Consider the following 56,594-nt stretch of genomic DNA (forward strand, 5'->3'; position numbering starts at 1 on the left):
CCCCTTACGACATCGGAATGCGCTGACTAGATATTACTCAACAGTATTTCCAATGCCTTAATTTCATCTTCATTGGCTTCTAGCAATGGTTTTCTTGGTGAGCCGGCATCAATTCCGTTTAGGGCTAACCCGGCTTTAACCATTTTAGGAAGGCCGCCAGAAACAATAAATCTCAACAGGGGTAGTTGCCGATAGAAAAGATTTCTGGCAACTGACAGCTCTTTGTTGATGACGCTCTCATACAGTTGTTTGGGGAGTGCGCCAATAAGATTGGGAGCCGCCGTGCACCAGCCGCTGGCACCTGCGCACAAAGCCTCTAGAGCTAGTGGGTTGCAGCCATTAAAGAATGGTAGCTGGCCACTGGTTAGTTCGAAGATCTTATGCATGCGTTGGATATCACCGGAGCTTTCCTTAACCATGGTCACATTAGGAATTTCCTTAAACATCGTGACTATAAGTTCTGGCGCCATATCGACACCGCTGGTCGCAGGATTGTTGTAGATCATGATGGGTAATGTTGTGCTCTCCGCGATGGTTCGATAGTAAGATTGGATTTCTTGATCGCTGAGCTTCCAGTAGGAGACGGGTATAACCATTATTACATCAGCGTCAATGCTCTCAGCGAACATAGCTTTTTCAGTCGCGAGTTGAGTTGTTAATTCAGAAATACCGACAACGACAGGGACTCGTTTGGCCACTTTTTCTACCGAAAATTTAGCAACTTGCCGCCATTCGTCTTGGCTGAGATAAGCACTTTCGCCTGTGCTGCCGAGTGGCGCGATGGCATCGCTGCCATTATCGATCAATAATTCTATCGTTTTACCGAGGGTATGAAAGTCTATGTCTCTGCCATCGTTGGTGAAGGGAGTAATTGGGTAGGCGATTATGCCGGATAGGGTCATGACGTGCTCCTTAAATACAGTCGGGGTGGGTTTTCAGTGATTTTCTGGCGTAGTAAGAAAAATTTACTTTGTTGCGCTTTTCTGTTGAGACCCAGTCGTGAGCCTCTTTTGCAAGATGTTCTGGCAGTGGCTGAATTTGTCCGGCCGACATCGCCAACAACTGCAGGCGCGCCGCTCGCTCTATTAAAATGGCTAGATTGCATGCCTCTTCGATGCTCTTACCTGCTACCAGTTGTCCATGATGCGCAAGTAGTACGGCCCGCTTTGACCCGAGTGCTTCAGAAATAATGACGCCTTCCTCATTACCTACGGGAACGCCCGGCCATTCAGCGAGAAACGCGCAGTCTTGATAAAGGCTGCAGGTATCCATTTGTGCAACTGTTAGTGGCACTCCTAACATCGCTAGAGCGGCAACATGGGTAGGGTGGGTGTGAATAATGCAATTCACTTGAGGGTGCTTTTTGTAAATCCATGTATGAAATCGGTTGGCCGGATTTGCCATGCCAGCTGCATCAATGGGCTTAAGATCTTCATTGACTTCGATCAGGTTGTCGGCGCTGATTTCATCGAAACCCAAGCCGAAACGTTGGGTAAGGAAAGTATTACGTTTTTCTGTTCTACAGGTGATCTGTCCGGCGAGACCAGCATCGTGTCCATGGTCGAATAATATTCGGCATGTCAGCGCGACCTTTTGTTTGTCATCGAGTGACAAGTCCGGAATAAACCGTTCCATATTCACTTCAGCATCTTGCATCAGCTGGTCTTTTTTGTGTGAGGCTGTCTTCATTGAGCGTTCTCCTTTTACAGTTGCCTTTACAAAACGTTGGCTGCAGAATACCGCCAGTCTGGACCCTAAGTAATGTCCAGATTTTATAATTATGATGGTCCAGTTGGTTGGGTGGGGAAAATGCTTAGGCCTTGGCAAACGCGATTGTGGTTGGAAGATGGTGTCGGTACGTCTCTGCACGACAAGCTCATCAATAAATTCACAGACGACATACAAAATGGCCGGCTGCAACCGGGTATGCTGATGCCCGGTTCGCGTACGCTTGCCTCGGACCTTGGTATAAACAGAAAAACTGTACAGCTCGTTTATGAGGAGCTGGAGGCGCAGGGTTGGTTGGTGTCAGTGCAGAGGCGTGGAACCTTTGTTGCCGACGTGCTCCCTGAGCAGAAAATATCTGCCAAGAATCTTCAGCTTTTGGACTTTGCGAAGAAAACGCGTGCGCCCGGTCGATTGATTTCCAGTCTGTATAAAGATGCCTTATTCGAGGGTAATGAGGTTGCCACTGTTAATGATGGAATACCCGATGTCCGGCTCATTCCGTATGAGCTATTAGGTAGGGCTTATCGTCGAGCGTTGATTAGTTCCATTCGACAACAGAGTTTGGGTTACGGTGATCCTAGGGGAACTCCCGAACTTCGTGCTGCGGTTCGCGAGATGCTGAGAATCGAACGTTTTATGGCTGTCCCGGAAGCGCAAATTTGTACGGTGCGCGGCAGTCAAATGGGGATATTTCTGGCGGCGCGTGTCCTAAACCCTAAGCAAGGAGTGGTTGTGCTGGAGGAACTGAGTTACCCACCAGCACAGGCAGCGTTTGAATCCTGTGGCTTTCAAGTTGTGCGCTGCAAACTTGACCATCAAGGATTGGATACGAAGGACTTAAAGCGTATTCTTAAACGCCATAGCGCGTCAGCGCTTTATACGACCCCCCATCACCAGTACCCAACAACGGTATGCATGTCTATGGAACGCAGGCTCGCGCTTCTGGAGTTATCTGCTGAACATCAATTTGCTGTCATTGAGGATGATTACGATCATGAATTTCATTATGAAAGCAGACCGATTCCGCCATTGGCTAGCTTGCCGAATTCGGGCAATGTTATCCACATAGGTTCTCTGTCCAAAGTTTTCGCACCAGGGCTGAGACTTGGTTATATGGTTGCAGACAACTATTTTATTGATCGCGCTGCGCAGGAAATTCTCTTGATTGACCGCCAGGGCAATTCAGTCACGGAAATTGCCCTGGCGGAGTTGATGCAGTCAGGAGGGGTTAAGAAACATATCCGAAAAACCCGCCAGTTATATCGAGCCCGAAGGGACTTTTCCGTGCAAGAGTTTCGACGCGTATTTGGTGACCAGGTTGAATTTGAGATACCTGCCGGAGGCTTGGCTTTATGGATTGGCTTGGCTAAGGGTTTGTATGAGCGAAGTATTCAGGGGCTGAATAAAAAAGATTTTTACACGGATACTCACTTTGGAAGTCATTCTGGGAAAACCTCTTACATTCGCTTTGGTTTTGGTGCGTTGACAGAAGCTGAGATTACGGCTGCAATCAACCAATTCGCATCGCTGTTGGGTGTTAGAAAATAAAGGAGGCGAGTATTTGGTCGCTTACTACGAAGCGTAGATTATTGTGGGCGAACAGAACTGTATTGCCGTTGTGATAATTTCCTTTGATTTTTGGAGTGATCGGCGTTTGGAATTTAATCGAGTAAATATGCCAGTGTGTTAATGGCTGGCTCAAGTGCTGACTCCCACGGCAAAGCACAGTTTATTCGGAAATGGTGTTTGAATCGTTGATCGCTGGAAAATAAATAACCAGGGGCGATGCTGATCCTGTGTTCCAGTGCTTTTTGATAAAGCTCGGTGGTATCGAATACCTCGGGCAACTGCACCCACAAGACAAAGCCGCCTCGGGGTCGGGAGGTGCGGGTGCCGGGTGGAAACGTCGTTTGAATCAGGTCAATGCATTGCCCTATATTCGCGGCATAGCGGCGGCGTATTTTCCGGACATGCTTGTCCATGCCGCCATTGCGCAGGTATTCATCCAGTACCCGTTGGTTCAATGTGGCGCTGGCAATATTCTGGGTGAATTTCAGGTAGGCGGCTTTCTCTGTATAGCGACCGGGTGATAGCCACCCTACCCGCAGGCCGGGGGAAACCGATTTGGAGAAAGAGCTGCAATAGAGTACTTCCCCGGTCGTGTCGAAGTGTTTGTAAGGGGTCGGGCGATGACCGTCGAAGGCAAGGTCACCGTAGATATCGTCTTCCACCAACGGTACATCGAAGCTATTGAGCAGCGACAGCAGCGCCTGCTTTTGGTTGTTGTCTGGGCAGCTCCCCAGCGGATTGCTGAAGTTGCTGACAACGATACAGGCCTTGACGTCCCACTGCTGGCAGGCGTCCTCGACCTTGTCCAGGTCCATGCCAGACTCAGGGTGGCAGGGGATTTCTACCGCGCGTAGTCCCAGGGTATCGATCACCTGCAGCAAACCATAGTAGGTGGGGGATTCCAGCAATACCACATCACCGGGTTCGGCCACGCACTTGAGGGCAATAATCAGTGCTTCGTGGCAGCCGTTGGTGACGAGGATATCCGCGGCACTCATCTCACAGCCGTAGCTCAGCATCCGCAGCGCCAGGGATTCGCAGAGTGATGGCAATCCGGGCGGGACTTCGTAGCGCATAAAGCCGGCATCGCCAGCTCGGCTGACCCGGGTGGCGATTTGTTGCAGCTCCTGTCCGGGGAAGTAGCTCTCGTGGGGTAGGGCCGCCCCCAGTTGCACCATGGTCTTGCTGCCAGTGGCCTGGATCAGATCCAGCGCCAGTCGCTGGCGCTTCATCAGTATCGGCTTCAACGTGGCCTTGGCCGGGCTTTTTACCAGTTGTGCGGCGTCTTCGCCGCGCCATTTGACGAAGAATCCCGAGCGCGGAACCGCTTCGATCATACCCTGGTTTTCCAATAGCTTCTGCGCCTGGAGGACAGTATTGATGCTGACACCATAGGTTTCCGCCAGAACACGCGTCCCGGGAATTTTTTCTCCTGGACTGTAGCGTCCTGCCTGGATCTCCCTGGTCAGCTGTTCGGCAAGCTGCTCGTAGCGATGGAGTTGAAAGCGTGGTGCATCCAAAATCTGTACCCGTTCAAATTGATATAAACTGTATCTGTACCCTTTTTTTGGAAAGATTACACTGTCTGCATTGCTCCCTCAATAGCCTGGCTCCGATGAGCCCATCAATGGCATCGTCATCTTTCAGACGGTACGGGGGCGTCAACTCTGTGAGGTGATATCGGATGCAGGCCCAACCCATGTGCCATACAAAAACGAAGTACTCTTGCTGGAAGAACGGTGAGCTGGTGAGCGCTGACCAGGCGGTCGTGTCGATCTATGACCACGGTTTGCTATACGGTGACGGCTGCTTCGAAGGACTGAGATTTTATCACCGGCATCCTTTCCGGTTGGATAGTCACCTGGCGCGGCTGCGCCGCTCCCTCAGTGCACTGGCGATCACTGTTCCCTATACCGATGATACCCTCGCACAAGCAGTCATGGCCTGTATCGGTAGCTCAGGCATGGGCGATGGGTACCTGCGGATTCTGGTGACCCGGGGTGAGGGGGATATGGGGCTGAACCCCCGCAATTGCACCGCGCCCAATGTCTTTATCATTCCGGCATCACTGTCGTTGGTCAGTGATGAAACCCGGCGCCAGGGGGTTAGCCTGATCACCAGCAGTATCAAGCGGGCAGTCGGTACGGGGCTGGATGCAAGGGTCAAATCCCTGAATTACCTACATTCGGTTCTGGCCAGGGCGGAAGCGAATGCCGCCGGCGTTGATGAAGCCATTTTGCTCAACCAGTTTGGTCAGGTGGCGGAATGCAGCGCCGAGAATATTTTTGTCGTCAAAGCGGGATCGCTGCTAACGCCGCCCGTTCAGGACGGTGCCTTGGAAGGAATTACCCGAGAAACCCTGTTGGAGCTGGCGCCTCAACAAGGATTAGAGGCTCGCGAGCAGTCCCTCACCAGCTACGATCTTTACACTGCCGAGGAGTGTTTTATCTGCGGCAGCGGTGCGCGGTTGATTCCAGTTAAAACAATCGATGGCCGGCAGATCGCCCAGTGTCCAGGGCCTGCATATCAGCGGCTGTCACTGGCCTACCAGGCATTGATTGATGACGAATGTGGGGAGAAAAGACAATGACCTTCGATTTAGCAAGCTACGCCAACACCATGGCTCGCTACAACCAGTGGATAAATGGCGGTCTGTATTCAGCTGCGGAGACCTTGACCCATGAGCAGCGCCGGTCGGAGTGCGGCCTGTTCTTCGGCTCCATCTACAACACCCTTAATCACTTGCTGGTCTGCGACCTGATGTGGCTGGCCCGATTCAAAAACGAACCCGTCACAGTGAAAAGCCTGACCCAGGAGCTGTTCAGTGATTATGCCGAGCTGAAACAAGCTCGTGAACAAACTGACAAGGACATTATTGCCTGGGCACAAAGCCTGACGTTATCCCCGCCGCCCGAACGGTTGAACTATGTCAGTTTATCGAGCGCTACCGAGCGGAATGTGGACTTCGCTCAGGCTATTGTGCATTTCTTCAATCACCAAACCCACCATCGTGGACAGGTGACAGCGGCGCTGTCCCAGCAAGGCGTAGAGTTCGGGGTGACAGACTTGATCTTTATGCCGGAGGAGAATTGACGATATTGATCACTTTCTCTTTTTTTTCATCATTTTCGAGAGACAGGCATTGAGCCAAACGCAGTAAATTTTCAATTAAAAAATTAGGTCGGGAGGTAAAAGTTGGAAGCGCAAGATACAGGCTATGAATCCAAGACACTGGAGAGTTTTGGCCGCCAGGCGGTGATGCAAACCCTGGACGCGGAGCTGAGTATACAGGGGCCAGGAATCGTCTCCATCCGCTTTCCCTTCCAATCCCGGTTTACTCAACAGAACGGCTACATCCATGCGGGCATTGTCGCCACTATCCTGGACAGCGCCTGTGGCTATGCCGCATTTACACTGATGCCACAGGGGGCGGATGTGCTCACCGTGGAATTCAAGGTGAACCTGTTGCGCCCAGCCAAGGGGGATCACTTTGCCGCGAAGGCAACGGTGGTCAAGCCAGGCAAAACAATTTCTGTCGTGGAAGCTACATTGTACAGCTCGGAATATGGCGAAGAAAAACCGGTAGCGACCATGACGGCAACTATCATGACAATGTTGCAATCATAAAAATTGAGGAGTAGGCAGGAAAGGATAATGAATGGCTACACAGCCCCCGACCTAAACCACAGTGCGTTGATCAGCATCGACGTACAAAACGACTTTGTGCTTGATGATGCGCCCGCCCGCATTCCAGGCACGCTGGAAGCGGTTCCGGCAATGAGAAAGATGATTCAGTCATTCCGAGACAGCGACTTACCGGTTATCCATGTTATCCGCTTGTACCTGCCGGATGGCTCTAATGTGGACTTATGCCGCCGTGCGGCCGTTGAGCGAGGAGCCCGTATCGCGATACCGGAAAGTGACGGTGCTGAGCTTGTTGCATCATTGAAGCCCAATAGTGATACCCGCTTGAATGCCCAATTATTGTTGTCGGGTTGTGTCCAGGAAATTGGTCGCAATGAGTTTGTTTTTTTCAAGCCCCGGTGGGGCGCCTTTTACCAGACAGGACTGGAAAATTTCCTGCGAGGGCGAGGCATCAATACCTTGGTGTTTCTGGGTTGTAACTATCCCAATTGTCCCCGCACCAGTATCTACGAGGCCAGTGAGCGGGATTTCAGGATCATACTGGTCACGGATGCGATTTCTCAGCTCTATCCCAAGGGAGAAGAAGAGATGAAAAATATTGGCGTGACACTTTGCTCCTCTGAAGGTCTGGATCAGTTGGTACGAGGATCCATTTGTAAAGAATGATTTGGAGGAGTCGGCGTGATTGGGCACTGTCGATGTACGAATATAAAAGTGGAGTGGCAGTTTGATCGTGCCAGCGAAGTTCATCCCGTCATTTGTGATTGCGAATACTGCACAGCCCACAATGCTCAATATGTATTCCAATCTGACTCTACCGTGGAAATACACATAAGGGATTTTTCATTCTATCGCCAAATCCAGCAGGGAACGAAGACCGCCGATTTTCATGAATGTCGAAAATGCGGAATATTGGTTTGTGTGACCGTTGAATCAGGTGGAAAAATCTATGGGGCGATTAACCGTGACTGTTTTCCTGAGAGGCTGGTTTTCGCCACGCCATTAAGGGTTGATCATGATGGTGCTCCCATACAAGACCGAATAAAGAAATGGGAACAGAATTGGTGTTCTTCGGTAACTATTAATACAGGATAGATCGCAGAGCATTGAGATAAATGAATCGATGATGAGCGCAGTGTTGTGTGGGAAAAATATACATCAATGAGTCAATCATCTAGTCAAAGGAGTTTTTAATGAAGTGCTACGCCATTGGTGAGATTAATTTCTCTAATCATCATTGGGTAAATGATTATCTTAAGAATGTGACGCCATTGGTGGAGAAGCTGGGGGGTATATATTTGGCAAGAACTTCATCAGTGGAGTTGTTGGAAGGTGAAGGGGGGTCTCCCCAAACGGTCGTTCTTATTCAATTTCCTTCAAAAGAAGTGGCGATGAAGTTTTACCATAGTGATGAATATGAATCTTATAAAAAAGCCTGGAAAGACGGCTCGCATGGGAGGTTTATCCTAGTGGACGGGCATGATGTTGCTTTGGACCAAATATAGTTAAAACGCATCAAGAGTCACATTAAGAGGGTTTTTCTATTACCCGCGGTATCGGACGATGAAAAGACTATATCCAATGGTTTTCTGTTAAAGGTTCAGTTCAACTTTTTTCAGAACAGGGGCAGGTAAATATTCATTCTGGCTCAAAGTAGCAGAATCTATCAATAAACTCTGTGATTGGAGGATGCTGATTTATTTCGTGTGTTAGTTAGCTCGCGAACTGTAGAGAAAAAATCAAGGGTGTGTTGGGTATACACTTCTTTTTGGGCTTATTGGTGGCAGGGAGAGTGTGCCTGGTTTTGAAGCATAAAGTGATAAAAAGATTGGTTATAAGTTGGAATAAATTGCATGGAGCTACGTCACTTACGCTGCTTCCTCGCTGTCGCTGAAGAATTGCATTTCGCCCGTGCGGCAGAACGCCTGCACATCGAACAGTCACCCCTGTCTCGGGCGATAAAGGAGCTGGAGGAAGATCTGGGAGTCCGCCTGTTCAATCGGACGACGCGCAGTACGAGGTTAACCCGCGCCGGGCAGCTTTTCCTGGACCATGTGCCACGTATCTTTACCGCCCTGGATCAGGCGCGGGGCAGTGTGCAAGCTGCCGCGGCAGGCTTTCATGACCAATTGCGCCTGGCGCTATCCGACGGCATCACGCCTCCGCGTCTCACGGCGCTATTGGCCCAGTGTCGCGAGGAGGAGCCGCAAGTCGATATCCGTCTGTTCGAAGTGCCGTTGGGGCAACAGCTCAGGGGTCTGCATGACGACTTATATGATGTGGGCTTCGCTCAGTCCGCCGAGGTGGGGGATGGTATTGTGGCCGAGCCGGCCTGGAGTGACCCTCTTGTCGTGGCGGTGCCGGCCAGGCACCCGCTGTTGGCCTACCAGCGCATTCCGCTGGACGAGGTGCTGCGTCATCCGCTGGTCGCCTGCGACCCCCTGTCATGCGAAGGCCACTGCCATCAGATTCGTCGTATCCTGCGCAGCGCGGACCGGGAGCCTTTGGTAGTGGAGCAGGTTTCTTCCCACGACTTGATGCTGACGCTGGTGGCGGCAGGTTACGCGCTGGCACTGGTGGGCGCTTCTCACTTGGCCGCGTCTCGTCGAGAGGAGGTGGTGGCCCGGCCTCTGGCGGGACGATCACCGGTGTTGACAACCTGGTTGCTGCGCCGGGATGCCGAGCCATCCGAAACCCTTCGAAGATTTATCGGGCGCGTCACACCGATGAGCGGCGATCCCCCGCACGAGGGAGACTCATTTACATCCGATACCAAGGGAGAAAATTGATCATGAAGTGTTTAAGCCTGCTGCTGGCTGTCGTGTTGTTGAGTGCCTGCGGTGAGAAACCCGCATCGACTGAAAAGCCATCCGCTGAAACTCCGCTCACCGATACCGTGGAATCGCTGTTGGCCAATCCCGAGCGGCGCAAGGAGCTGCGGGAGCAGTGTCGGCTCAATCGTGCGGAGTTGGGTGACAAACTGTGCAACATAGTAGCCGAGGCCACCAACAAGGCGTTCCTTGGTGATGGCGAAGTACCGTATACACCGCCGAAGGAAAAGCCAGCGTTTTAATGCCGACTGGCTGAAAAGTTTCGCTGGATAACCCGCTTTGCTGGAATACGCTGTTATTTGCGGTGTTTTTACAGTGTTCCCCCTACCTGGCAATCTTGCATTTCCCTTCAGCATTGTGCCGATAACAGTCTTTGACCGGCACTGATCCAGCACCGAATCTGACACCTGTTCGCACGCTCATGTGCGTGCTAAATCAGGACAGACTCGGAGGTGGATATGCGGGCGACAGGCGTACTCTACGGTCAGGTGCTGACGGTGTTCGGCATCGTCATCGCTGGGGTGTGGGGCGCCACCCAGTGGGTGGCCTACGCGCTGGGCTACCAGTCTCGTTTGGGTGCCCCCTGGTTCGAACTACTCGATAAACCGGTTTACCACCCATGGCGCTTGTTTGACTGGTGGTTCTTCTTCGATGCCTATGCGCCCGGCGTGTTTGTTACCGGCGGTGCCATCGCCGGGGCCAGTGGCCTGGTGGCGGTGGTGGTCGCCATCGGTATGTCGATCTGGCGGTCGCGGCAATCGCGGCTGGTGACCACCTACGGCTCGGCGCGTTGGGCGGAACCTGCGGAAATCCACCGTGCCGGGCTGATCGGTGATGCCGGTGTTTTTCTTGGCCAGCACGACGATAAATACCTGCGCCACGAAGGCCCAGAACATGTATTGACCTTCGCACCGACCCGCTCGGGCAAGGGCGTGGGTCTCGTGGTGCCAACCCTCTTGTCCTGGCCCGCCTCGGCGGTGATCCACGACATCAAGGGCGAGAACTGGCAACTGACTGCTGGTTGGCGGGCACGGTTTTCCCACTGCCTGCTGTTCAATCCCACTGATGCCAAGTCGGCGGCCTACAACCCCTTGCTGGAAGTGCGGCGCGGTGCCCATGAAGTCCGCGATGTGCAGAATATTGCCGATATCCTTGTGGACCCTGAAGGCGCGCTGGAGCGCCGCAACCACTGGGAGAAAACTTCTCATGCCTTGCTGGTTGGCGCCATCCTACATGTGCTTTACGCGGGTGAAGATAAATCCCTGCGTGGTGTCGCCAACTTCCTCTCCGATCCGGCCTGTCCCTTCGAGGTGACACTGCATCGAATGATGACCACCAAGCATTTGGATGACGGGCCACATCCGGTAGTGGCCTCGGCGGCAAGGGAAGTGCTGAACAAGTCGGACAACGAGCGCTCCGGTGTGCTGTCCACCGCCATGAGTTTCCTGGGGCTGTACCGTGATCCCACGGTGGCCGCCGTGACCTCCCGCTGCGACTGGCGCATTGCCGATTTGATCGCCGCCGAGCATCCGGTGTCCCTGTACCTGGTGGTGCCGCCCTCGGACATCAACCGTACCAAACCGCTGATTCGCCTGCTCCTCAACCAGATCGGGCGACGGCTGACCGAATCATTGGACGGCAGTGACGGCATCGAGCGTCGGCACAAGCTGTTGCTGATGCTGGACGAGTTTCCCGCACTGGGCCGGCTGGACTTTTTCGAGTCGGCACTCGCCTTTATGGCGGGCTACGGCATTCGCAGTTTCCTGATCGCCCAGAGCCTCAACCAGATCGACAAGGCCTACGGCGTCAACCACGCCATTCTCGACAACTGCCATGTACGGGTGACCTTCGCCACCAACGACGAGCGCACCGCCAAGCGGATTTCCGACACCCTGGGTACGGCTACCGAACTGCGGGCACAGCGCAACTACGCCGGTCACCGGTTGGCGCCGTGGCTGGGGCATTTGATGGTCTCGCGCCAAGAGACGGCGCGGCCCCTGTTGACGCCGGGGGAGGTGATGCAACTGCCGCCGGACGAAGCAGTGGTGATGGTCTCCGGGCAACCACCGATCAAGGCAAAGAAGCTGCGCTATTACCTTGATGGGAATTTTACCCGTCGGGTGCTGCCGCCTCCTGTTCTGGATGAAGGGCGTTATATCGACGTGCCCGAGGTTCGCCCCAATGACTGGAGCGAACTGGCAGTGCCGACAGTGCCGGCTGCGGCTTCCAGCGCGGTTGATAACGCTGGAGGGAGTGATGATGGCGGTCCGCGCCGACAACCGGAACTCTCGGAGGCTGTGACTTGGGAACCGGAAACCAAACCACCCACCAATGATCTGGCCTTATTGGATGATGAGGACGGCATCACACCCTTGCCCTCGAAGTTCGACCCGCGCCTGCAACGTTTGGCACGGCAGGCCGCCCTCGATCCCGATGATGGAATTGCCCTATGAGCCGACTGCATTCCCGCCACCGACTGAATTTGTTTATCGAGCGCGACCATGCCAAACGCCTGGAGGAGTTGTCCGCGAAGAAAGGTGTGTCCAAGTCCTCCATTGTTGCGGCGGCATTGGCGTCCTGGCTCTCGCCCGATGCCGCCGATAAGCGCGAAGCGGCCATGGCAAAACGGCTGGATCACCTGTCCCGCCAGTTCGAGAAGTTGGAACGGGACCAGAACATCCTGATCGAGACGGTGGCGCTGTATGTGCGTTACTACCTGACGGTGAGCACGCCGCTGCCGGAGTCACATCAGGAGGCGGCCAGGTCCCAGGGCAGGGCGCGCTTCGAGCAGTTCGTTGAGCAGTTGGGCCGACACATCTTACGTGGCCGCAGTTTGGTGCGGGAGGTTTATGAAGAATTGGAACCTGATACGCGGCGGCTGGATGAGATTGCCGCTCAGGTTGAGGCCCAGGAGCGCGAGCAGCAACAACAGCACGATGGGGAGGGCGAATCATGAACGCGGCTCACCCATCGTCATCCTCGACACAATCACTTGACCGGCGCATCCGCATGCTGCGCACCGCCATGGGGCCGTTGATCGCCGCCGCACTGGCGGACGCGGATGTGGTGGAGGTGATGCTCAACCCAGATGGCAGTTTGTGGGTGGATCGTCTGTCCACGGGGCGAGCGCCAACCGGTGAAACGCTGTCCGCCGCCGATGGCGAACGCATCATTCGCCTGGTGGCGGCTCACGTGGGTGTGGAAGTCCATCGCGGTCGGCCACTGCTGAGTGCCGAGCTGCCGGAAACCGGCGAGCGTTTCGAGGGTGTCCTGCCTCCTGCTTCACCGGCCCCGGCCTTTGCCCTGCGCAAGCGCGCGGTAGGAGTAATTCCGCTGGAAGACTATGTGCGCGATGGCGTGCTAGCTGAGGGTCAAGCGGATTTTCTGCGCTCCGCGGTGCGCGAGCGACAGAACATCCTGGTGGCCGGCGGCACCAGTACCGGCAAGACGACGCTTGCCAATGCACTACTGGCGGAGATTGCGGCTACCAATGACCGGGTGCTGGTATTGGAAGATACGGTTGAACTCCAGTGTGTAGCAAAAGACCACGTACCGCTCCGCACCCGCTCCGGCGTGGTGTCCATGACCGAGCTTGTGCGGGCCACCATGCGCCTGCGCCCGGACCGGGTGGTGGTTGGTGAGGTGCGCGGCGGCGAGGCGCTGGATCTGGTCAAGGTCTGGGGCACAGGCCATCCCGGCGGCATCGCCACCGTGCATGCCGGTTCCGCTCAGGGTGCACTGCTTCGCCTTGAGCAACTGATCCTGGAAGTCGCCATCACGCCGCCGCGTGCGCTGATTGCCGAGGCGGTGAACGTGGTGGTGTTTATCGCGGGGCGCGGTCGTGCCCGCAAGGTGCGCACTATGGTCCGGGTCACCGGTTTCGACAGCAACGGCTATCACCTCGACGAATGCCTGTCGTCGTCGCTTTCATCCTCAATCGCCTCATCCTCAACTACAACTGGAGAACCATCATGACCGCTGCCCACCCAATGCGGATTTCTGTAAATCCGGTTTTACGCTCCGGCTTGAACACCCTGATATTTGCCGCGTTGTTGCTGTGCCTGGCGACAACGGCACAGGCCGCGGGTTCCAGCATGCCCTGGGAGGGGCCGCTGCAATCCATTCTCGATTCTATCCAGGGGCCGGTGGCCCGGATTGTGGCGGTGATCGCCATTATCGCCACCGGGTTGGCACTGGCCTTTGGTGATACTTCCGGCGGTTTTCGGCGGCTGGTGCAGATCGTGTTTGGTCTGTCCATCGCCTTTGCTGCCTCCTCGTTCTTCCTGTCCTTCTTCAGCTTCTCCGGCGGGGCGGTGGTGGCATGAACGGAGTGTCCGCATTCATTGACGGTTTCGAGGTGCCGCTGCACCGGGCACTGACCGAGCAGATTCTGCTGGGCGGGGCACCGCGCACCGTGGCCATCGCCAACGGCACCCTGGCAGCCGCGGTGGGTCTGGGGCTGCAACTGTGGTTGCCCGGCCTAGTGCTGTGGCTGCTGGGGCATTCACTGGCGGTATGGGGTGCGCAGGCCGACCCGCAGTTCATGGCGGTGTTCCTGCGGCATTTTAAGCACAAAGCCCTGCTGGATGTGTGAGGGCAGCCATGTTGAACCTGACCGAATACCGCAAGCGTCCTGCCCTGTTGGCTGATTGGTTGCCCTGGGCAGGGCTGGTCGCTACAGGAGTGGTACTCAACAAGGATGGATCGTTCCAGCGCACGGCGCGCTTTCGGGGGCCGGATCTGGACAGTGCCACCCAAGGTGAACTAATCGCCACATCGGCGCGGCTCAATAACGCGCTGCGGCGCCTGGGATCGGGGTGGGCGCTGTTCGTGGAAGCCGAACGACTCCAGGCAGCAGGCTATCCGCAGTCGGAGTTTCCCGAGCCGCTTTCCTGGCTGATGGATGAGGAAAGGCGAGCGGCCTTCGAGGAAGACCACAGCCACTTCGAAAGCGCCTACCACCTGACGCTGGTATACCTGCCGCCGGAAGAGTCGCTCGCCCGGGCGACCAGCCTCGTCTACGAAAACACGTCTCGCCAGGTGGCGAACTGGCGTGAGCGACTGGACGCCTTTACGGCGGAGACGGACCGCGTGTTCGATCTGCTTGATGGCGTGATGCCGGAACTGGCCTGGCTGGATGACAGCGAGACGCTGACCTATTTGCACGGCACTGTTTCCACTCGCCGTCATCCAGTGGCGGTACCGGAGACACCGTTCCATCTTGACGCTTTGCTGGCCGACAGCCCGTTGACCGGTGGCCTGGCGCCGATGCTGGGCGAGGTGCACCTGCGCGTAGCCACGGTGCGGGGTTTCCCCACATCGACCTGGCCGGGGATTCTGGATGACCTGAACCGGCTGGGTTTTGGCTATCGCTGGAGTACGCGTTTTCTGTGCTTGGACAAGGCGGAAGCGGAACGGGAGCTGGGGCGATTGCGCCGGCAGTGGTTTGCCAAGCGCAAGAATGTGGCGGCGCTATTGAGGGAGATCCTGTTCCAGCAGGAAAGCCCGCTGGTGGATGCCGATGCCTCTAATAAGGCGGGGGATGCGGACGCCGCCCTGCAGGAACTCGGCAGTGACCAGGTGGCCTTCGGCTATGTCACGGCCACCGTGACGGTGCTAGATACTGATTCCGCCATCGCCGATGAAAAACTGCGCCAGGTGGAGCGGGTCATCCAGGGGCGGGGTTTTGTCACCATCCCCGAGACAATCAATGCCGTGGAGGCTTGGCTGTCCTCGATCCCGGGCAATGCCTACGCCAATGTGCGCCAGCCCATTGTCTCTACGCTAAACCTGGCGCACCTGCTGCCGGTGTCGGCGGTCTGGTCGGGGCCGATGAAGAATGTTCATCTGGACGCCCCGCCGTTGATCGTCACGCGCACCGATGGAGCCACGCCGTTCCGGCTCGTCACCCATATTGGTGATGTCGGTCATACCCTGGTGGTGGGGCCTACCGGCATGGGCAAATCGGTGCTGTTGGCCACACTGGCCTTGCAGTTTCGTCGCTATCCGGGGTCGCGGATTTTCGCTTTCGACATGGGGCGCTCTCTGCGCGCGACGATTCTGGGCCTTGGTGGCGAGCACTATGACCTGGGTGCAGAAGGTGAGATAGCGTTCCAACCCCTTGCCGGGATCGGCCGGGAGGATCGACGCGCCTGGGCGGCGGAATGGCTGGAAGGGCGGATACGACAGGAGGGAGTTTCCCTTGGCCCCGATGAAAAAGCGGCGATCTGGTCGGCGCTGGAAAGCCTGGCCGGTGCGCCGGTGGAGCAGCGCACCCTGACGGGATTTTCCGTCCTGCTGCAGGACAATGCACTGCGCCAGGCGCTGGCCCCGTACCTGCTGGGTGGTACCCACGGCAAGCTGCTGGACGCCGAGCATGACCGCCTGGGTACAGCCGATGTGCAGTGCTTTGAGATGGAGGAATTGATGGCCAGCCGCGCTGCCGTGCTGGCCGTATTGGGCGTGTTGTTCGCACGCCTCGATGAGCGTTTCGACGGGGCTCCGACGCTTCTGATATTGGATGAGGCCTGGCTATACCTCGACGATCCGGTGTTCGCGGAGCGCATCCGCCAGTGGCTGAAGACCCTGCGCAAGAAGAACGTCAGCGTGATTTTCGCCACCCAGTCGCTGGCGGATATCCAGGGTTCCAGCATCGCGCCTGCTATCGTCGAGAGCTGCGCGAGCCGCATTTTCCTGCCCAACCCCCAGGCCACCGAGCCACAGATTCGCTCCATCTACGAAGGCTTCGGGCTCAATGCCCAGCAGATCAAGATTGTCGCCACCGCCGAGCCCAAGCGCGATTACTACTACCAGTCACGACTTGGCAATCGCCTGTTCGACTTGGATCTGGGGCCGGTGGCGCTCGCCTTTGCCGGCGCCTCGACGCCTGAGGATCAGCGTGAGATGGATGTGCTGCTGGCCTCGATGCCGGTATCTGATTTTGCCGCCGCCTGGCTGCGCCATCGCGGTCTCGATTGGGCGGCGCAATTGCTTGATCAACACTCACTCGCAGGAACATCTCTGGATGAACTTCCCAGGAGGAAAAGCCATGAACCGTAAACGCCCGTTGGTATCCCGCTTTCGCGTGGTGGCGCTGGTCAGCGCCATTGCCTTTACCGTCGTCCAGCCCGCCCATGCCCTGTTTGGTGTAGGCGATATTGTGCTCGATCCCTCGAATCTGGCGCAAAACATACTGACCGCCGCCCGCACCCTGGAGCAGATCAACAACCAGGTACAGCAGCTGCAGAACGAGGCGAACATGCTGATCAACCAGGCTCGGAATCTAGAGCGGCTTGATTTCAATTCAGTGAATCGACTGCGCTCTGCACTGGCGACCACCGGGCGCCTGATTGCCGAGGCCCAGGGCTTGCCCTATGAGGTAAACCGCATTGACCAGGAATTTGCCAGGCTCTACCCGCAGGAATACGCGGCTACCGTAAGCGGTGACCGCATGGCGCAGGATGCCCGCGAGCGTTGGGCGCACACCCTCAATGGCCTGCACACGGCGATGCGTATGCAGGGGCAGGTCTCCCAGAACCTGTCTACAGACGAGGGCGTGTTGACGGATCTGGTGAATCATAGTCAATCAGCTAACGGTGCCCTGCAGGCGATGCAGGCCACCAACCAACTCCTCGCGTTACAGGCCAAGCAGTCCATCCAGTCCCAGCAATTGCGGCTGACGCAGGATCGCGCCGCGTCCCTGGAGTTGGCCCGGCAGGCTGCCGCCACAGAGCGTGGCCGGGAAGTGACCCGTCGATTTCTGGGGGAGGGCACGGCCTACACACCGCAGCCGGTTTCCTTCTACGGGTATTGAGGCAGTGTGATGACTTTGATACCTGTTCCGATGGAGGCGCGTGGCCATGGATGATGTCGCGGTAATCGACCGCTTCCTCAACGTCTTCTCCACCTACATCGATTCGGGTTTCGGGTTGCTGGGTGGAGAAGTGGCGTTTCTGACAGCCACCCTGGTGGTGATCGACATGACCATCGCGGGACTTTTCTGGGCGCTGAGCCATGCTACCGGGCAAGCCGATGACGTGCTGGTTCGCCTGATTCGCAAGGTGCTCTACGTGGGAGCCTTCGCCTACATCATAGGCAACTTCAATACGCTGGCGGGTATCGTGTTCCGCTCCTTCGCCGGGTTGGGGTTGATGGCGTCGGGTACTGGGATGACGGCTGCGGAATTCCTGCAACCGGGCCGCCTGGCCAAGGTGGGCGTGGATGCCGGCGCGCCAATCCTAGAGCAGATCAGCGAGATGTCCGGCTTCCCGGAGGTATTCGTCAATATCACGCCCATCGTGGTGCTGTTCCTGGCCTGGCTGGTAGTGATCCTGACTTTCTTCGTGTTGGCGATCCAGCTCTTCATCACCCTGATTGAGTTCAAGCTGACCACCCTGGCCGGGTTTGTGTTGGTGCCGTTCGCATTGTGGAACAAGACTGCCTTTCTCGCTGAAAAAGTCCTGGGCAACGTGGTGTCCTCCGGCGTCAAGGTACTGGTGCTGGCGGTGATCATTGGTATCGGCACCGGACTCTTTGCCGAATTCCAGGTTGCCCCCGCCGAACCCTCTGTGGATTTTGCACTGGTAATCATGCTCGCTTCCCTGGCGCTGTTGGCCTTGGGAATCTTCGGGCCGGGCATTGCCACTGGCTTGGTTTCCGGCTCACCACAACTGGGCGCCGGAGCGATGGCAGGCGCCACCCTCGGCGCGGCCGGGACCGCCGTGGCTCTGGGTGCTGCTGCCACTGGAGTGGGTGGCGCCGTGGTGGCCGGAGCGCGAATGGCGCCCGGTGCCGTTCGGATGGCGACAGGTGGTGCCAGCTCGATGAAGGCTACGGCCAGCGGGGCGAGTTCGGTCATGGATTCAGCTGCCGCAAACACGAAGCACGCAACAGCGTCGGGCGGACAACCGGCCTGGGCCAGGCAGTTGCAACGTCGCCAGCAGCTTTCCGATACCGCGACGACCGTTGCCCACACCCTGCGCGGTGGGGATGGTGGCGGTTCTGGATCAGGCCCCAGCCTGAACGACCCGGATTCCTAAGGAGAATTTTTCATGCGATTCAAGCGACCTCACGCGCGTTATGCCGAATCCCCGCAACCGGTCACACCCTATCAGGCGGCTGCCCAGGCCTGGGATGAGCGCATAGGGTCGGCCCGGGTGCAGGCGAAGAACTGGCGGCTGATGGCCTTTGGCTGCCTGACCTTGGCCCTGCTGATGACCGGCGGGCTGGTGTGGCGTTCGGCACAGTCCATCGTCACGCCCTATGTGGTGGAGGTGGATACGGGCGGACAGGTGCGGGCCGTGGGGGAGGCCATAACGCCGTACCGGCCCAACGATGCGCAGACCACCCATCATTTGGCCCGGTTTATCACCCTGGTGCGCTCGCTCTCCATTGATCCGGTGGTGGTGCGCCAGAACTGGCTGGACGCCTACAACTACACCACCGACCGCGGGGCTGCGGTGCTCAACGATTACGCCCGCACCAACGATCCTTTTGCCCGCATCGGCCAGGAATCGGTGACGGTGCAAATCAACAGCGTGGTGCGGGCCAGCGACAGCTCTTACCAGGTGCGCTGGAGCGAGCACCGGTTTGTGAACGGCGCGGCGGCCGGTATCGAGCGCTGGACGGCAGTGGTGTCCGTCGTGCTGCAAACCCCGCGTACCGAACAGCGGCTACGCCGCAATCCATTGGGCATCTACGTCAATGGCCTGTCGTGGAGTCGGGAGCTGGAGGCCACTGAAGGAGAGATGCCATGAGCAAACAATTGGATAGATGCGCCGGGGGCCTGGTACTGGCGGTGGCGATTGTGCTGGCCGGCTGCGCCACGCCGCAAAAACCGCCACAAATTACCCTGGACGAGCCGGTCGCGGCAACCCTGTTGCCGGAGCCCGACAGACCAATAGAAGTGGTGGAAGTGCCAAAACCCCTGCCGTTGCCGGGGCAACTGATGTCCTTGCCTGTGGAAGCGGAGGGTACCGAGGAAGTCGAGCTTGCAGATCCGCAGACAGAGGTAGACCAGGCTACCGAGGAGGCGCGGGTGCCACCGATGCGGGAAGGCTATGTCAATGCCGTCCAGGTCTGGCCCTTTGCCGAGGGTGCGCTGTATCAGGTCTATGCCAGTCCCGAGCGAGTGACCGTCATTGCCCTGCAGCCCGGGGAGGAACTGGTAACGGTCGCCGCCGGGGATACAGTGCGCTGGATCGTGGGGGATACGTCCAGTGGCACCGGAGTCGAGCAGCGAGTCAATGTGTTGGTCAAACCCATCCGCGTGGATATCCGGACCAACCTGGTGATCACCACCAATCGCCGTACCTATCTGATGGAGTTGATTTCCACCGAGAAGACCTGGATGGCCTCTGTCTCTTGGAACTATCCGAGGGATCGCATGCTGGCCTTGCAGCGTCGCTCGCAGGCGGCCGAGGTCGCCACGCCGATTGACCGGGATTTGTCCTTGGAAAGCTTGCGATTCCGTTATGCCCTGAGTGGGGATCAGCCGTCATGGCGGCCACTGAGGGCCTTCGACGATGGCGGGAAGGTCTATATCCAGTTCCCGGCCGGGATCGCCCAGGGTGAACTGCCGCCGCTGTTCGTGATCGGCCCGCAGGGCGATGGGCAGTTGGTGAACTACCGCTTCCGCTCGCCGTACTACATCGTGGATCGACTCTTCGGTGCTGCCGAACTGCGTCTGGGTGGTGAGGAAGGCGAGGTGGTACGCATTGAGCGAACCGATGGGGTACGGAGGGAGTGAGTATGGACGACGACAATACCCCGGATCAGTCACAGTCAGAACCATCGCCGAAGTTGGCACCGGAACAGGTGGCCCTGCGTGCCCAGCCGCGACCGGTCACGCGGCTGAACCGGCGGATGCTGGCTGTGCTCGCCGGTGGCATGGCCACCGCCGTGTTAGGGGCGATGTTCTGGTCCTTGCGAGCACCCGAGCGGGATGACCTGAATGGCGCGGACGAATTGTACAACGTCGAGCGCGTCGCCCATTCCGAAGGTCTGGCCCGTTTGCCAACGGACTATTCGCAACTGCCGCCTGAAGTGCCTCGCCTGGGTAAGCCGTTGCCGGGGGACCTGGGTGAGCCAATTCTGAAGGCGGAGCGGCAGACAATGGGCTATCGGGACATCGGCCAGGACACGGTCGAAGCCGACCGACTGGCACGACTCAAGGAAGCGGAAGAGGCTGCGGCCTCTGCCGTGTTCTTCGGGTCGATTCGACCACGGTCTTCTACCGTAGCTTCTGTTGCAGGTGGAGGAGAGGGGTTGCCGATAAATCAGAGCCTGGGCGCCCTCGATTCCCTGGCGATGCTGCAGGGCTCTCCTTCCGGAGAGATCGACCCCATTACCCTGCAGAACCGTCAGGAACAGAAGGAGGAGTTTCTCAAGAAACCCGCTTTTACAGAAACCCGTAATTCCGGGGATCTGCAAACGCCGGTATCACCCTATCAAATAATGGCCGGGACGGTGATTGCCGGCGCTCTGGTGACCGGCATCAACTCCGACCTGCCGGGCGATGTGATCGCCACCGTTACGGAGCCGGTCTATGACACCGCCACCGGCCGTCATGTGCTGATTCCCCAGGGCTCGCGCATCCTGGGCCGCTACAACAGCCAGGTGAGCTACGGGCAGACCCGCGTGCAGGTGGTCTGGCACCGGGTGATCCTGCCCGACACTTCTTCCTTTCAACTCGACAACCTCGCCGGCACCGACCCGGCCGGTTATGCAGGGTTGGAAGATGGCGTCGATTGGCACTGGGATCGCCTGTTCGCAGGTGCCGCCTTGACCACGTTGTTGGGTGTAGGCGCGGAGTTGGCAGCACCCGAGAACCGCCAGGATGGCGACCGCGTCATCATCGCCGGGCGGGACAGCGCGCAGGACAGCATCAATCAGGTTGGCCAGGAGGTGACCCGCCGCAATCTAAATATCCAGCCCACCCTGACCAGCCGGCCCGGTCTGCCGGTGCGCCTTATCGTGAATCGCGACCTGGTGTTGCGGCCATACCAACCACTGATCTAACAACGGGGGATTATGCCATGACCACCAACAAACTGCGGCTGGGGCCGCTACCCAAGACAGAAACTATCAAACTGTCCTTTGCCTGCCCTGTATCCCTGAAGGAGGACTTGGAGCGTTATGCCGAGCTGCACGCTCAGACCTATGGCGAGCCAGTAGATGCGGTGACGTTGATCCCGCATATGCTGGAGGCGTTTATGGCAAGGGATCGGGGATTTAACAAGGCGCCCCAGCCTGAAAGGTAACAATATTTTTGAATAACATTTAGAATGAGTGGTGCTGTCTAGGATTAACCATGTTGTCTAGAGTAAACACAGTAGCCAAGGTAAGGCGGCAATAATAAACACCACTGACATTGGCTTAGATTACAATGTGGCAGCAAATTTGGGGACTAATAAGGAGACGTCTTTGCGTATCAACCACGCTATCCTGATTCGTGCGCTTCCAGCAGATCGCTTGGAGGACTTCGTCAATGATTGGCTGGCCCATCGTTGCAAAGACTACCATAGCCATGAACTTTGGCGCGGCACAGGTGACATGGGGCGTGATGTCACGGGTTATGTAACAGATAAACGCATGGAAGGTCCGTGGGACAACTTTCAGTGTAAGCAGCTCAGCAAGTCACTATCCGAAAGCTCGGCTTTCGTTGAACTTGGAAAGATATTTATGCACTCGGCGGCTGGCGAGTACTCGTTGCCGCGCTCTTTCATCTTTGTCGCACCGCGTGGTGTTGCTAGGGCTGTGCAGCAGTTTATTGCTCATCCTGAGCGCTTTAAGAAAGCCTTTCTCGAACGTTGGGATACTGATATTTCTGGAAAGCTTGTCGAAAAGCAGGTTGTTCAGCTCAGCCCTGAGATCGAGGCCAAGATTAGAGCATTTGATTTCACCCAGATCCATTGGCTCGACGCGGCGCGGCTTGTCGAAGATCCTGCCTGCAAGCCTGCTTTGGTTAAGTGGTTTGACGAAGACCCTGGTCCTTCGCCACGAGGTACTGTCCCCGAAGAGATAGATGCCAGCGAATCTTCGTATATCGGCCAACTCCTCAAACTATACGAAGAAAAAGGTCCAGGGACTTTCCCAGATGCAACAGCAGCCCTGGCAAGCGCAGAGTTCAACACGCATCTTCGCGATCAACGTACTCGTTTCTTCGATTCGGTGGCATTTGACCGATTTTATCGAGATTCTACCCCCGAGGATTTCTTGCCCAATTTTAAGGATGAAATCTATCACGGTGTGGTCGAGGTCCATAGTGGTGACTATGAAAATGGGCTGGCGAAGCTGCGTCAAGTGATGCAGCAAGCAGCTATCCTGCAACCATCCGGTGTACTGGGAAAGCACGCAGGTCCTCAGGTCAAACAAGGGACTTGCCACCAGTTCGCAAATGACGGTCGTTTGCCGTGGCATTGTTAGAGGACAGAATATTGGACAAACATCCGTTCAATAGCACCCTTGAAACCGGTATTCGGGCCTTGGTAGTGCTTGAGGCTTTTTACCCGCGTCATTGCGATTTAATGGAAATGACGTGGTTTGATCATCTGATCGTACATACAGGCGATATTGATGGGCAGGATGTACCGGAAAGTCTCCATCCCGATCTTCCCAATCGTACTGGCGAACTCCTGGTTCGGCGCCAGTTGGTAGAAAGAAGCTTGCGTATGATGCAGCAAATGCACCTTGTTGAAGTGTTTGAGACGGAGGGAGGAATAGAATTTTGCGCCGGCGAGGAGGCTCCAAGTTACGTGGGGCTTCTGCAGACGCCTTATTCTCTTGCGCTCAAGGACCGAGCTAGATGGATGGCGGATCGCTTTACTCAACAGGCGAGCGTTGAAATTCGGCAACTCATTGAAGGCCGGATTGGACGCTGGACTACGGAATTCACGACCGATGACACATCTTCGGGGCGATCACTATGAATGGTATCCGGCTGCGTCATCTTGTCTTCACTGGGCCCGGCATTGAGCCTGCCGAACTTTGGTTTGATGAAGGGCTCACTATTATATTTGGTGCCTCGAATACTGGTAAATCCTTCGCTTCGAAGACCATTCTTTTCATGCTCGGTGTTTCCAAGAGCCTACCCGAAATTGAAGAAATTAGTGCTTATGAATCGGTTTGGTTAGGCCTGACACTACCTGATAATCGTGATGTTACGCTTTGCCGTGCCACACAGGGCGGCCACTTCACGCTCTATGAGGGACTGCACAAGAGGGCCGGTGTCACAGATGGTTTAGTGTTGCGCCAGAAACACGATTCCAAGCGCACTGATACCGTTTCGCACTTATTACTCAACGCGATGGGGATCGCGGGGAAGGCGGTCGTTCGAGACGGTAACTGTAAGAAAGATACGCTATCCATTTACTTATTATCGCCCTACGTTGTAGTGTCTGAGCAGGATATTATTGCCGAGAAGAGTCCTGTCTTTACCTCGGGGGCGCCTTCTCAGCGCACCTTCGAGCAGAACCTGTTCAAGTTTGTGCTTACCGGGGTTGACGACGCCGCTGCCGTGACAGTTACTAAACCCTCAGATCGCAAAGTGGCCAAAGCTGCGAAGATTGAACTAGTGGATGAGCTGATTGCTCAGATCGATGCGGAGCTCGGTGAGAACCCGCCAGATGAAAAGGAAACCGAAGAGCAGCTTGGGCTACTGGAGCAAAGCGCAAGTGACCTTCCCTCTCGATTAAAGGAATCCCAAGCAAAACTTGACGCCCTTTCAGGTGAAAGACGAAGAACCATAGAGCACCGTCGTGAGTTATTAGAAAGGGCGAGAGAGCTTGATTTAACGATTGAACGTTTCTCCAAATTACAGGCTGTCTACAGCTCTGACCTTCAGCGCTTGCAGTCAATTGAGGAGGGAGGATTCGTGCTCGTGGCGATGACCGACATGGATTGTCCAGTCTGTGGTGCTCCGTCTGATGCCCAAAAACATAATCATGCTGCGGAAGAAATTGCGATGGCGCATAAAGCTGCTGCCGCTGAGGCCCGCAAAATCGAGCGTGAACAACGTGAACTGACCCAAACTATAGCTTCTCTTGAGGCTGAAGCTGTAGGGCTGCACCGGACCGTTGATTTAGAGAAAAATGAGATTGATAGACTTGATGGCGAGATTGAGAAGGCGCGCCCATATGAAACTTCGTTGCGAGAAAGTTACGAAGTATATGTGTTGAAGCGATCAGAGATACTACATGTTCTCGACCTTTATAAACGCCGTTCCAATCTATCGACCCGGAGAGCTGGAATTGACTCCGAACCAATCCGACGCAGTAAAGGCGATGCACCATCAGTAGGCCCAGATTCGACTACATTGTTCCGCTTTGGGGAGACAGTGAAGTCCGTACTAACTGAATGGCGCTTTCCCGATGCAGACAAGGTGCAGTTTGACACGGAAGCTATGGATATTACTGTTGCCGGAAAACTCCGTGCCGCCAATGGCAAAGGTGTCAGAGCAATTCTTCATGCTGCTTTTAATGTAGCCATTGTTGTTTTCTGTATTGAAAACGATCTTCCATACCCTGGTTTCCTCGTTCTTGACACTCCGTTGCTCACTTATCGCGAGCCGATGACATCGCGCTATGGTGAGTTGTCGGATGATGAAAAGGTTCTCAAGAAGACAGGTCTTGCTGAAAATTTCTATAAACACATCGCTAGCCTGAAGGACAAGGTGCAGTTCATCGTGATCGAAAACTCTGATCCGCCGACTGCTATCCGAGATATCGCCCGTATTGAGACCTTCAGTGGCCTGGAAGGGAATGGCCGATTTGGTTTGTTGGCGACACGCACCTAATGGGGCTGCAACTGGAAATGGGCCATAAAGTTTTGGAAGGCATCAGACTCTCGTGTGTGATTATCGGGATGTGATGCGGGCATGTGCGTTAGTAGCCTGATGTGTGTGGAAGGAAAGGGGCAATAATGATGAAAGCGCGAGGTTACATGGAGATAATCACACGAAAATGAAAAAAATTAAGGGGAACGCATGCTGAATCGAGGGTCGGAGTGGCGAAGGTGGGAGCCTCATATCCATGCGCCCGGCACCGTCATGAACAACCAGTTCAGCGGACCAAATACTTGGGACGACTACCTAACAGCACTTGAGCGGGCGACCCCGGTCATTGAGGCGATCGCAGTCACCGACTATTACATAACCGATACCTATCAGAAAATCTTGGAATACCGAGATGCAGGTAGGCTTCCTAATGCTACGCTTATTTTTCCCAATGTGGAGTTGAGGCTCGATGTTGCGACTGCGAAGGGAGGCTTCGTCAATCTACACCTTTTTGTGAGCCCCGAAGATCCGCAGCACATTGATGAGCTGCAACGGATACTGTCACGCTTGCAGTTTAATGTGATGCAGGATCGATTTGATTGTACGCGCGCCGATCTGATCAGGCTAGGCAAGAAGGCTGCCCCGAATATCACTGACGATGGGGCTGCACTTGCCTATGGTGCAGGCCAGTTCAAAGTTAACTTCCAGCAGCTGCGTGAAGTGTATGCGGAAAGTAGTTGGGCGAAAAGGAACATATTGATTGGTGTGGCAGGTGGGGCGAGCGATGGAACATCGGGCGTCCGAGAGGCGGCCGACCAGACTATCCGACGCGAGATTGAAGGGTTTGCCCATGTGATATTTGCTAGCAGCGAAGCGCAGCGAGAATTTTGGCTAGGCCGCAAGCCTTCAATGTCTGCCGAGGAAGTTCGCAAAATCTATGGCGGCCTCAAACCATGCCTTCATGGAAGCGATGCCCATAACCTTGAGAGTGTTGCCTCTCCGTTTGGAGATCGCTTCTCCTGGATCAAGGGCGGGCTCGAATTCGACTCGTTGCGCCAAGCATGCATTGATCCTGCCGACCGAGCGCATGTCGGGAGTGAACCTCCAGCGTCCGCAACACCCTCTCAGGTAATTTCTGGGATCGAAGTTCTCGATGCACCATGGCTGAAGACGTCGGTTATACCGCTCAATCCAGGGCTGGTCGCTATTATCGGAGCTCGTGGATCCGGCAAGACCGCACTGGCTGACATGATCGCGGCTGGTTGCGACTCGATCCCGGACGAGACTTGGGGCGCAGACGAGTGGGCAAACCCATCCTTTCTCGTTCGGGCCCGCCCAATTGTTGGAGATGCAAAGGTTAAGGTGAAGTGGGCGGCTGGAGATCCTGAGATACGTGCGCTTGATGGTTCGGACGCCAATGGACCGTTCAGCTATGAACGGGTGCGGTATTTGTCTCAGCAGTTTGTCGAAGAACTATGCTCCTCAAACGGGCTAACAGACGGGTTGCTTCGGGAAATTGAGCGTGTGATTTTCGAGGCGCATCCCGAGGATAGCAGGGACGGCGCGTTGAATTTTACCGAGTTGTTGGAACAGCGTGCATCACGGCATCGCCTCGCTCTCGCCAGGGAGGCTGAAGCGGTCGCCCAGATCTCTGATCGCATAAGTACAGAGCTGGAGAAGGAAAAACTCGTCGCCAGCTACGAAGCAGAGGTGGCGAAGAAAAAGAAGCTGGTCGACGCCTATACGGCCGATCGCGCCAAGCTGGTATCGAAAGGCGGTGAAAAGAGAGCTCAGAGACATACGGAGTTGGCTGAGGCTGCCAACAAAGTTCGAGCAAAACTTCGTCAGTTTACGGGGCAGCGACAGACGTTTCTTGCCATACAAGATGAAGTGAAAGATATGCGCCGCAATCAGGCCCCCGAAGCGCTTCGGCAAGCTCAGGCGCGCCATGAACACAGCGGAATGTCAGCGGATCAATGGGCGGCGTTTCTTATCGACTATACGGGACCGGTCGATAACGACCTCTCAGACTATGTGAAATGGGTCGATGGTGAGATCACCAAAATCAAGGGAACCGCACCGCCACTAGGGGACCCGAACACGGCCTATGTCCCCGAGGATACTGATCTAAGCTCACTCACACAGGCGGTGCTGGAAGCAGAGATGTCGCGGCTGGAGAAGTTGGTCAATGCCGACAAGGATGCACAGCGCCGCTACGCCGCGCTCTCCAAAAACATTGCGGCCGAGACCACGGCGCTACAAACGTTAACTGAAAAGTTGGAGGACGCCAAAGGAGCCAAGGATCGTGCTCTTCAACTGCAGGCAGATCGTGAGGCAGCGTATGGCAGAGCTTTCGATGCACTCGTCGCTGAGCAATCGGTTCTGGAGGGGCTTTATGAGCCGTTGATGGCACAGCTTGCCGCATCTTCGGGAACATTGAAGAAGCTCTCGTTCTCCGTCGCGCGGATTGCAGACGTGGAGCAATGGGCAGAGGCGGCCGAGGAAGGTCTTATCGATTTGAGAAAGGCCGGCGCCTTCCGTGGGAAAGGGACGCTTCAGCAAAAAGCTGATGAGGTGCTGAAAACTGCTTGGGAAACCGGGGATTCTGGCGACGTGATAGCAGCGATGGCAGAGTTTCGACGGCTCTATCAGAATGATTTGCTGGATCATTCCCCCGTAGCGAGGGCGGATCAGGCGGAGTTCCGCATATGGTCGAAACGCTTCGCTCAGTGGTTGTTTAGCACGGACCATATCGAGATCCGGTATGGTATCGACTATGATGGTGTCGATATCCGAAAGCTATCCCCTGGCACACGCGGAATAATCCTCCTGCTTCTTTACCTAGGTTTGGACGACAAAGATGACCGACCGCTTCTCATTGACCAGCCAGAAGAGAACTTGGACCCGAAATCGGTCTTTGATGAATTGGTTGGGCTATTTATTGAAGCCAAATCACACCGACAGGTGATCATGGTCACTCACAACGCGAATCTCGTTATCAATACCGACGCCGACCAAATCATTATCGCAGAGGCAGGTCCACAACCCCATGGGGCGCTGCCTCCCATCACCTACTTGTCAGGTGGCCTTGAGAACGCCGAAATCAGGAAAGAGGTATGCGAAATCTTGGAGGGTGGTGAGGAGGCGTTCCAAGAGCGTGCGAGGCGGCTGCGTGTGAGGTTGGATAGGTGAGCAATTTTCTCTAGATGATCATGGCTCTGGAGTCGTTTGCTCGTAGTCCATGTGAACCCGTCGCAGCAAAAGATTTGTGTCGCAATGACTCCCAATCTACACAGCTGTATGGGTCTAAAACGGTCAAATACAGACCTAGGTTCTCACCCGTTTAGGCTATATAGTTAATCTAGCTCATCTTGATAGATTGAATCTACACTGGCTTTTTTTAACGACGTTAATTGTCTGACATGTAGCAGCGGACGAAACAATTTGATTCGTCTAGATTTAGTTTGTAGTGCCATCATTCCCAGTTCTGTTACCATATTGTATGGTTGATGATGATGTAATACACATTGCCGCCGGAAAAACCGCTGCATCACCCGCGGAAACAAAGAGTCCGTGATTCTGACGGTAAATGCGACGGTAAAAGCCATAATCAGCTTTTTGTAAATCTTTTACCTTCAATGGGTTATAGCCCTCGTTGATGATTGAGTGGGAATGATTGCACCAGTGTTACTGACGAATACGAAAAAGTCCGGTCATTGACCGGGCTTTTTCGTAGGGCCTGCTATTATTAGAGCAATTATCCGTTTGGGCTAAGGTCATGAAATTTAGACTAATTTCTCTCTGTCTTACTTTCTTCTCTGTCAGTGTTATTGCAGCAGAGTTGGCACCGGCACCGAATTACGGCGCGGTGAAATTGCGTACTACGATCTGGCCTCCATACCAAATGATGCTTCAGGGCGAGCTGTCGGGTGAATCAACCGAGACTTTACGCTGTATCTTCCGTGATATTAACGAATCCTTTTCCGTTCAGGTTATGCCCTGGCAGCGAGCGATTCAGGATATGAAGCACTCTGTCGCGGACGGTATTTTCACTAGCGGGCCTTCGCCAGAGCTTGATGCAGTGGCGACAATGTCTGCGCCTTTTGCACTGGAGAAGTGGTATTGGTATCACGCCAGTGGCCTTGATTTCAGTGATGTGAAAACACTGCGAATTGGTGCGGTCAGATCAAGCAATCAGGCGACCTGGTTGGATTCAGAGGGGATTCCTGTCACAGAGCTGGTCAATGAAGGGATGCAGTTAGTACGTCTTGTTCAAGCCGGGCGGATAGATACCTTTATTGCGGACTCGCGCTATTTTGAAGAGTTAGTATCAGAGGCTTCTGACTTTAACAGTTATCTGGATAGAACCTTTGTCCGATACATGCCTTTGGGGGTGTACTTTGCGGATCAGTTCCTCGAACAGCATCCCGAGTTTATCGGACGGTTTAATCAGCAGATATCTGATTGCGCTGGTGAGACCGTCGCGCTGAATGATTTTGAGAGGGAAAACCTCCTTTCCGTTGTAGCGAAAAGAATCAGGGCCATCATCGATGATGATAGGCTTCTTGCAGCTTTAGATATCTCTAATCAGATGCAAAGGACACTGGCTCCTGATGTTATTGATGCGCTTGATGTGCAATGGCGGCACGAGGTTTCTGCAACAGAACAGCCATTGATCAGTGAAATCATCAGTAGACCAGCGTCAGCTTATCTGAGGTCGGTGAAAGAGCTCAGTAATGGGTTAATTACCGAAGCCATTCTAGTGGGAAGTGCAGGTCTTAATGCCGCTCAGAGTGATATAACCACCGATTACTATCAAGCCGATGAGGCTGCATGGAAAGCGTTAATCAGCAACCCGTCCTCCGAATATCATATTGATGGTATCCGCTATGATGAGTCATCGCGCAAGTTTCAGGTAAAGGTGAGCTGGACAATTGAAGACAGCCGGGGAGTGAGAAAGGGTATCTTGATCCTAGGGATTGATGTGGAAGAAGCGCTTCGGAATGGCCAGTGACAGAACAGACAATCCTCCCGTAAATGCCCCTTTGAAAGCCGCTGAATGCGGCTTTTGTCGTTTATACGTAAATGTCAGCATGTTACTTCTTGTTACATCTTGTGAATCAGACAGTTGTTCATTAATATCGCCATATGACACTAATTGGCCAACTCGTGGCCCTTTCGGAGTGTTTTTGTGGCTCTTATGCCGGATATACCTCTTAAGGCCTATTGCTGGCGGGTATCACAGCCGATAGAATCCCGCAAAACCATCTGAATGGATTGTGAGCCAGTTCTCATTCTGACGAACTGGTTCGGTATGGAGCGATCGTATGAAACTTTCTAAGGGCCTGGCTCTCGTAGCCTCATGGGCAGCTATATCTGTATCCAGCACCACTCTCGCAGCTCCAGGAGGTGTGACTGATCCTGGTTTTTGGATTAAAGCGGATGATGCTGGAAGTAATTTCTCAGAGAACTGGGACGACCACTCACCCAATAATAATGCGATCGGTGTGGTTGCTCCTTCTTCCAACCCCTGGAGGCTTTCTGCAGCTGATGCTTCCCATAACTTTCATGAATATACGACGGGCTATTCGAGTAACCGTTTTTTTTATGAAAACGATTCTTTTCTCAGCAGATTCAGCCAAAGGTTAGACACAGAGCTTACTGCCGTTGCTGTTACCCGTATGACGTCTTATTCGGAAAGCGACGCTCGTATTATTGGTATTGATAACGAAGCGAGCGGCACGGCCTATGCCGCAGAGCCGTCTCTTAGTATTGCAGGATCAACCGCAAACAGTTTGGGCGTAACAGGCACGGCTGAGTTTTACAAATATTATAACTTCCCCTCTGAAACCCGGAACTCTACTGCAGTCGTACCGCTCGCGCAGATGGCTATTACACATTTCAGAGTGGGCGGTTCAAACCTTGATCAGTTAAATGTGGGTGTTAACGGCAACGAAACTTTCTATACTCTGAATGATAGTTTGTCGACCTATGCAAACAATATTTTTATCGGCTATGGGCGATGGGGGCAGAATGCTTCCGGCACAAGTGGGGTGGGCCGCTCCGGAGCATTCCCTGGCGATATTAACGAAGTCATTCTGTTTCCCAAGAATTTGTCGACCAATGAACTCCGTCGTGTCAACACCTATCTGGCCGTCAAGTATGGCGTTACTATTCCCGGAAATTATTTATCTGCCTCTGGTACTACGATCTGGAATTCGGGTTTAGCTAGTTCACACGGGAATAACATTTTTGGGCTGGGGCGTCAGGACGAGAGCGGGCTCCATCAGCGGATTGCCCGATCAACTTCCAGCCCACTTTTGACCATAGCGTTACAGAATGATTTCACTAGCGCTAACAAATCGTCCTCTAGATCGGTCGACGTTGCCGCAACCGGACAATACCTGCTGCTGGGTGACAATAACGAAAGCTACGCCCTTCAATATTCGGGTATTACCGCTCCCTATTCCGCCAAGCTTGGGCGTCAATGGTTTGTTCAGAAAACAGGATTCAGCCAGACCATTTCAATGAAGTTTTCTGTCCCCTCGGGCTTGCCTAGCAGTGCCAAACTCTATCTCATTCGGAAAAATGGGAGTTCCGACCTAAGTTCTGGGACGACTGAGGTAGGTGAAATTGACAGGTCAACAGGAACCATAACAGGCGTAACACTGAATTCAGGTGACTATTTTACCGTCGCTGTGACCATCGACTCTGATAATGATGGAGTTCTTGATCCATACGACGCATTTCCGAATGATCCGAATGAGTCAGTTGATACCGATGGTGATGGCATAGGCAACAACGCCGATACTGACGATGATAATGATGGTGTTTCAGACCTCGAGGATGCGTTCCCTCTTGATCCAAATGAAACAGTCGATACCGACGGTGATGGCGTAGGTAATAACGCAGACACCGACGATGATAACGATGGTTTGAGTGATGAAAATGAGGGCCTGTTGGGTACTGACCCTCTTGATGCCGATTCTGATAACGATGGGATCAACGATCTGACCGAAGTGGGCAGTGTCGCGTCACCAACCGACATCGATAATGACGGGATTATTGATGCGCTTGAATCTAATACGACTGATTCAGACAGTGACGGTGTGATGGATCATCAGGATGCGGCGAACAATGATCCTGGCAATGACTCTGATAACGATGGTGTCAGCAATATTCAGGAAACTCAGCTGGGTACCGACCCTCTTGATCCTAACAGCACGCCAACAGATACCGACGGCGATGGGATCGCAGATGCTTTCGATACCGACGATGATAACGACGGTGTATCCGATACTGACGAAGCGACCAACGGCACGGATCCGCTGAATGCTGATACCGACGGCGACGGTAAAAACGACGGCGCTGAAGGCACCACGGATACTGACGGTGATGGTGTCATCGATGCGCTCGAATCTGCCAATAATGACACGGATAATGACGGTGTATCTGATGAGCTGGATGCGGCGAATAATGATCCGACCAATGACTCTGATAACGATGGAATCAACAACGAGACCGAAGTTGCGGCGGGTACCGATCCGCTCGATCCGAACAGTGTAGGAACGGATACAGACGGTGATGGTACGCCAGATAACATCGATACCGACGACGATAACGACGGTGTACCGGATGCTGACGAAGCGACCAACGGCACGGATCCGCTGAATGCTGATACCGACGGCGACGGCAAAGGTGATGCTGCGGAAGGCACTACCGATACCGATGGTGACGGTATCATTGATGCGCTCGAATCTGCCAATAACGATGCGGATAACGACGGTGTATCTGATGAGTTGGATGCGGCGAATAATGATCCGACTAACGATTCAGACAACGACGGCATCAACAACGAGACCGAAGTTGCAGCCGGGACTGATCCGCTTGATCCAAACGATGCGGGTACCGACACCGACGGTGACGGTACGCCAGATAACATCGATACCGATGATGACAACGACGGTGTGAATGATACCGACGAATCAGCGCTGGGAACTGATCCTCTGAACGCTGACACCGATGGCGATGGCAAAGGTGATCAGGCTGAAATTGGCAATATTTACAGCGCTACCGACACCGATGGTGACGGCATTATCGATGCTCTGGAGTCTTCCATCGAAGATGCGGATAACGATGGTGTGTCTGACGAGCTCGATGCGGCTAATAATGATCCGACTAACGACTCCGACAACGACGGCATCAACAACGAGACTGAAGTTGCGGCAGGCACCGATCCTCTGAATCCGAACGACGCGGGTACCGATACCGACGGTGATGGCACGCCAGATAACATCGATACCGACGATGATAACGACGGTGTATCGGATGCGGATGAAACGACGAACGGTACAGATCCGCTGAGTGCTGATACCGACGGCGACGGCAAAAACGACGGCGCTGAGGGTACAGCCGATACCGACGGTGATGGCATCATCGATGCGCTTGAATCAGCGAACAACGATGCGGACAACGACGGTGTATCTGATGAGTTGGATGCGGCGAATAATGATCCGACTAATGACTCGGATAACGACGGCATCAATAACGAGACTGAAGTTGCAGCGGGCACCGATCCTCTGAATCCGAACGATGCCGGTACGGATACCGACGGTGACGGCACACCAGACAACATCGATACCGACGATGATAACGATGGTGTATCGGATGCAGACGAAGCGACGAACGGCACTGATCCGCTGAATACTGATACCGACGGCGACGGTAAAAACGACGGCGTTGAAGGCACTACCGATACTGACGGTGACGGCATTATCGATGCTCTGGAGTCTTCCATCGAAGATGCGGATAACGATGGTGTGTCTGACGAGTTGGATGCGGCGAATAATGATCCGACCAACGATTCAGACAACGACGGTGTCAACAACGAAACCGAAGTTGCAGCCGGAACAGACCCGCTTGATCCGAACGATGCCGGTACGGATACCGACGGTGATGGCACCCCAGATAACATCGATAACGACGATGATAACGACGGTGTATCCGATACTGACGAAGCGACCAACGGCACGGATCCGCTGAATGCTGATACCGACGGTGACGGTAAAAACGACGGCGCTGAAGGCACCACGGATACCGATGGCGACGGCATCATTGATGCGCTGGAATCTGCTAGTAACGATGCGGATAACGACGGTGTGTCAGACGAACAGGATGCGGCGAATAACGATCCGACCAACGACTCTGACAACGACGGTATTAATAACGAGACTGAAGTTGCAGCTGGGACTGATCCGCTTGATCCGAACGATGCGGGTACTGACACCGACGGTGACGGCACGCCAGACAACATCGATACCGACGATGATAACGACGGTGTATCCGATGCAGACGAAGCGACCAACGGCACAGATCCGCTGAATGCTGATACCGACGGCGACGGTAAAAACGACGGCGTTGAAGGCACTACCGATACTGACGGTGACGGCATCATCGATGCGCTCGAATCAGCGAACAACGATGCAGATAACGACGGTGTATCTGACGAGTTGGATGCGGCGAATAATGATCCGACCAACGATTCAGACAACGACGGTGTCAACAACGAAACCGAAGTTGCAGCCGGAACAGACCCGCTTGATCCGAACGATGCGGGTACCGACACCGACGGTGATGGCACCCCAGATAACATCGATAACGACGATGATAACGACGGTGTATCCGATACTGACGAAGCGACCAATGGCACGGATCCGCTGAATGCTGATACCGACGGCGACGGTAAAAACGACGGCGCTGAAGGCACCACGGATACTGACGGTGATGGCATCATTGATGCGCTCGAATCTGCCAATAACGATGCGGATAACGACGGTGTATCTGATGAGCTGGATGCGGCGAATAATGATCCGACCAACGACTCTGACAACGACGGTATTAATAACGAGACTGAAGTCGCAGCCGGGACTGATCCGCTTGATCCAAACGATGCGGGTACCGACACCGACGGTGACGGCACGCCAGACAACATCGATACCGACGACGATAACGACGGTGTATCGGATGCGGATGAAGCGACCAACGGTACTGATCCATTAAATGGTGATACCGATGGCGACGGTAAAGGTGATGCTGCTGAAGGCACCACAGATACCGACGGTGACGGCATCATTGATGCGCTGGAATCTGCTAATAACGACGCAGATAACGACGGTGTTTCTGATGAGCAGGATGCGGCGAATAACGATCCGACCAATGATTCGGATAACGACGGCATCAATAACGAAACCGAAGTTGCGGCAGGCACTGATCCGCTTGATCCTAACGATGCGGGTACCGACACCGATGGTGATGGAACGCCGAACAGTCTGGACCAGGACGATGATAATGACGGTGTGAATGATACCGACGAATCAGCGCTGGGAACTGATCCTCTGGACGCAGACACCGATGGTGACGGCAAAGGTGACCAGGCTGAAATTGGCAATATTTACAGCGCTACCGACACTGATGGTGACGGCATTATCGATGCACTGGAATCATCTATTGAAGATGCAGATAACGATGGTGTGTCTGACGAGCTGGATGCGGCGAATAACGACCCGACGAACGACTCCGACAACGACGGCATCAACAATGAGACCGAAGTTGCGGCGGGTACCGATCCTCTGAATCCTAATGATGCAGGTACGGATACCGACGGTGACGGCACGCCAGACAACATCGATACCGACGATGATAACGACGGTGTATCGGATGCGGATGAAGCGACGAACGGTACTGATCCATTGAATGGTGACACCGATGGCGACGGCAAAAACGACGGCGCTGAGGGTACAGCCGATACCGACGGTGATGGCATCATCGATGCGCTGGAATCAGCAAACAACGATGCGGATAACGACGGCGTATCGGATGAGCTGGACGACGCGAATAATGATCCGACTAATGACTCGGATAACGACGGTATCAACAACGAGACTGAAGTTGCGGCGGGTACTGATCCTCTGAATCCGAATGATGCAGGTACTGACACCGATGGTGACGGCACGCCAGACAACATCGATACCGACGATGATAACGACGGTGTATCGGATGCGGATGAAGCGACGAACGGTACTGATCCATTGAATGGTGACACCGATGGCGACGGCAAAAACGACGGCGCTGAAGGTACTACGGATACTGACGGTGACGGCATCATTGATGCTCTCGAATCTGCTAACAACGACGCGGATAACGACGGCGTGTCGGATGAACTGGATGCGGCGAATAATGATCCGACCAATGACTCGGATAACGACGGTATCAATAATGAGACTGAAGTTGCGGCGGGTACGGATCCTCTGAATCCGAACGATGCAGGTACTGACACCGACGGTGACGGCACACCGGACAACATCGATACCGACGATGATAACGACGGTGTATCCGATGCAGACGAAGCGACCAACGGCACAGATCCGCTGAATGCTGATTCAGACGGTGACGGCAAAGGCGATGCTGCGGAAGGTATTACCGACACTGACGGTGACGGCATCATTGATGCGCTCGAGTCTGCGAACAACGACGCGGATAACGACGGCGTATCGGATGAACTGGATGCGGCGAATAATGATCCGACCAATGACTCGGATAACGACGGCATCAACAACGAGACCGAAGTTGCAGCAGGCACTGATCCGCTCGATCCGAACAGCGTTGGAACGGATACCGACGGTGACGGTACGCCAGACAACATTGATACCGACGATGACAACGACGGTGTATCGGATGCGGATGAAGCGACCAACGGTACTGATCCATTGAATGGTGATACCGATGGCGACGGCAAGGGTGATGCTGCTGAAGGCACTACCGATACTGACGGTGATGGCATCATTGATGCGCTCGAATCTGCCAATAACGATGCAGACAACGACGGTGTATCTGATGAGCTGGATGCGGCGAATAACGATCCGACCAACGACTCAGACAACGACGGTATTAATAACGAGACCGAAGTTGCAGCCGGAACAGATCCGCTTGATCCGAACGATGTTGGAAATGACAACGACGGAGATGGGGTGCCTGACAACATCGACAACGACGATGACAACGACGGCGTGAACGATGATGAAGATGCTTTCCCGAACGATCCGAATGAAGATACGGATACGGATGGCGACGACATAGGTAATAACGCCGACACCGACGACGATAACGATGGTTACAGCGACCAGGATGAAATCGATAGCGGTAGTGACCCTCTGGATGAGAACGATACTCCAGCGGATAACGACGGCGACGGTATCTCTGATGTTAACGACGACGACGATGATAACGACGGTGTCAACGACGAAGACGATGCCTTCCCTAACGATCCGAATGAAGATACGGATACCGACGGTGATGGCATAGGTAACAACGCTGATACTGATGATGATGGTGATGGTTACTCTGACGACGATGAGACTCAGAATGGTACTGATCCACTGGATCCGAACGATGTCCCTGCGGACAACGACGGTGATGGCATCTCTGATGTTAACGATGACGACGATGATAACGACGGCATTTCTGACGAAGATGAAGAGAACCTCGGTACCGATCCGAAGAACCCTGATTCAGATGGTGATGGCGTTGATGATGGCACTGAAATTGGTGATACCAATAATCCTTCTGACGAAGATGGTGACGGTACTCCGGATGCTCTTGATAGCACCAATGACAGTGACAGCGATGGTCTTTCAAACTATCTCGAAACACTGATTGGTTCAGATCCTGAATCTCGTGACAGTGATGGCGACAGCTATCGCGATCATGAAGAGATTGCTGTTGTTCTGACTGGCGAGGATGTTGATGAAGACGGTATTGATGATGCGCTGGATGCAAGCGTCATCGGAGCACCCGACAAAAATGGTGACGGTGTAGCTGACTTCGCAATTGTTGATGTGGATGGTGATGGCATACCTAACCTGCTCGATACCGACAGCGACAATGATGGTATTGATGACATCAATGAAACGCTGGCCGACGCGGATGGTGATGGTATTCCTGATCTGGTAGACCCTGTGACTGCTGTGGGTGGTGGTGATAGTGACGGTGACTTCATTCCGGATGCGATCGAGTGCTGCTACGACACAGATCGTGATGGTCAGCCTGACTACATGCAGACAGACACCGACAGCGACTTTATTGATGACGTAATTGAAGCGGGCATCAGTGGTAATGACACTGACCTGGATGGCTACGATGACACCTATGACGCCGACATAGACGGTGACGGTAATGTCGATAATGGTCCTGACGGCAACCTGGACGGCATCAATGACTTCTGGCAGCCGATTGACTCGGATGGCGATGGCCTGGCGGATTATCGCGATACGGATAGCGACAACGATGGTATCCCTGATGAGGAAGAGTCTGGTTATGGCGCCTTCCCGGATCGTGATACCGACGGTGATGGCATCCCTGATCGTGTCGATGGTGACAACGGTGATGCTGGTACTTCTGGCGGTGACAGTGATGGTGACGGCATCAGTGATGAAGAAGAATGTTCCGCGGGTTACCCGAACTGTGAAGACAGTGATGGTGACGGAACGCCGGATTATCTTGATGACACTGATGACAGCATTGATCAGGCGCCGGGTAACACTGACACTGATAACGATGGCTTGACCGATGAAGAAGAAGACGAGCTTGGTACTGACCCTAACAATGCAGACTCGGATAACGATGGTGTGTCTGATGGCGACGAAGTGGCTGCGGGTTCCGACCCACTGAACCCAGACTCTGATGGAGATGGCATTGAAGACGGTGAGGAAAATACAGACAGCAACAACAATGGCGTGGTTGATAGCAATGAAGGCTACCTGCGAACGTCAACAGGGTCGGGTTCTATGAGCCTTCTCTGGATGGCTGCTGCTCTTCTTCTGGTTCGCCGCCGGCACCTGGCGCTGCTACTTGCAGCGGCGTCTTTACCAGCGGTAGCGGTAGAAGTTGATAAAGAGCGTCTTTATGTACTCGGTGCACTGGAGTACTCACGCTTTGCGCCTATCACGGAAGGTGGCGGTATCAGAATTACTGACCGTCATGACTGGGGTGCTGGACTGGGTGTGGGATACGACGTGCTGGATGAGCTGGCGATTGAGTTCTCTTATGCCACTAAAGGTGAGCTGGAAGCCGCGACTGGCGGTAACGATGTCGGTGTTGAATACAATGCTGCAGTGCTGTCGGCAAAGTGGTTCCCTGCGATCTGGAGAGAGAATCACCGCTATGCTGGAGACTGGCCAGAGAAGTTCAATTGGTACCTTACCGGTGGCATGTCGCACCTGAATACTTCAGGTGATGCTCTGTCTGAGAGTGAGAACTCAATGAACATCATGTATGGCGCCGGTGTTACCTATGGCCTGACGCCTAAGCTTCAGTTACGTGGATCATTGGATCGCATCTCCGGCGATGTCCTGACTTACGGTCTGAGTCTGATCTGGTATCCGTTTGCTTCCGAAAGTCGTTCCTGGAAGCGTGAGTCTCAGGTGATCGAAGAGGCCGCACTGCCGGTTTATGCGCCGGTCGATGTTGCTGTTCCGTCTGCTAAGCCGGTCGTAGTGATCGAACCTACCGCAGCAGGCCCGGAGGAGGTGTGTCAGGTTGAGCGCTCACGAGCGGATGTTCTGTTTGCCTATGATTCTTCACGACTGACTTCCGAGTTTGATGAAAGTCTGGATATGGCGGCAGAAGACTTCTTCTCCTGTCCGGATCTCGAAATCACACTGATTGGTTATACCGACAGTCGCGGCTCGAAGCGCTACAACGAAGCGCTGGCTCTGAAGCGCGCAGAATCTGTGGCGCAGTACCTGATGGAGCGAGGTATTCCTTCTAATCGTATCGTGAAAATCTCGCGAGGCATCGATGCCTCAAGAGGTCTGAGCGAAAACGAGAAACGTCGTGTGGAACTCTATTTTGGTGACCACTCTGAATGATCGATAGGGAGTGCGATCTCGCCTTCGCGGCGTGTGAACACCCGTAAATCATATGTAAGCCCTCAGGTTGCACATTGTAATCTGGGGGCTGTCTTTTTAAGATACATCCTTACCGCCACTGCTGTCGGCATTTAACAATAATAACGGTCAGCTGATAGATCCCCACACGTGGACGGGACGGAGATAATTGTATGAAGGCGTTTCAATGGTCGGCGGTCTCTTTGCTGTCGGTACTCTGTACTTTTTCTGTTTCAGTTCAGGCCGCGCCGGGTGGTGTATCCTTCAATGACGCGGGCCTCTGGCTGAAATCAGATGATGCCGGCGATATCGCCGTTGCCTGGAAGGATAACTCTGGTGCGTCTAATAATGTCGAAGTGCGTGTAACCGGGTCTGCTGCACCTTGGGCTCTTAGCGCGCCAGATGCTTCCCACAACTTCCATCCCTACACCACGGGTTACCAGAACAACCGCCTGTTTCACGATACCGATGCCTCATTTGTGGAAGAGGGGGACAACTCTACACCACTCACCATGATTGCTGTCACCCGTCTGAATAGCCTCCCGGATACAGACAGTGTCGCTCGTATTATGGGGCTCGCCAACAGCAGTCTGCCGGAAGCAGCTGAGCCTGGTTTATCGGTAGCTGGGGATGGTTCAGACTATGCTGGCCGTTTACAGCTCAGTTTTGAGTCGGAGTTTTCAGCCTGGCCAGATTATCTATACAGTTCTCCAGTTCCACTAGCAGAAAGCGTGATCAACTTTGCCGTTGTTGGTGGCTCGAATCATACCAATGTCACTCTCGGTTATAACGATACCCAGGCATTCAGCGTCGCTGATGAGCCAGTTGTAACCCGGGGAGATACTATATCCATTGGTTACGGCACACGATTCGCCGAGCGCGCGCAACCGTTCAATGGGGATATCATGGAAGTGATCTGGTATGCCGACGAGCTAAGCGAAAATCAACTGCAGCGAGTGCATAGCTACCTGGCCGTAAAACACGGTATCGAACTGTCAGGTGACTACCTCGCTTCGGACAACACCGTTGTCTGGCAATCGACGATCAACTCATTCTATAACAACGGTGTATTTGGTCTTGGACGGGATGATACGAGTGGCCTGAACCAGCTTATTTCCAGGTCGGTTACATCTCCTGAATTAACCGTTTCTACGACGACTGATTTTGTTTCCGGTAATAATACTGCTCGTCCAGCTCTTGGCGCTGACCGCTCTTTCGCCTTGATGGGGCATAACGGTGGTGCAGTTTCTTTTTCAAGCACGAACATTTCCGGATCATATTCTTATCGGTCAGAGCGGGCGTGGTTGTATCAGGCAAGCGGTCTTATCGCTCCACTTGCTATGAAATTCGATCTGCCTGCTCTGGCACCGGGATCAAAGGTGTATCTGGTTGGTCGTAGTGCTGATGACGATTTTTCTGAGAGTGTCGCAATTCTTGGTGAAGTGAACTCATCCACTGGTGAAATTGCAGGTATTGAATTAACCGACGGTGATTATTTCACCCTGGCTATCACACTCGACTCCGATGAAGATGGCGTTATCGATCCTGAAGACGCATTCCCGAATGACCCTACGGAAACAGAAGATACCGACGGCGATGGTATCGGTGATAACGCAGACACCGATGACGACGGTGATGGTTATACCGACGATGATGAAACAATTGCAGGTTCTGATCCAAAGGACGACAGCAGTGTGCCGGCGGACAATGATAACGATGGTATATCGGATGTCACTGATACCGACGATGATAACGACGGACTGAGCGACACGGATGAGGTGCTCGTGGGGACCGACCCGGAGAACCCTGACTCAGATAGCGATGGGGTTCTTGATGGCGCCGAAGTTGGTGGCGATGCGAACAGCCCGAAGGACGAGAACGGTGATGGTGTTGCCGATGTCTTTACACCGACTAATGATTCGGATCAGGACGGCTTATCGAACTATGTAGAAACCTTGATAGGCTCTGATCCGACACGCCGTGACTCTGATGGTGATGACTTCCGCGATGACGAGGAGCTGGCGGTCACTCTGGCCGGTAGCGACGCTGACAACGACGGTATTGATGACGCTATGGATGCGGACTCCACCGGTGCACCGGACCGCGATAGTGATGGCATCGCAGATTTTGCACTTCGCGATACCGATGGCAACGGGACCCCAGACTTGCTGGATACCGACAGTGACGCTGATGGCATCGATGACCTGACCGAAACCTTGAATGATACTGATGATGATGGAATCGCCGATGTTCGTGACTCCGATAATTCAGTGGGGGGAGGGGACAGTGATTCTGATGCTTTGCCTGATGTTTTTGAGTGCTGCGGTGACGCGGATCAGGACGGTGTACCCAACTATATGCAGTCAGACAGTGATTCTGATTCAATTCCTGATGGTTATGAGGCAGGTATTGTTAGCCCGGCAGATGATGATGGCGATGGGTATGACAACCGCTACGACGCCGATATAAATGGAGATGGCGTTGTGGACAACGGTCCGGATGCTGACAGTAATGGCTTGCGCGACAACTGGTTGCCTCTTGATACGGATGGCGATGGTCAACCCGATTACGCGGACACCGACAGTGACAATGACGGTGTCAGTGATGAGGACGAAACCCTGTTCGGCAGCGCGCTCACTGATGACGCGGACGGTGATGGGATTCCATCGCAAGTTGATGCGTCGCAAGGGGAGAATGGCGGAGACAGCGATAAGGACGGTCTGAGCGATTCAGAGGAGTGCCCTGAGGGTTATCCTTACTGTCGCGACACAGACAGCAACGGCACTCCGGATTATATGTCGGTAGACAGTGACGGCGATGGTATTCCCGATGCTGAAGACCCGGACACGTCTCCTGGTGGTGGCGACTCCGACGGCGATGGTATTGGCGACGCAGAAGAATGTCCGGTAGCGGGTGAATGTCCTGACTCCGACGGCGACGGCATTCCGGATTATCTGGACGATGACACCCAGTATCAGGCTCCAGACGGGGATGAAAATGAAGGCGAAGAAGGTGTTGATCAGGCCCCTGAAGCCCCAGAAGCTCTGTCAGATCATATGACTTCCTCGACTGGTGTAGGCGCGTTCTCTGTGCTTTGGGGGATGTTTGCTCTTCTGTTAATCCGTCGGCGTTCAATCGCGCTGGCTCTTACTTTAAGCACCATGCTGGCCGTGCCTGCGACAGCGACCGAGTGGTCGAAAGAGCGTCTGTACATGACGGGCAGTGCAGAATATTCTCGTTTCAGCCCGGAGACAGAGGACAGCGTATACACAGTCTCAGACCGACATGACTGGGGTGTGAGTCTCGGTGCAGGCTATGACTTGTTTGATCAGTGGGCGATGGAGTTCGACTTCAGTCAGAAGGGTGAGCTTCAGGCCCTAAGAGACAATACGGTAGAGAATGCTGAATACAGTTTTGCGGCAGCCTCTGTCGCCTGGTATCCATCCATCTGGTATTCGAACCGGCGCTATGATGATACCTGGCCTCACAAACTGAATTGGTTCATTTCCAGCGGCGTTAGCCGTATGTTTGTTTCTGGAAGTGCTAACAATGAGCTGGAGAACCCGGTCAACGTGTCGCTTGGTGGCGGTGTGACCTACGGTCTTTCTTCCGGTGTTGAATTGAAAGCAACCGCAGAGAGACTGTCGGGTGATGTATTCAGTTGGGGGCTGGGGCTCAGTTGGTATCCATATGCGCCCGCAAGTCGGGGGCAGGCCGGACGTAGCTATGACCCGGACGAGGACGGCGCACCTTTGTATCAGCCGTATCAGGTGGCCACTCAGCGGGTTGCCAGAACTCATGTCGCGGATTGCGGGCTGCAGCTTAAGAATGCTCAGGTCGAGTTCTCAGAGAGTTCGTACCTGTTGCAGCGAGAATACTTTCCTCGCCTTGATGAAATCAGCGACGATTTCTTCAAGTGTCCCGGTGTAACCTTAGTGGTGGTTGGTACCGGAGAACAGGCCGGCCTGGATCAGGACTCACGCCGTGATGATCTGGCATATCAGCGAGCCCGTGCTGTCTATCAATATCTGGTAAGACGAGGGGTGCCGTCTAACCGGGTTGTAATATCAACGCGTCCGGTTGACGACGACGCGGCATCTGAGCACCGCGCCGAGGTATTTTTCGCCCGCTGATGCGAGCGAAAAGTCAGCTCTGATATCAGCTTACTTTATTCAACAGATAGGTGGTCAGCAGAGGAACAGGGCGACCTGTCGCGCCTTTGCTGGTGCCATCACCGCCCCAAGCTGGTCCGGCAATATCTACGTGAGCCCAGCGGGTACCCTCGGTGAAACGAGACAGGAAGCAAGCCGCTGTTGTCGCTCCCGCCAGTGGGCCTCCGATATTAGCGATGTCAGCAAAGTTGCTGTCGAGCAGTGACTGGTAATCGTCTTCCAGTGGTAAACGCCAGACGCGATCGCCGGAATAAGCACCTGCAGTATTCAGCTCAGTAGCCAGCTCTTCATCGGTGGTAAACAAGCCAGAATTCACTTTCCCGAGAGCCGCCATGCAGGCGCCGGTCAGGGTGGCAACATCCACACAGGTGGCCGGTTTATAATCACGGATGCCCAGCGTCAGAGCATCGCACAGCACCAGTCGGCCTTCGGCGTCAGTGTTCAGAATCTCCACGGTCTGACCGGATAGGGTTGTCACTACGTCGCCCGGCTTGCTGGCGTCGCCCGCAGGCATGTTTTCAGCACTGGTGATGATGGCAACTACGTTAATGGCCGGTTTAAGTTCGGCGAGAGTTTTCATTGTGCCCAGTACAGAAGCTGCACCGCACATGTCGTACTTCATCTCGTCCATTTTAGCGCCAGGTTTCAGGCTGATACCGCCGGTATCAAAAGTGATGCCCTTGCCCACGATCATGTGAGGAGCGTCATCACCTGCGCCTTTGTATTCCATGATGATCAGCTTGCCAGGCTCTGAAGAGCCTTTGGCGACCGAATAAAATGCGCCAGCGCCCATCTCCTCCATTTCTTTTTCATCGTACACCTTACAAGTAAAGCCTGCGCCATCAGACAGCTTCTGTGCTTCGTCTGCCAGATAGGTTGGCGTGCAGATGTTAGGTGGCATATTGCCGAGTTCTTTGGCGTACGATGTGCCGAGGCCCTTGGCGTCGGCGACGGTCAGGGCATCTTTGACGTCATCGCCGATCCAGATCAGGGTATCCAGTTTAGGTGTAGGTTCTTTACCTGGAAGGGTAGCAATGAACTTGTACTGTGCTGCGTGAACCGCCAGTACGATCTGTTCTGCCCACCAGGCTTGCGGCCGGCTGTTCGTCGCTAATGCCGAGACGTCGACCGCAGCAGTTCCTTCTTTGCCTGAGATCGCTTTGCCTATGGTGCTGGCGATTTTGTTGGCGTCAACGGCATTGAGGTTATCTTTGCCACCGCCAATAATCACAGTGCGGCTGGCGCTTGTTCCGGCCACTGAATACAGGGTCAGGGAGCTACCTGCGGCACCAGTAATGTCTTTCGCCTTGATTCGGGCCTGAACCGCACCAGCCGATGCGGTGTCTATCTTTTCGGCAGAGGCAGAAAGCTCACCGTTATCGTTAATCGTGACAACAAGAGTATCTGCAGTCAGTTCTGCAGGGTTACCGGTGAAAATCTGAAAATCCATCGTAGCTCCTTAGAGGGCAGGTTCGCTCATATTCGGTGTAGCGAATTAAAGTGTTCCAACTAAGTGTGCGGCCAGACCGCGAAAATACAAGTGGCTGGGGTAACGGAAGCTAAAAAAAACAGTACAATGCTGCCCTGTGGGTTCTCTCTGATTTACACGACAACTGCCAGATGCCAATCAGACCCAACAGGCAGATAACGAGCAGACATAACAGGTGCGGCACCGTTTGATCTTATTCCGATATTTATCACGAGAATTACTCGGCACAATGGGCGCCGTTACGATCGTGCTTCTCATGATTATGATGAGCGGCAGGCTTATCAATCAGCTGGCGTCCGCGGCTGCCGGTGAAATTCCTCTCGAAGTCGTCTTCTTCACGCTACTTTTGAGAATGCCGTCGTTCCTCGAAATGATCCTTCCAATGGCGCTGTTTATCTCTGTATTGCTGGCTTACGGTCGCATGTATTCAGAGAACGAAATGAGTGTGCTCTCAGCGACCGGATTTTCCGACCGTCGTTTATTACTGTTTACGATGATTCCCGGTGCGGTAGTAATGGTGATCGTGGGATCTTTTTCGTTATATCTCAGCCCACTTGGTGCTGAAAAAATGGAAGATCTGTACGAAAAACAAGCAGAAATGACCGAGTTTGAGTTACTGGCACCCGGCCGCTTTCAGAGTATGAAGAAAGGAACCCGGGTCACCTATACCGAATCACTGTCTGACAATAAGACGGTTATGAACCAGGTGTTCATCGCAGATGGTGATACTTTGATGCTTGCCGAGAAAGGCAGCCAGTATTTTAGTCAGGAAACGGGCTCACGTTTTCTGGAACTGCATAATGGGAAGCGTTTTGACCTGGCTGCTGACAGTGCGGAATTGCAGGTGCTTGAGTTTGAGCGTTACGGCGTGAAGATCGCGGATGAATCCGAGGACCGTCGTAAAGTACGTAAGGACGCGGTAGCCACACTGGATCTTCTGTCTTCGCAAGACCCTAAGTTTCAGGCGCAGTTGCACTGGCGTTTGTCGTTGATTGTGATGGTGCCGGTGCTTGTGTTGATCGCTTTCCCTCTGTCTAAGGTTAATCCAAGGCAGGGACGCTTTGCTCGTATGTTCCCAGCCATCATTCTGTTTATGGTCTACATTTCTTTGCTCATCGCTATGCGTGGCATGCTCGAGAAAGAGCGCGTTCCGGCTATGGCCATCTGGGCACTTCACCTCATTTATCTGGTAATAGGCCTGGCGCTTCTGGTTGGCCCTGAAATTCTCCGACGTCGTCGGGCTGGGAGAGTCCTATGACCCGTCTTGATCGCTACGTTGGTAAGAGCGTTTTGATGGCCACACTGGTCGTTATTCTGGTGATTGTGGGCCTCGATGCAATTTTTACTTTAGTAGATGAGCTGGATCAGCTCAAAGGCGCCTATGGTTTTGTCGAGGCGCTTGAGTTCATGGCTCTGCGGTTACCCCGCCGGGCCTACGAGTACATGCCGATGGCGTGTCTGATTGGTTGTCTCGCCGGTCTCGGCGGACTTGCAGCCAGCAGTGAACTGACGGTGATGAGAGCCGCTGGACTGTCGGTTACCCGTATCATCTGGTCAGTGATTAAGCCAGTTGCGGTATTGATGGTTCTGAGTGTTGCTTTGGCGGAGTATGCGATTCCTACGCTGGAGAGAATGGCTCAGTCTCAGAAGGCAGTGCAACAGGGTAAAGGCGAGCTGCTTTCGAATAAGGGCAAGGGATATTGGCATCGTGAGGGTGACCAGTTTATGCGCTTCCGTGCGGTTGAACCCAATGGTGTTCTGCACGGTATTGCTGTCTTTTACTTCTCGCCAGAAAAAGAACTGACTCGCGTTGTGCGTGCGGAGAGGGCGATCTTTCAGCGTAGCCACTGGCAGATGCAGAATGTCCGTGAGCAGTTGATCAGCGACGATCGGAGTAGCGTGACTTCATACGGTTCTAAACGTTGGGATTCCGGACTGACTCCCGAGAGCCTGAGCGTCGTCATGATCGAGCCACGCGATATGTCGATCTCCAATCTGTACGCTTATGCGCAGTATCTGGACGATCAGGATCTCAATGCAGATAATTATCTGTTGTCGTTCTGGAAGAAGGTGACACAACCTCTGAGTACCTTTGCGCTGGTACTGCTCGGTGCCGCCTTTATTTTCGGGCCGTTACGTCAGGTGACTGCCGGTTCCCGGATCTTCTCAGGGATTCTTGTCGGGCTGGTGTATAAATATCTTGAAGAGATGCTGGCACCGGCCAGTATCGTGCTTGGCTTTGCGCCAATCATGGCCAGTATTATCCCCATTGCTCTGAGTGCGCTGATCGGAGTGTACTTGCTTCGTAAGAGTGGCTGACCAAAGTCAGCTGCCTTTCGGGCGATAAACAATACGTGTCAGCGACGCAATGTCGTGCCAGGTGCGTTCTTTTTTATCGATCAGCATCCAGAAATATCCCAGCCCAACAATGGCTAATGAGAAAAAGCCAGTCGCACTTCGCAGTATGCAGTGGCTGAGCTTGACGGGTGAGTTGTCATTGGTAATCAGATAGATGCTCCAGGCTTTCATGCCAATGGTCTGACCACCACGGCGCCATGAATGCATGTAGTACAGAAAGCAGATGGTATAAAAGACAGAGCCGACCATTGCCGGGCTCAGGCGAACCATCTCTTCCTGACCAGTCATTGCCGATATCGCCGTGACCAGCAGTCCCCCCAGAATAATATAGAGAGCAAGAAGCACCAGCGCATCGTATGCCATGGCTGCAAGGCGACGAACAAGAGATGCGGTAGGGTAGTTTTGTAGCGACATGGGGTAAATAACCTCTGCAATCTGGTAACTGACGCCGGTCAGGACGCATTCGGGTGGGAATGTTAACATAAGCCCGAGACCAAAATTACAGGAGTCATCTTATGGTTGATCTGTTTGATATCCGTCGTGAATATACGGCCGGGCGATTGGATGAAAATACGGCGGCAGAAAACCCTATGACTCAGTTTCATGCGTGGTTTGAAGAACAAAAAGCCGCAAGGCCAGACGAACCAACGATGATGACGGTCGCCTCCTGCGACAGCGAAGGTCAGCCGTGGCAACGTATTCTCTTATTGAAGAGTTACGATGAAGATGGTTTCGTGTTTTTCACGAATTACACCAGTAATAAAGCCCGTCATTTCGGGGATAATCCGAAAGCCGCTCTGCATTTTGCCTGGCTGGCTCAGGAGCGGCAGGCCATGGTTCAGGGAGTGGTGACGAAAATCTCCCGGGAAGAGACCGAAGCCTATTTTCACTCGCGACCTCGCGAGAGTCAGTTGGGGGCCTGGGCATCTGACCAGAGTGCACCGCTCGCTAACCGCGCTGAACTGGAGGCCCGCTTTGAAAAGCTTAAAAGTGAATTCGAAGGGTGTGAAATTCCAGTACCTGATCATTGGGGAGGGTATCGTCTGAGCCCTCAGCGTTTCGAATTCTGGCAAGGAGGGGAGGCGCGCCTGCACGACCGTCTGGAATATCTGCATGATGTTAAAGGCTGGACTAAGCAGCGCCTCAATCCTTAATGAGGCTCCTTAGTCAGTCTCCTTAATCCGCCTTTAAGCGGTACTTACAGAACTTTCTGACCTCAGAGCCGGCGCATCAGATCGCGGCTCTGAGTGACGTAATGCCCACCAAAGAGTACGGCATGGTTCAGCAGGTGGAACAGCTGATAGATACCTCTTCTCTCTTCGTATCCCTCCTCGATCTTACACACACTCTGGTAGCCCTTATAGAAGGCATCTGGGAAGCGTCCAAAGAGTTCTGTCATAGCAAGATCAGCTTCAGCGTCGCCGTAGTAGCATGCCGGGTCGTAAATAACCGGGAGAGATCCGCGACTGTCAGGAATGAAACCGATATTTCCGGACCAGAGGTCACCATGAAGGAGAGACGCATCCGGCTGGTGATCTTTCAAGGCATTCGAACAGGCATGCAGAACCCGGTCTGCACTGGTGAAGACATCCCCATGGCTGGCGAGCTCCCGCACCAGAGGCTCAAGGCGCTGCTCGACGAAAAAATCTGACCAGTTACTACGCCAGCTGTTATTCAGCGGTGTAGGGCCGCAATAAGTGGTCTTACTGTAGCCATAGCCCTGATCACTAAGGTTGCCATGCAGATTGGCCAATTCGATCCCTGCTTGCTGCCAGTCGCCGTGTACTGCGAGCGGCAGGTGAGACAGCAGGATATATGAATGACCGTCGACCTCGCCGGTCGCGTAGGGCACTGCAGTGCGGACGGCCTGCGTTCTGGCTATCTCCAGAAGACCCGATACTTCAGCTGCGAACTGATCGCTGGCGAGTTCTGACGCTGGCTGCATCTTAAGAAAGAAATCACCTGCTTCCGTATGAATGACAAACTGCTGCTGCTTACTGTTATTTAGGTGCTGGCAGTAATTAAGAATATCGCACGCGCCGACGGGTAGCTTGCGTTGGTCAATCGCATCGGCAAGCAGGCGAGTGAGCGTGTACTCGGGATTGCTGCGCGATGCAGTCTGTGGGAGTGGCATAATCAGACACCATTAATTGAACATGTGATCAGTATAAGGTCGCCATGCAGACGATAATGATGATCAGTTCTCAGAATAGCGTAACCCAGGTAAGGTCGTGTGGGGGATTTGTGTACGAAAGTAAACAGGCAAAAAAAAGCCCCGTAGCATTGCTGCTTCGAGGCTTTAAGAATTCGTGGTAGCTATGACTGGACTTGAACCAGTGACCCCAGCATTATGAATGCTGTGCTCTAACCAGCTGAGCTACATAGCCACTTCAAACTTCCTTGGTCGCGTGTGCGTCTCAAGTGGCGCGTATTATGCCACCATTCTTAAGTCTGTCAACAGTTTTTCGTTATGAATTTCAACGGCTTACCGGATATCCGGATTACACGCATAAAAAAGCCCAGAGACCGATAGCAGAGGCTTTCTCTACCACCGGAATCCGGGCTTTTTGGATATCAGCATTGACCTGAGATCAGATGATACCTTGCTCCTGAAGGTCGGCGACCAGGTTGTCCAGAGACTCCTGATCTGCTGCCAGGCTGATATCAGCGCCGTCAGCACCGCCGGCAACCAAAGCAACCAGACCGTTTGCCTTCAGAACCTGAGCGGTTTCCGCAGTGGCAATGCCGGAAACACGGCCCATTTCGTACAGACGACGATCCAGAGCATTGACGATGTCTTCTGCGTTAGCAGCGTTCACCGCAACGATGGCAGGCTTCTGGTTGAAGCGACGTGCTTTTTCGTCAGCAGACACAGGCGAGGTGTTGCTGCCGTCAGCCGCAGCAGCACCAACGATCATACCGGCACCGATGGTGACGTTGCTCAGGCGATCAATAATGATGAAAGCGCCTGTACCCGGGATTTTTCCGTAGGTATCAAATGGAATCGCTTTATCCAGAGACACTTCAACCAGGGCAATCTCATTGAGCGCGACTTGTTCAGCAGCACTGTGCTCAAGCGTATTCACGTCGATCAGGTGATGGATCTGAGTGAAGGTACCTGTGGTCGCGCTGGAGGCAAACTTAAGGTCGTAGGGCTTGCCTGGCACCATTGCGCCTTCGGTCATCCAGACGATGTTTGCGTTCAGCTTGCTACCTACTTCTGGAAGGTCATTCGCTTTAACGATGACGTCACCGCGACTGATATCAATTTCGTCTTCCAGTGTCAGTGTAATCGCTTGACCAACGAATGCTTCTTCCAGATTACCCTCATAGGTGACAATGCTTTCGACCTTACTGGTCTTCTGCGATGGCAGTGCCATGATGGTTTCACCGGGCTTGATTGTGCCTGCGGCAATCGTGCCGCAGAAGCCGCGGAAGTCGAGGTTAGGGCGGTTTACGTATTGCACTGGCAGACGGAAGTTCTCAAGGTTCTTATCTTCGTCGATTTCGACGGTCTCAAGAATCTCCATCAGGGTCTGACCTTTGAACCATGTTGAGCGCTCAGAGCGTTCTACAACATTATCACCGTCCAGGGCAGACATAGGCACAAAGCGGATGTCTTCCAGATTCAGTTTGCCGGCAAACTCAAGGTAGTCTTCACGGATTTCATTGAAGCGGTCTTCACTGAAGTCCATCAGGTCCATCTTGTTGACCGCAACTACCACGTGTTTGATGCCCAGCAGAGAAGCAATAAAGCTGTGACGTTTGGTCTGAGTCTGTACACCGTAACGGGCATCAATCAGGATGATCGCAAGGTCACAGGTCGACGCGCCGGTTGCCATGTTACGTGTGTACTGCTCATGCCCCGGTGTGTCAGCAATGATGAACTTACGCTTAGCGGTAGAGAAGTAGCGGTACGCTACGTCAATGGTGATGCCTTGCTCGCGCTCAGCGGCGAGACCATCAACCAGCAGGGCCAGGTCGATTTTCTCGCCGGTAGTACCAGACTTAGCGCTGTCTTTTTCAATTGCGGCCAGTTGATCTTCATAGATCATTTTGGAGTCGTGCAGAAGACGGCCGATCAGGGTGGATTTGCCGTCGTCCACGTTCCCGCAGGTCAGGAAACGCAGCATTTGTTTGTTTTCGTGCTGCTTCAGGTACTCAAGGATATCGGAAGCAATCAGATCGGATTGGTGTGACATTAGAAGTACCCCTCCTGTTTTTTCTTCTCCATCGAACCGGATGAGTCGTGGTCAATGGCGCGGCCCTGGCGTTCTGATGTGGTGGTCAGCAGCATTTCCTGAATGATTTCAGGGAGTGTTGCCGCTTCAGATTCAACCGCGCCAGTCAGCGGGTAACAACCCAGGGTACGGAAACGTACAGATTTCATCTCTGGTACTTCGCCTTCTTCAAGAGGCATACGGTCGTCGTCGACCATAATCAGCATGCCATCGCGCTCTACGACAGGACGCTTGTCAGCAAAATACAGGGGTACCAGTGGGATATCTTCGAGATAGATGTACTGCCAGATATCGAGTTCGGTCCAGTTTGACAGAGGGAAAACACGGATGCTTTCGCCTTTGTTTACTTTACCGTTATAGATGTTCCACAGTTCCGGACGCTGGTTCTTAGGGTCCCAGCGGTGTTTGCTGTCACGGAAGGAGTACACACGCTCTTTTGCACGGGACTTTTCTTCGTCACGGCGGGCACCACCGAAGGCAGCATCGAACTTGTACTTATCCAGAGCCTGCTTCAGAGCCTGGGTCTTCATAACATCAGTATGCTTTGATGAGCCATGAGTGAACGGGCCAATACCCTGTTCAACGCCTTCCTGGTTGGTATGAACAATCAGCTCCATGCCAATTTCTTTCGCCATCTTGTCGCGGAACTCAATCATCTCCCGGAACTTCCAGGTGGTATCCACGTGCATCAGTGGGAATGGCGGCTTGCCTGGGTAGAAAGCCTTACGCGCAAGATGCAGCATTACCGCAGAGTCTTTACCGATGGAGTAAAGCATTACGGGGTTATCGAATTCGGCAGCCACTTCGCGGATGATATGCATACTCTCCGCTTCTAGCTGTTTCAGGTGGGTCAGATTGTAGTCGGTCATGGTTGGCCTGTTAGCTCTCTGAAAGGTATAAAACCGGCAAAATAAATTTGACGCAAATATACCAAGGCGTGAGGTATATAAAAAGGCACTATTGATAACAAATAGCTATAACAATATGGTGTTCGAATCCATAAATTTCAGAGAGGTTGCGTTATGGGAATAGAGAGGACCGTTGCGATTCCGGGCCCTGAGGGACAGCTTGATGCCAGAGTGATGGAAATCGACGGTGCCAGGACCGGACTGGTGATGTGTCACCCTCATCCATTATTTTCGGGCACTATGGACAATAAGGTGGTCACAACGGCAGCTCGGGCAGCGAAAGGCCTGGGGCTGAACACACTCCGGTTTAACTTCCGGGGCGTTGGCAGCAGCGACGGGGAACATGATCATGGCGTCGGAGAACAGCAGGATGTCGCCTCAGCCGTCCGTTATGCAAAAGAAGAGCTTGGCTGGGATCGGATTATTCTCGCTGGGTTCTCGTTTGGTGCCGGCATGGCCTGTTTGTATGGATGTGATCATGCCGAAACGATTGATGGACTGGTTCTGATCGCGCCTGCGGTTCATCACTTCGATGCTCCGACTACTTTGCCGCAGGGAATTGAAACCTGGGTCCTGATGGGCGATGCCGACGAGGTTGTGCCATTCGATGAAGTAGAGGGGTGGGTTCAGCTGGTGGTTCCTCAGCCTCATTGGTTGGTTTTTGAGGGAGCAGGTCACTTTTTTCATGGCCGTATTACCGATCTTAAGGCCTCTCTGACGGACGAGTTGTCGGTGTTTGCTGAAGGCTAATAGAAGGAATGTTAAGTAAGGCAGGTGGCTGAGAGCCGCTTCATTTGCACTTTTGCAGCCCGGGCGGTAAATTTCGCCCCCCGAAAATCCTTATTGGAGAGTGTCCGTGTCTACCCCGTGGGAACTGTATCAGGCAGATCTGCTGCGCGACGATTTTTCATATGACCCAGCTCAGGAGATGGCGGTAAAGCATCTTCAGCGTCTTTACGATGATCTTGTGGCCGCTGAGCAGCGCCGTTCAAAACAGGGCGTTCTGGGTAAACTGTCGAAAAAGCTGAGCCGGACAAAGCCTGAGCCAGAGCAGGGGATCTACTTCTGGGGCGGCGTGGGCCGCGGCAAAACTTACCTTGTTGATACTTTCTACGACGCGCTGCCCTTTAAGCGCAAGATGCGCACACACTTCCATCGTTTTATGCAGCGTGTTCACGGTGATCTGACGAAGCTTGCCGGAGCCAAGAATCCACTCACTGTGGTCGCTGATCAGATCGCTGAAGAAGCACGGGTCATCTGCTTTGACGAATTCTTCGTCTCTGATATCGGCGACGCTATGATTCTTGGTGGCCTGATGCAGGAGCTGTTCGACCGAGGTGTTACTCTAGTCGCGACCTCTAATATCGTGCCTGACGGTCTGTATAAGGACGGCTTGCAGCGCGATCGATTTATTCCGGCCATCAAGCTTCTCAATCAATTTACCGAAGTGGTCAACGTCGATAGTGGCGTTGATTACCGTTTGCGAACACTGGAGCAGGCCGAGCTATACCACTACCCGCTGGATGGCGATGCGAATTCCAGTCTGGAGAAAAGCTTTCAGGGACTGATAGCGGACCCGCGCCATGTCGAAGCTAACGCCAGTGTTGAGATTCTTGGGCGCAAAATACCGGCGAAAGCCGTGTGTGATGATATTGCATGGTTTGACTTCTATGCCCTCTGTGATGGACCACGCTCACAAAATGACTACATCGAACTAGGCAAGCTGTTCCATGCCGTTATTGTTTCAGACGTGCCCGCGATGGGCTCGAAGAACGACGATCTTGCGCGCCGCTTTATCAATCTGATTGATGAGTTTTACGATCGCGGTGTCAAAGTGATTATGTCAGCCGATGCGTCAATCCCTGAGATATACAGCACCGGTAAACTGGAATTCGAGTTTCAGCGCACGACATCGCGGATGCTGGAGATGCAGTCTCACGATTATCTTGCCCGCGAGCACCGCCCGGACTGATCAGCCTTTCAGCTGGTCAAGCCCAAATTTACGGCTGAGTATACGATCCAGCACACGTAAAGGCAGCCAACGCTTCATTAGCGGTAACGCCGTGCTGCCATTTCCAATTCTGATCTCAGGGGCAGGGCGCCCCTGGATGCGCAGTAACATTTCTTTGGCGAAGGCTTCTGCTGTGGTGGGATTCTGCTGAGACGCGACCGCCCGTTCCCGGATTTTATCTTCGACCGCCTTGAACAAAGAATCGGGCGTGAGCAGAGCGCTGACGCCAGCCAGGGAGTTATCGCCAAAACTTGATTGAATCGCCCCTGGCTGAACCGTAATCACTTCAATGCCAAAAGGCGCAAGCTCCATACGCATAGCATCGCTCAGAGAGTGCAGGGCGGCCTTTGTCGCACAGTAGGCGCCCGAGAAGGGTGTCGTCAGGATGCCAGAAACAGAGCCGATATTTACGACCTGAGCATGATCTGAGGCTCTTAACATCGGCAGTGCTTGTTGCGTAATACTCACGGGCGCAAGTACGTTTGTTTCAAACTGGCGGAGAAGCATCTCCCGCGATAGCTCGGTCACAGGCCCCATCGCGGCATAACCGGCATTGTTGATCAGGAGGTCGATATGGCCAAGTCGTGCGCTTATTTCTTCAAAAACGCGTTCGATAGCAGAGTCGTCGTTCACATCAAGTGCCATCCGTATGGCATTGTCATGATCAAGATACTGCAGGTCATCCACGTTACGGGCAGTAGCCACAACAGTATCACCACGAGAAATGCAGGCGCGCGCCAGGGCTCTTCCGATACCTGTTGAGCAGCCAGTAATAAATACATTTCTTGTGGTCATGTTCCTCTCTCCAGCATTATATCTTTTGTTGTTTGTGACTTGTATGGTTCAATTTCATTGTTAACCGCTATTCCCTCGACAGTTTTATATATAAGGTGAAGCCCGTAGCTAGCGGCAACTAGTTACCGGAGAA

At 53.9% G+C, this 56,594-nt stretch carries 41 protein-coding genes and 1 tRNA gene; 32 read left to right on the plus strand and 10 right to left on the minus strand.

The annotated features are described in order from the left end of the window. Positions 1-26 precede the first annotated feature (26 nt). On the minus strand, positions 27-902 hold the full coding sequence (locus BW941_RS15440) for a dihydrodipicolinate synthase family protein (protein ID WP_076517583.1): 876 nt from the start codon (positions 900-902) through the stop codon (positions 27-29). 10 nt (positions 903-912) lie between these two features. After that, entirely contained in the window at positions 913-1,689 is a 777-nt protein-coding gene (locus BW941_RS15445) for an aldolase (protein WP_076517585.1), read from the minus strand. 72 nt (positions 1,690-1,761) lie between these two features. Here BW941_RS15445 and pdxR point away from each other — a divergent pair, with 72 nt between their 5' ends. Beyond that, complete coding sequence (gene pdxR, locus BW941_RS15450; protein ID WP_245820116.1) at positions 1,762-3,276, plus strand: MocR-like pyridoxine biosynthesis transcription factor PdxR; 1,515 nt, start codon at positions 1,762-1,764, stop codon at positions 3,274-3,276. A gap of 113 nt (positions 3,277-3,389) precedes the next feature. Here pdxR and BW941_RS15455 read toward each other — a convergent pair whose 3' ends face one another. Further along, positions 3,390-4,817 carry an aminotransferase-like domain-containing protein gene (locus tag BW941_RS15455; protein ID WP_076517587.1) on the minus strand — a complete coding sequence of 476 codons (1,428 nt, stop codon included), beginning with the start codon at positions 4,815-4,817 and terminating at the stop codon, positions 3,390-3,392. 164 nt (positions 4,818-4,981) lie between these two features. Between BW941_RS15455 and ilvE the strand changes: the two genes are divergently transcribed. The 26 genes from ilvE to BW941_RS15585 all read left to right on the plus strand — a co-directional run bounded on the left by ilvE (position 4,982) and on the right by BW941_RS15585 (position 44,620). Further along, a complete protein-coding gene (gene ilvE, locus BW941_RS15460) occupies positions 4,982-5,887 on the plus strand; it encodes a branched-chain-amino-acid transaminase (RefSeq protein WP_245820117.1) in 906 nt (301 codons plus the stop codon). Continuing rightward, the gene (locus BW941_RS15465) at positions 5,884-6,390 is read left to right on the plus strand and encodes a DinB family protein (RefSeq protein WP_076517591.1); all 507 of its coding nucleotides are present in this window, start codon (positions 5,884-5,886) and stop codon (positions 6,388-6,390) included. Before ilvE ends, BW941_RS15465 begins: the two co-directional genes overlap by 4 nt. 102 nt (positions 6,391-6,492) lie before the next feature. Beyond that, positions 6,493-6,924 carry a PaaI family thioesterase gene (locus BW941_RS15470; RefSeq protein ID WP_076517593.1) on the plus strand — a complete coding sequence of 144 codons (432 nt, stop codon included), beginning with the start codon at positions 6,493-6,495 and terminating at the stop codon, positions 6,922-6,924. 27 nt (positions 6,925-6,951) lie between these two features. Continuing rightward, entirely contained in the window at positions 6,952-7,608 is a 657-nt protein-coding gene (locus tag BW941_RS15475) for a cysteine hydrolase family protein (RefSeq protein ID WP_076517595.1), read from the plus strand. Between the two features lie 527 nt (positions 7,609-8,135). After that, entirely contained in the window at positions 8,136-8,447 is a 312-nt protein-coding gene (locus BW941_RS15480) for a DUF1330 domain-containing protein (RefSeq protein WP_076517597.1), read from the plus strand. Positions 8,448-8,795: 348 nt separating this feature from the next. Continuing rightward, a complete protein-coding gene (locus BW941_RS15485) occupies positions 8,796-9,731 on the plus strand; it encodes a LysR family transcriptional regulator (RefSeq protein WP_084189052.1) in 936 nt (311 codons plus the stop codon). A 2-nt stretch (positions 9,732-9,733) separates the two neighbouring features. Beyond that, positions 9,734-10,015: an EexN family lipoprotein gene (locus tag BW941_RS15490; RefSeq protein WP_139325870.1), complete on the plus strand. Its 282-nt coding sequence runs from the start codon at positions 9,734-9,736 to the stop codon at positions 10,013-10,015. A gap of 216 nt (positions 10,016-10,231) precedes the next feature. After that, positions 10,232-12,226: a conjugal transfer protein TraG gene (locus BW941_RS15495; RefSeq protein ID WP_076517599.1), complete on the plus strand. Its 1,995-nt coding sequence runs from the start codon at positions 10,232-10,234 to the stop codon at positions 12,224-12,226. Continuing rightward, on the plus strand, positions 12,223-12,729 hold the full coding sequence (locus tag BW941_RS15500) for a CopG family transcriptional regulator (protein WP_076517601.1): 507 nt from the start codon (positions 12,223-12,225) through the stop codon (positions 12,727-12,729). Before BW941_RS15495 ends, BW941_RS15500 begins: the two co-directional genes overlap by 4 nt. Then, a complete protein-coding gene (gene trbB, locus BW941_RS15505; RefSeq protein ID WP_076517603.1) occupies positions 12,726-13,748 on the plus strand; it encodes a P-type conjugative transfer ATPase TrbB in 1,023 nt (340 codons plus the stop codon). The genes BW941_RS15500 and trbB overlap by 4 nt, the downstream gene beginning before the upstream one ends. After that, entirely contained in the window at positions 13,745-14,098 is a 354-nt protein-coding gene (locus BW941_RS15510) for a TrbC/VirB2 family type IV secretion system protein (RefSeq protein ID WP_139325871.1), read from the plus strand. Before trbB ends, BW941_RS15510 begins: the two co-directional genes overlap by 4 nt. Next, a complete protein-coding gene (locus tag BW941_RS15515; protein ID WP_076517605.1) occupies positions 14,095-14,367 on the plus strand; it encodes a VirB3 family type IV secretion system protein in 273 nt (90 codons plus the stop codon). The genes BW941_RS15510 and BW941_RS15515 overlap by 4 nt, the downstream gene beginning before the upstream one ends. Positions 14,368-14,375: 8 nt before the next feature. Beyond that, a complete protein-coding gene (gene trbE / locus BW941_RS15520; protein WP_084189054.1) occupies positions 14,376-16,832 on the plus strand; it encodes a conjugal transfer protein TrbE in 2,457 nt (818 codons plus the stop codon). Next, positions 16,822-17,586: a P-type conjugative transfer protein TrbJ gene (gene trbJ / locus BW941_RS15525; RefSeq protein ID WP_076517607.1), complete on the plus strand. Its 765-nt coding sequence runs from the start codon at positions 16,822-16,824 to the stop codon at positions 17,584-17,586. Before trbE ends, trbJ begins: the two co-directional genes overlap by 11 nt. A gap of 46 nt (positions 17,587-17,632) precedes the next feature. Then, positions 17,633-18,811: a P-type conjugative transfer protein TrbL gene (gene trbL / locus BW941_RS15530; RefSeq protein WP_076517609.1), complete on the plus strand. Its 1,179-nt coding sequence runs from the start codon at positions 17,633-17,635 to the stop codon at positions 18,809-18,811. A gap of 12 nt (positions 18,812-18,823) precedes the next feature. Then, positions 18,824-19,528 (plus strand): conjugal transfer protein TrbF, encoded by a 705-nt coding sequence (gene trbF / locus BW941_RS15535; RefSeq protein WP_076517611.1) that lies wholly within the window; start codon positions 18,824-18,826, stop codon positions 19,526-19,528. Then, a complete protein-coding gene (trbG, locus tag BW941_RS15540; RefSeq protein ID WP_076517613.1) occupies positions 19,525-20,520 on the plus strand; it encodes a P-type conjugative transfer protein TrbG in 996 nt (331 codons plus the stop codon). Before trbF ends, trbG begins: the two co-directional genes overlap by 4 nt. A 2-nt stretch (positions 20,521-20,522) precedes the next feature. Beyond that, positions 20,523-21,791: a TraB/TrbI/VirB10 family type IV secretion system protein gene (locus BW941_RS15545; RefSeq protein ID WP_076517615.1), complete on the plus strand. Its 1,269-nt coding sequence runs from the start codon at positions 20,523-20,525 to the stop codon at positions 21,789-21,791. A gap of 17 nt (positions 21,792-21,808) precedes the next feature. After that, on the plus strand, positions 21,809-22,033 hold the full coding sequence (locus BW941_RS15550) for a DUF2274 domain-containing protein (RefSeq protein ID WP_076517617.1): 225 nt from the start codon (positions 21,809-21,811) through the stop codon (positions 22,031-22,033). Between the two features lie 163 nt (positions 22,034-22,196). Next, the gene (locus BW941_RS15555) at positions 22,197-23,198 is read left to right on the plus strand and encodes an ABC-three component system protein (protein ID WP_076517619.1); all 1,002 of its coding nucleotides are present in this window, start codon (positions 22,197-22,199) and stop codon (positions 23,196-23,198) included. Between the two features lie 11 nt (positions 23,199-23,209). Then, a complete protein-coding gene (locus tag BW941_RS15560) occupies positions 23,210-23,701 on the plus strand; it encodes an ABC-three component system middle component 2 (protein ID WP_217693614.1) in 492 nt (163 codons plus the stop codon). Continuing rightward, the gene (locus BW941_RS15565; protein ID WP_076517621.1) at positions 23,698-25,566 is read left to right on the plus strand and encodes a hypothetical protein; all 1,869 of its coding nucleotides are present in this window, start codon (positions 23,698-23,700) and stop codon (positions 25,564-25,566) included. The genes BW941_RS15560 and BW941_RS15565 overlap by 4 nt, the downstream gene beginning before the upstream one ends. Before the next feature lie 189 nt (positions 25,567-25,755). Continuing rightward, complete coding sequence (locus tag BW941_RS15570) at positions 25,756-28,737, plus strand: TrlF family AAA-like ATPase (RefSeq protein ID WP_076517623.1); 2,982 nt, start codon at positions 25,756-25,758, stop codon at positions 28,735-28,737. 586 nt (positions 28,738-29,323) lie between these two features. Next, a complete protein-coding gene (locus tag BW941_RS15575; protein WP_076517624.1) occupies positions 29,324-30,559 on the plus strand; it encodes a substrate-binding periplasmic protein in 1,236 nt (411 codons plus the stop codon). A gap of 313 nt (positions 30,560-30,872) precedes the next feature. Continuing rightward, positions 30,873-40,469, plus strand: a complete 9,597-nt coding sequence (locus BW941_RS15580) for a DUF8202 domain-containing protein (protein ID WP_076517626.1) — start codon at positions 30,873-30,875, stop codon at positions 40,467-40,469. A gap of 191 nt (positions 40,470-40,660) precedes the next feature. Further along, complete coding sequence (locus tag BW941_RS15585; protein WP_076517628.1) at positions 40,661-44,620, plus strand: DUF8202 domain-containing protein; 3,960 nt, start codon at positions 40,661-40,663, stop codon at positions 44,618-44,620. A 25-nt stretch (positions 44,621-44,645) separates the two neighbouring features. Here the strand turns inward: BW941_RS15585 and BW941_RS15590 are convergent, their stop codons facing one another. Continuing rightward, positions 44,646-46,109: a leucyl aminopeptidase gene (locus tag BW941_RS15590; protein ID WP_076517630.1), complete on the minus strand. Its 1,464-nt coding sequence runs from the start codon at positions 46,107-46,109 to the stop codon at positions 44,646-44,648. A 214-nt stretch (positions 46,110-46,323) separates the two neighbouring features. Here BW941_RS15590 and lptF point away from each other — a divergent pair, with 214 nt between their 5' ends. Together lptF and lptG are read left to right on the plus strand one after the other, a co-directional pair. Then, positions 46,324-47,406, plus strand: coding sequence for an LPS export ABC transporter permease LptF (gene lptF / locus BW941_RS15595; RefSeq protein WP_273090074.1), 1,083 nt, complete (start codon positions 46,324-46,326; stop codon positions 47,404-47,406). Continuing rightward, positions 47,403-48,467 carry an LPS export ABC transporter permease LptG gene (gene lptG / locus BW941_RS15600; protein ID WP_076517633.1) on the plus strand — a complete coding sequence of 355 codons (1,065 nt, stop codon included), beginning with the start codon at positions 47,403-47,405 and terminating at the stop codon, positions 48,465-48,467. The genes lptF and lptG overlap by 4 nt, the downstream gene beginning before the upstream one ends. 6 nt (positions 48,468-48,473) lie before the next feature. Here the strand turns inward: lptG and BW941_RS15605 are convergent, their stop codons facing one another. Beyond that, positions 48,474-48,989 carry an RDD family protein gene (locus BW941_RS15605; protein WP_084189058.1) on the minus strand — a complete coding sequence of 172 codons (516 nt, stop codon included), beginning with the start codon at positions 48,987-48,989 and terminating at the stop codon, positions 48,474-48,476. Between the two features lie 32 nt (positions 48,990-49,021). Here BW941_RS15605 and pdxH point away from each other — a divergent pair, with 32 nt between their 5' ends. Further along, on the plus strand, positions 49,022-49,660 hold the full coding sequence (gene pdxH / locus BW941_RS15610; protein ID WP_076517635.1) for a pyridoxamine 5'-phosphate oxidase: 639 nt from the start codon (positions 49,022-49,024) through the stop codon (positions 49,658-49,660). Between the two features lie 62 nt (positions 49,661-49,722). On the opposite strand, the gene BW941_RS15615 is transcribed toward pdxH, so the two are convergent. From BW941_RS15615 to cysD, 4 genes are all read right to left on the minus strand, one after another. Continuing rightward, entirely contained in the window at positions 49,723-50,640 is a 918-nt protein-coding gene (locus BW941_RS15615; protein WP_076517637.1) for a fructosamine kinase family protein, read from the minus strand. A gap of 176 nt (positions 50,641-50,816) precedes the next feature. Beyond that, positions 50,817-50,893 (minus strand) — tRNA-Met (locus tag BW941_RS15620). Between the two features lie 204 nt (positions 50,894-51,097). Then, complete coding sequence (gene cysN, locus BW941_RS15625) at positions 51,098-52,708, minus strand: sulfate adenylyltransferase subunit CysN (protein WP_076517638.1); 1,611 nt, start codon at positions 52,706-52,708, stop codon at positions 51,098-51,100. Beyond that, positions 52,708-53,616 carry a sulfate adenylyltransferase subunit CysD gene (gene cysD / locus BW941_RS15630; protein ID WP_068444094.1) on the minus strand — a complete coding sequence of 303 codons (909 nt, stop codon included), beginning with the start codon at positions 53,614-53,616 and terminating at the stop codon, positions 52,708-52,710. The genes cysN and cysD overlap by 1 nt, the downstream gene beginning before the upstream one ends. A 153-nt stretch (positions 53,617-53,769) precedes the next feature. Here cysD and BW941_RS15635 point away from each other — a divergent pair, with 153 nt between their 5' ends. After that, positions 53,770-54,405, plus strand: coding sequence for an alpha/beta hydrolase (locus BW941_RS15635; RefSeq protein ID WP_076517640.1), 636 nt, complete (start codon positions 53,770-53,772; stop codon positions 54,403-54,405). A 106-nt stretch (positions 54,406-54,511) separates the two neighbouring features. Then, on the plus strand, positions 54,512-55,627 hold the full coding sequence (zapE, locus tag BW941_RS15640; protein WP_076517642.1) for a cell division protein ZapE: 1,116 nt from the start codon (positions 54,512-54,514) through the stop codon (positions 55,625-55,627). Here the strand turns inward: zapE and BW941_RS15645 are convergent, their stop codons facing one another. Then, positions 55,628-56,461, minus strand: coding sequence for an SDR family oxidoreductase (locus tag BW941_RS15645; RefSeq protein WP_076517643.1), 834 nt, complete (start codon positions 56,459-56,461; stop codon positions 55,628-55,630). Between the last annotated feature and the right edge of the window lie 133 nt (positions 56,462-56,594).

Origin of the sequence: Thalassolituus maritimus (genome assembly GCF_900156675.1) — a bacterium.
GTDB classification, from domain to species: Bacteria; Pseudomonadota; Gammaproteobacteria; order Pseudomonadales; family Oceanobacteraceae; genus Thalassolituus; species Thalassolituus maritimus.

Excerpts from the sequence above, each read along its gene's own strand:
- trbJ (WP_076517607.1), top strand. The coding sequence starts at position 16,822 with ATGAACCGTAAACGCCCGTTGGTATCCCGCTTTCGCGTGGTGGCGCTG.
- BW941_RS15580 (WP_076517626.1), top strand. The coding sequence starts at position 30,873 with ATGAAACTTTCTAAGGGCCTGGCTCTCGTAGCCTCATGGGCAGCTATA.
- BW941_RS15440 (WP_076517583.1), bottom strand. The coding sequence starts at position 902 with ATGACCCTATCCGGCATAATCGCCTACCCAATTACTCCCTTCACCAAC.
- BW941_RS15465 (WP_076517591.1), top strand. The coding sequence starts at position 5,884 with ATGACCTTCGATTTAGCAAGCTACGCCAACACCATGGCTCGCTACAAC.
- BW941_RS15615 (WP_076517637.1), bottom strand. The coding sequence starts at position 50,640 with ATGCCACTCCCACAGACTGCATCGCGCAGCAATCCCGAGTACACGCTC.
- BW941_RS15480 (WP_076517597.1), top strand. The coding sequence starts at position 8,136 with ATGAAGTGCTACGCCATTGGTGAGATTAATTTCTCTAATCATCATTGG.
- BW941_RS15445 (WP_076517585.1), bottom strand. The coding sequence starts at position 1,689 with ATGAAGACAGCCTCACACAAAAAAGACCAGCTGATGCAAGATGCTGAA.
- BW941_RS15550 (WP_076517617.1), top strand. The coding sequence starts at position 21,809 with ATGACCACCAACAAACTGCGGCTGGGGCCGCTACCCAAGACAGAAACT.
- BW941_RS15510 (WP_139325871.1), top strand. The coding sequence starts at position 13,745 with ATGACCGCTGCCCACCCAATGCGGATTTCTGTAAATCCGGTTTTACGC.
- ilvE (WP_245820117.1), top strand. The coding sequence starts at position 4,982 with ATGCAGGCCCAACCCATGTGCCATACAAAAACGAAGTACTCTTGCTGG.
- BW941_RS15500 (WP_076517601.1), top strand. The coding sequence starts at position 12,223 with ATGAGCCGACTGCATTCCCGCCACCGACTGAATTTGTTTATCGAGCGC.
- trbG (WP_076517613.1), top strand. The coding sequence starts at position 19,525 with ATGAGCAAACAATTGGATAGATGCGCCGGGGGCCTGGTACTGGCGGTG.
- cysD (WP_068444094.1), bottom strand. The coding sequence starts at position 53,616 with ATGACCGACTACAATCTGACCCACCTGAAACAGCTAGAAGCGGAGAGT.
- trbL (WP_076517609.1), top strand. The coding sequence starts at position 17,633 with ATGGATGATGTCGCGGTAATCGACCGCTTCCTCAACGTCTTCTCCACC.
- BW941_RS15565 (WP_076517621.1), top strand. The coding sequence starts at position 23,698 with ATGAATGGTATCCGGCTGCGTCATCTTGTCTTCACTGGGCCCGGCATT.
- BW941_RS15495 (WP_076517599.1), top strand. The coding sequence starts at position 10,232 with ATGCGGGCGACAGGCGTACTCTACGGTCAGGTGCTGACGGTGTTCGGC.
- BW941_RS15590 (WP_076517630.1), bottom strand. The coding sequence starts at position 46,109 with ATGGATTTTCAGATTTTCACCGGTAACCCTGCAGAACTGACTGCAGAT.
- BW941_RS15475 (WP_076517595.1), top strand. The coding sequence starts at position 6,952 with ATGAATGGCTACACAGCCCCCGACCTAAACCACAGTGCGTTGATCAGC.
- BW941_RS15485 (WP_084189052.1), top strand. The coding sequence starts at position 8,796 with ATGGAGCTACGTCACTTACGCTGCTTCCTCGCTGTCGCTGAAGAATTG.
- BW941_RS15635 (WP_076517640.1), top strand. The coding sequence starts at position 53,770 with ATGGGAATAGAGAGGACCGTTGCGATTCCGGGCCCTGAGGGACAGCTT.
- BW941_RS15645 (WP_076517643.1), bottom strand. The coding sequence starts at position 56,461 with ATGACCACAAGAAATGTATTTATTACTGGCTGCTCAACAGGTATCGGA.
- trbE (WP_084189054.1), top strand. The coding sequence starts at position 14,376 with ATGTTGAACCTGACCGAATACCGCAAGCGTCCTGCCCTGTTGGCTGAT.
- BW941_RS15605 (WP_084189058.1), bottom strand. The coding sequence starts at position 48,989 with ATGTTAACATTCCCACCCGAATGCGTCCTGACCGGCGTCAGTTACCAG.
- lptG (WP_076517633.1), top strand. The coding sequence starts at position 47,403 with ATGACCCGTCTTGATCGCTACGTTGGTAAGAGCGTTTTGATGGCCACA.
- pdxH (WP_076517635.1), top strand. The coding sequence starts at position 49,022 with ATGGTTGATCTGTTTGATATCCGTCGTGAATATACGGCCGGGCGATTG.
- pdxR (WP_245820116.1), top strand. The coding sequence starts at position 1,762 with ATGTCCAGATTTTATAATTATGATGGTCCAGTTGGTTGGGTGGGGAAA.
- BW941_RS15515 (WP_076517605.1), top strand. The coding sequence starts at position 14,095 with ATGAACGGAGTGTCCGCATTCATTGACGGTTTCGAGGTGCCGCTGCAC.
- BW941_RS15585 (WP_076517628.1), top strand. The coding sequence starts at position 40,661 with ATGAAGGCGTTTCAATGGTCGGCGGTCTCTTTGCTGTCGGTACTCTGT.
- BW941_RS15490 (WP_139325870.1), top strand. The coding sequence starts at position 9,734 with ATGAAGTGTTTAAGCCTGCTGCTGGCTGTCGTGTTGTTGAGTGCCTGC.
- BW941_RS15575 (WP_076517624.1), top strand. The coding sequence starts at position 29,324 with ATGAAATTTAGACTAATTTCTCTCTGTCTTACTTTCTTCTCTGTCAGT.
- cysN (WP_076517638.1), bottom strand. The coding sequence starts at position 52,708 with ATGTCACACCAATCCGATCTGATTGCTTCCGATATCCTTGAGTACCTG.
- trbB (WP_076517603.1), top strand. The coding sequence starts at position 12,726 with ATGAACGCGGCTCACCCATCGTCATCCTCGACACAATCACTTGACCGG.
- BW941_RS15545 (WP_076517615.1), top strand. The coding sequence starts at position 20,523 with ATGGACGACGACAATACCCCGGATCAGTCACAGTCAGAACCATCGCCG.
- trbF (WP_076517611.1), top strand. The coding sequence starts at position 18,824 with ATGCGATTCAAGCGACCTCACGCGCGTTATGCCGAATCCCCGCAACCG.
- BW941_RS15570 (WP_076517623.1), top strand. The coding sequence starts at position 25,756 with ATGCTGAATCGAGGGTCGGAGTGGCGAAGGTGGGAGCCTCATATCCAT.